Source organism: Lichenibacterium ramalinae (assembly GCF_004137085.1).
GTDB lineage: Bacteria > Pseudomonadota > Alphaproteobacteria > Rhizobiales > Beijerinckiaceae > Lichenihabitans > Lichenihabitans ramalinae.
Genome location: NZ_QYBC01000017.1, coordinates 1 through 55,576, shown reverse-complemented (window position 1 = coordinate 55,576; position 55,576 = coordinate 1). Strand labels below are relative to the sequence as shown.

52 protein-coding genes, 2 tRNA genes and 1 other RNA gene are annotated in these 55,576 nt (G+C 71.1%); 19 read left to right on the top strand and 36 right to left on the bottom strand.

All coding sequences use genetic code 11. The annotated features are described in order from the left end of the window. Positions 1 to 307 precede the first annotated feature (307 nt). From D3272_RS19170 to D3272_RS19125, 10 genes are all read right to left on the bottom strand, one after another. Entirely contained in the window at positions 308 to 751 is a 444-nt protein-coding gene (locus D3272_RS19170) for a hypothetical protein (RefSeq protein ID WP_129220823.1), read from the bottom strand. 207 nt (positions 752 to 958) lie between these two features. Beyond that, positions 959 to 5,173 (bottom strand): DNA-directed RNA polymerase subunit beta', encoded by a 4,215-nt coding sequence (rpoC, locus tag D3272_RS19165; RefSeq protein WP_129220822.1) that lies wholly within the window; start codon positions 5,171 to 5,173, stop codon positions 959 to 961. A 163-nt stretch (positions 5,174 to 5,336) separates the two neighbouring features. Beyond that, positions 5,337 to 9,473, bottom strand: a complete 4,137-nt coding sequence (gene rpoB, locus D3272_RS19160) for a DNA-directed RNA polymerase subunit beta (RefSeq protein ID WP_129220821.1) — start codon at positions 9,471 to 9,473, stop codon at positions 5,337 to 5,339. A 329-nt stretch (positions 9,474 to 9,802) separates the two neighbouring features. After that, positions 9,803 to 10,180 carry a 50S ribosomal protein L7/L12 gene (gene rplL / locus D3272_RS19155; protein ID WP_129220820.1) on the bottom strand — a complete coding sequence of 126 codons (378 nt, stop codon included), beginning with the start codon at positions 10,178 to 10,180 and terminating at the stop codon, positions 9,803 to 9,805. A 63-nt stretch (positions 10,181 to 10,243) separates the two neighbouring features. Then, complete coding sequence (gene rplJ, locus D3272_RS19150; protein WP_129220819.1) at positions 10,244 to 10,774, bottom strand: 50S ribosomal protein L10; 531 nt, start codon at positions 10,772 to 10,774, stop codon at positions 10,244 to 10,246. Positions 10,775 to 11,314: 540 nt separating this feature from the next. Further along, a complete protein-coding gene (gene rplA / locus D3272_RS19145) occupies positions 11,315 to 12,013 on the bottom strand; it encodes a 50S ribosomal protein L1 (protein ID WP_129220818.1) in 699 nt (232 codons plus the stop codon). Between the two features lie 5 nt (positions 12,014 to 12,018). Next, on the bottom strand, positions 12,019 to 12,447 hold the full coding sequence (gene rplK / locus D3272_RS19140) for a 50S ribosomal protein L11 (protein WP_129220817.1): 429 nt from the start codon (positions 12,445 to 12,447) through the stop codon (positions 12,019 to 12,021). 162 nt (positions 12,448 to 12,609) lie between these two features. Further along, positions 12,610 to 13,140 (bottom strand): transcription termination/antitermination protein NusG, encoded by a 531-nt coding sequence (nusG, locus tag D3272_RS19135; protein ID WP_129220816.1) that lies wholly within the window; start codon positions 13,138 to 13,140, stop codon positions 12,610 to 12,612. Positions 13,141 to 13,182: 42 nt separating this feature from the next. Then, positions 13,183 to 13,377: a preprotein translocase subunit SecE gene (gene secE, locus D3272_RS19130; protein WP_129220815.1), complete on the bottom strand. Its 195-nt coding sequence runs from the start codon at positions 13,375 to 13,377 to the stop codon at positions 13,183 to 13,185. Between the two features lie 168 nt (positions 13,378 to 13,545). Continuing rightward, positions 13,546 to 13,622 (bottom strand) — tRNA-Trp (locus D3272_RS19125). A gap of 340 nt (positions 13,623 to 13,962) precedes the next feature. On the opposite strand from D3272_RS19125, the gene hspQ reads away from it, so the two are divergent. Beyond that, the gene (gene hspQ, locus D3272_RS19120) at positions 13,963 to 14,292 is read left to right on the top strand and encodes a heat shock protein HspQ (protein ID WP_129220814.1); all 330 of its coding nucleotides are present in this window, start codon (positions 13,963 to 13,965) and stop codon (positions 14,290 to 14,292) included. Between the two features lie 90 nt (positions 14,293 to 14,382). On the opposite strand, the gene D3272_RS19115 is transcribed toward hspQ, so the two are convergent. Continuing rightward, positions 14,383 to 15,129 carry an invasion associated locus B family protein gene (locus tag D3272_RS19115; RefSeq protein WP_129220813.1) on the bottom strand — a complete coding sequence of 249 codons (747 nt, stop codon included), beginning with the start codon at positions 15,127 to 15,129 and terminating at the stop codon, positions 14,383 to 14,385. Between the two features lie 401 nt (positions 15,130 to 15,530). Here D3272_RS19115 and D3272_RS19110 point away from each other — a divergent pair, with 401 nt between their 5' ends. Further along, entirely contained in the window at positions 15,531 to 17,381 is a 1,851-nt protein-coding gene (locus D3272_RS19110) for an extracellular solute-binding protein (protein ID WP_245496676.1), read from the top strand. Positions 17,382 to 17,409: 28 nt separating this feature from the next. Here D3272_RS19110 and D3272_RS19105 read toward each other — a convergent pair whose 3' ends face one another. The 5 genes from D3272_RS19105 to D3272_RS19085 form a co-directional block, all read right to left on the bottom strand. Next, positions 17,410 to 18,024 carry a LysE family translocator gene (locus D3272_RS19105; RefSeq protein ID WP_129220812.1) on the bottom strand — a complete coding sequence of 205 codons (615 nt, stop codon included), beginning with the start codon at positions 18,022 to 18,024 and terminating at the stop codon, positions 17,410 to 17,412. Between the two features lie 215 nt (positions 18,025 to 18,239). Beyond that, positions 18,240 to 18,620, bottom strand: coding sequence for a VOC family protein (locus tag D3272_RS19100; protein ID WP_129220811.1), 381 nt, complete (start codon positions 18,618 to 18,620; stop codon positions 18,240 to 18,242). 198 nt (positions 18,621 to 18,818) lie between these two features. Next, positions 18,819 to 19,898, bottom strand: a complete 1,080-nt coding sequence (gene prfA / locus D3272_RS19095; protein WP_129220810.1) for a peptide chain release factor 1 — start codon at positions 19,896 to 19,898, stop codon at positions 18,819 to 18,821. A gap of 87 nt (positions 19,899 to 19,985) precedes the next feature. Next, a complete protein-coding gene (gene ptsP, locus D3272_RS19090; RefSeq protein ID WP_129220809.1) occupies positions 19,986 to 22,247 on the bottom strand; it encodes a phosphoenolpyruvate--protein phosphotransferase in 2,262 nt (753 codons plus the stop codon). Positions 22,248 to 22,458: 211 nt separating this feature from the next. Beyond that, positions 22,459 to 23,697 (bottom strand): aspartate kinase, encoded by a 1,239-nt coding sequence (locus D3272_RS19085; RefSeq protein ID WP_129220808.1) that lies wholly within the window; start codon positions 23,695 to 23,697, stop codon positions 22,459 to 22,461. Between the two features lie 136 nt (positions 23,698 to 23,833). Here D3272_RS19085 and ubiG point away from each other — a divergent pair, with 136 nt between their 5' ends. Further along, positions 23,834 to 24,601 carry a bifunctional 2-polyprenyl-6-hydroxyphenol methylase/3-demethylubiquinol 3-O-methyltransferase UbiG gene (gene ubiG, locus D3272_RS19080; RefSeq protein ID WP_129220807.1) on the top strand — a complete coding sequence of 256 codons (768 nt, stop codon included), beginning with the start codon at positions 23,834 to 23,836 and terminating at the stop codon, positions 24,599 to 24,601. A gap of 39 nt (positions 24,602 to 24,640) precedes the next feature. Here ubiG and D3272_RS19075 read toward each other — a convergent pair whose 3' ends face one another. The 3 genes from D3272_RS19075 to D3272_RS19065 form a co-directional block, all read right to left on the bottom strand. Next, positions 24,641 to 25,858: a benzoate/H(+) symporter BenE family transporter gene (locus D3272_RS19075; RefSeq protein ID WP_129220806.1), complete on the bottom strand. Its 1,218-nt coding sequence runs from the start codon at positions 25,856 to 25,858 to the stop codon at positions 24,641 to 24,643. A gap of 170 nt (positions 25,859 to 26,028) precedes the next feature. Beyond that, complete coding sequence (locus tag D3272_RS19070) at positions 26,029 to 26,835, bottom strand: class II glutamine amidotransferase (protein WP_129220907.1); 807 nt, start codon at positions 26,833 to 26,835, stop codon at positions 26,029 to 26,031. Between the two features lie 4 nt (positions 26,836 to 26,839). Next, positions 26,840 to 27,562 (bottom strand): aspartate/glutamate racemase family protein, encoded by a 723-nt coding sequence (locus tag D3272_RS19065; protein ID WP_129220805.1) that lies wholly within the window; start codon positions 27,560 to 27,562, stop codon positions 26,840 to 26,842. A gap of 164 nt (positions 27,563 to 27,726) precedes the next feature. On the opposite strand from D3272_RS19065, the gene D3272_RS19060 reads away from it, so the two are divergent. Continuing rightward, complete coding sequence (locus tag D3272_RS19060) at positions 27,727 to 28,188, top strand: Lrp/AsnC family transcriptional regulator (protein WP_129220804.1); 462 nt, start codon at positions 27,727 to 27,729, stop codon at positions 28,186 to 28,188. Positions 28,189 to 28,197: 9 nt separating this feature from the next. On the opposite strand, the gene D3272_RS19055 is transcribed toward D3272_RS19060, so the two are convergent. After that, positions 28,198 to 28,578, bottom strand: a complete 381-nt coding sequence (locus tag D3272_RS19055; RefSeq protein WP_129220803.1) for a VOC family protein — start codon at positions 28,576 to 28,578, stop codon at positions 28,198 to 28,200. Between the two features lie 74 nt (positions 28,579 to 28,652). Between D3272_RS19055 and D3272_RS19050 the strand changes: the two genes are divergently transcribed. After that, positions 28,653 to 29,075 (top strand): VOC family protein, encoded by a 423-nt coding sequence (locus D3272_RS19050; protein ID WP_129220802.1) that lies wholly within the window; start codon positions 28,653 to 28,655, stop codon positions 29,073 to 29,075. A gap of 18 nt (positions 29,076 to 29,093) precedes the next feature. On the opposite strand, the gene D3272_RS19045 is transcribed toward D3272_RS19050, so the two are convergent. Then, positions 29,094 to 30,284, bottom strand: a complete 1,191-nt coding sequence (locus D3272_RS19045; RefSeq protein ID WP_129220801.1) for an MFS transporter — start codon at positions 30,282 to 30,284, stop codon at positions 29,094 to 29,096. Between the two features lie 236 nt (positions 30,285 to 30,520). Between D3272_RS19045 and D3272_RS19040 the strand changes: the two genes are divergently transcribed. Beyond that, a complete protein-coding gene (locus tag D3272_RS19040) occupies positions 30,521 to 31,408 on the top strand; it encodes an MBL fold metallo-hydrolase (RefSeq protein ID WP_129220800.1) in 888 nt (295 codons plus the stop codon). Between the two features lie 10 nt (positions 31,409 to 31,418). Here the strand turns inward: D3272_RS19040 and D3272_RS19035 are convergent, their stop codons facing one another. The 3 genes from D3272_RS19035 to ssrS form a co-directional block, all read right to left on the bottom strand. Beyond that, a complete protein-coding gene (locus tag D3272_RS19035; RefSeq protein ID WP_129220799.1) occupies positions 31,419 to 32,240 on the bottom strand; it encodes a TIGR00282 family metallophosphoesterase in 822 nt (273 codons plus the stop codon). Then, entirely contained in the window at positions 32,240 to 32,830 is a 591-nt protein-coding gene (locus D3272_RS19030; protein WP_129220798.1) for a 5-formyltetrahydrofolate cyclo-ligase, read from the bottom strand. The genes D3272_RS19035 and D3272_RS19030 overlap by 1 nt, the downstream gene beginning before the upstream one ends. Before the next feature lie 48 nt (positions 32,831 to 32,878). After that, positions 32,879 to 33,031, bottom strand: a non-coding RNA gene (gene ssrS, locus D3272_RS19025) — 6S RNA. Between the two features lie 206 nt (positions 33,032 to 33,237). Here ssrS and D3272_RS19020 point away from each other — a divergent pair. Beyond that, entirely contained in the window at positions 33,238 to 33,753 is a 516-nt protein-coding gene (locus D3272_RS19020; RefSeq protein WP_129220797.1) for an RNA pyrophosphohydrolase, read from the top strand. Positions 33,754 to 33,775: 22 nt separating this feature from the next. Then, a complete protein-coding gene (gene mepA, locus D3272_RS19015; RefSeq protein ID WP_129220796.1) occupies positions 33,776 to 34,717 on the top strand; it encodes a penicillin-insensitive murein endopeptidase in 942 nt (313 codons plus the stop codon). A 19-nt stretch (positions 34,718 to 34,736) separates the two neighbouring features. Here mepA and msrA read toward each other — a convergent pair whose 3' ends face one another. Further along, the gene (gene msrA, locus D3272_RS19010; protein ID WP_129220795.1) at positions 34,737 to 35,393 is read right to left on the bottom strand and encodes a peptide-methionine (S)-S-oxide reductase MsrA; all 657 of its coding nucleotides are present in this window, start codon (positions 35,391 to 35,393) and stop codon (positions 34,737 to 34,739) included. A gap of 56 nt (positions 35,394 to 35,449) precedes the next feature. Next, positions 35,450 to 35,770, bottom strand: a complete 321-nt coding sequence (locus tag D3272_RS19005; RefSeq protein ID WP_129220794.1) for a hypothetical protein — start codon at positions 35,768 to 35,770, stop codon at positions 35,450 to 35,452. A gap of 211 nt (positions 35,771 to 35,981) precedes the next feature. Between D3272_RS19005 and D3272_RS19000 the strand changes: the two genes are divergently transcribed. Then, positions 35,982 to 36,071 (top strand) — tRNA-Ser (locus tag D3272_RS19000). A 30-nt stretch (positions 36,072 to 36,101) separates the two neighbouring features. After that, positions 36,102 to 36,521, top strand: a complete 420-nt coding sequence (locus D3272_RS27435) for a DUF3606 domain-containing protein (protein ID WP_165361420.1) — start codon at positions 36,102 to 36,104, stop codon at positions 36,519 to 36,521. 916 nt (positions 36,522 to 37,437) lie between these two features. Here D3272_RS27435 and D3272_RS18985 read toward each other — a convergent pair. Next, complete coding sequence (locus D3272_RS18985; RefSeq protein WP_129220791.1) at positions 37,438 to 37,728, bottom strand: hypothetical protein; 291 nt, start codon at positions 37,726 to 37,728, stop codon at positions 37,438 to 37,440. Between the two features lie 127 nt (positions 37,729 to 37,855). Here D3272_RS18985 and D3272_RS18980 point away from each other — a divergent pair, with 127 nt between their 5' ends. After that, entirely contained in the window at positions 37,856 to 38,071 is a 216-nt protein-coding gene (locus tag D3272_RS18980; protein WP_165361419.1) for a hypothetical protein, read from the top strand. A gap of 13 nt (positions 38,072 to 38,084) precedes the next feature. Here D3272_RS18980 and D3272_RS18975 read toward each other — a convergent pair whose 3' ends face one another. From D3272_RS18975 to D3272_RS18965, 3 genes are all read right to left on the bottom strand, one after another. Beyond that, positions 38,085 to 39,872: a chloride channel protein gene (locus D3272_RS18975; RefSeq protein WP_245496675.1), complete on the bottom strand. Its 1,788-nt coding sequence runs from the start codon at positions 39,870 to 39,872 to the stop codon at positions 38,085 to 38,087. A 397-nt stretch (positions 39,873 to 40,269) separates the two neighbouring features. After that, positions 40,270 to 41,265, bottom strand: a complete 996-nt coding sequence (locus D3272_RS18970; RefSeq protein ID WP_245496674.1) for an MBL fold metallo-hydrolase — start codon at positions 41,263 to 41,265, stop codon at positions 40,270 to 40,272. Between the two features lie 138 nt (positions 41,266 to 41,403). Further along, the gene (locus D3272_RS18965) at positions 41,404 to 41,823 is read right to left on the bottom strand and encodes a hypothetical protein (protein WP_129220789.1); all 420 of its coding nucleotides are present in this window, start codon (positions 41,821 to 41,823) and stop codon (positions 41,404 to 41,406) included. Positions 41,824 to 42,055: 232 nt separating this feature from the next. On the opposite strand from D3272_RS18965, the gene D3272_RS18960 reads away from it, so the two are divergent. After that, positions 42,056 to 42,523, top strand: a complete 468-nt coding sequence (locus D3272_RS18960) for a nuclear transport factor 2 family protein (protein ID WP_129220788.1) — start codon at positions 42,056 to 42,058, stop codon at positions 42,521 to 42,523. A gap of 57 nt (positions 42,524 to 42,580) precedes the next feature. Here the strand turns inward: D3272_RS18960 and D3272_RS18955 are convergent, their stop codons facing one another. Beyond that, positions 42,581 to 43,024 carry a hypothetical protein gene (locus tag D3272_RS18955; RefSeq protein ID WP_129220787.1) on the bottom strand — a complete coding sequence of 148 codons (444 nt, stop codon included), beginning with the start codon at positions 43,022 to 43,024 and terminating at the stop codon, positions 42,581 to 42,583. 245 nt (positions 43,025 to 43,269) lie between these two features. Between D3272_RS18955 and D3272_RS18950 the strand changes: the two genes are divergently transcribed. Then, complete coding sequence (locus D3272_RS18950) at positions 43,270 to 44,226, top strand: ferritin-like domain-containing protein (RefSeq protein WP_129220786.1); 957 nt, start codon at positions 43,270 to 43,272, stop codon at positions 44,224 to 44,226. A gap of 201 nt (positions 44,227 to 44,427) precedes the next feature. Here D3272_RS18950 and gspM read toward each other — a convergent pair whose 3' ends face one another. The 5 genes from gspM to gspD are packed head-to-tail and all read right to left on the bottom strand — an operon-like array spanning position 44,428 to position 50,168. Next, complete coding sequence (gene gspM / locus D3272_RS18945) at positions 44,428 to 45,036, bottom strand: type II secretion system protein GspM (protein ID WP_129220785.1); 609 nt, start codon at positions 45,034 to 45,036, stop codon at positions 44,428 to 44,430. After that, a complete protein-coding gene (locus D3272_RS18940) occupies positions 45,033 to 46,115 on the bottom strand; it encodes a PilN domain-containing protein (RefSeq protein ID WP_129220784.1) in 1,083 nt (360 codons plus the stop codon). The genes gspM and D3272_RS18940 overlap by 4 nt, the downstream gene beginning before the upstream one ends. Before the next feature lie 10 nt (positions 46,116 to 46,125). Further along, positions 46,126 to 47,142, bottom strand: coding sequence for a type II secretion system protein GspK (locus D3272_RS18935; RefSeq protein WP_129220783.1), 1,017 nt, complete (start codon positions 47,140 to 47,142; stop codon positions 46,126 to 46,128). Then, positions 47,139 to 47,876, bottom strand: coding sequence for an A24 family peptidase (locus D3272_RS18930; RefSeq protein WP_129220782.1), 738 nt, complete (start codon positions 47,874 to 47,876; stop codon positions 47,139 to 47,141). Before D3272_RS18930 ends, D3272_RS18935 begins: the two co-directional genes overlap by 4 nt. 12 nt (positions 47,877 to 47,888) lie before the next feature. Further along, complete coding sequence (gene gspD, locus D3272_RS18925; protein ID WP_165361418.1) at positions 47,889 to 50,168, bottom strand: type II secretion system secretin GspD; 2,280 nt, start codon at positions 50,166 to 50,168, stop codon at positions 47,889 to 47,891. Positions 50,169 to 50,389: 221 nt separating this feature from the next. On the opposite strand from gspD, the gene D3272_RS18920 reads away from it, so the two are divergent. From D3272_RS18920 to D3272_RS18895, 6 genes are read left to right on the top strand one after another with little or no spacing between them, the layout of a single operon-like run. Beyond that, a complete protein-coding gene (locus tag D3272_RS18920; protein ID WP_245496673.1) occupies positions 50,390 to 52,045 on the top strand; it encodes a GspE/PulE family protein in 1,656 nt (551 codons plus the stop codon). Positions 52,046 to 52,085: 40 nt separating this feature from the next. Beyond that, on the top strand, positions 52,086 to 53,279 hold the full coding sequence (locus tag D3272_RS18915; protein WP_129220779.1) for a type II secretion system F family protein: 1,194 nt from the start codon (positions 52,086 to 52,088) through the stop codon (positions 53,277 to 53,279). Positions 53,280 to 53,296: 17 nt separating this feature from the next. Next, positions 53,297 to 53,776, top strand: a complete 480-nt coding sequence (gene gspG / locus D3272_RS18910; RefSeq protein WP_129220778.1) for a type II secretion system major pseudopilin GspG — start codon at positions 53,297 to 53,299, stop codon at positions 53,774 to 53,776. Next, positions 53,745 to 54,212, top strand: coding sequence for a hypothetical protein (locus tag D3272_RS18905; protein ID WP_129220777.1), 468 nt, complete (start codon positions 53,745 to 53,747; stop codon positions 54,210 to 54,212). The genes gspG and D3272_RS18905 overlap by 32 nt, the downstream gene beginning before the upstream one ends. Continuing rightward, positions 54,187 to 54,702 carry a type II secretion system protein gene (locus D3272_RS18900; protein ID WP_129220776.1) on the top strand — a complete coding sequence of 172 codons (516 nt, stop codon included), beginning with the start codon at positions 54,187 to 54,189 and terminating at the stop codon, positions 54,700 to 54,702. Before D3272_RS18905 ends, D3272_RS18900 begins: the two co-directional genes overlap by 26 nt. Further along, positions 54,689 to 55,333, top strand: coding sequence for a PulJ/GspJ family protein (locus tag D3272_RS18895; RefSeq protein ID WP_129220775.1), 645 nt, complete (start codon positions 54,689 to 54,691; stop codon positions 55,331 to 55,333). The genes D3272_RS18900 and D3272_RS18895 overlap by 14 nt, the downstream gene beginning before the upstream one ends. Positions 55,334 to 55,576: the final 243 nt, after the last annotated feature.

Here is a 55,576-nt window from a genome sequence, read left to right as displayed (position 1 = left end):
CGTGCAAAACAAAGTGCACTCTCGACCCTCGCGGGTCTCAAGCGCACCAAACGCAGAGGACCGCAACGCTGGCGCGTCACGCTCGTGCTTCTTTCGATGACCGGGACCGCGGCTGCGGTCGAGGTTGGTCTCAGGTGAGGCCGGCAGCGTTTAGGCTCTTATGGGTCCAGGACGCGTCGTCCCGAAACAAAGGTGCCTACGGCCTGCCGAAAGTTGGCCTTCTTTAACGGCCACGTCGGACGGCGTCAATGCATTTGGTGAGGTCCGATGCCGAAAGCTGGTGCGACATGCACCTGCCGCGGGCGTTTCAGGTCTCGTCGAGCACGAGGACGGCGTGGAGGCGTTGCGCCGAACCCTCGTCGCTCGGGAACACCAGGGCACGCACCGTCAGCGACGGCTCCCCGCCGAGGCCGCCGAGGCGCAGTCCTCCCGGCGTCGGCCGGCCCGCGATGGCGCTGCCGAGGAGCTCGGCGATGGCGTGGTCGTCGCCCGGGCGTTCGGCCACGAGGTGCCGTTCCACGACGCGCAGCCAGCCCGCCATCATGCGCCGGCCTCGCTCGCCCGCATGCAGCACGCAACCGGTGGCGTCGATGAGGACGGCGCCGACCCCGAGCAGTTCCAGCCCGTCGGCCACGCCGCGGGCCCGCGCCCCGGCCATGATGGGCGCCAGCATGGCGCGGAACTCCGCATCCGCCGCGCGCCCGTGCGTGTCGGCATCCGCGTCGGCTTGGATGTGCATTGGCAGCGGCATGGAGACCTGGAACGGACTGACGTCGGTGGACGGTTCACAATCGCGTGTTCATAGCGGCGGTTCCATCGCCGTGCACGGATGCGGTGAATCGCTGTCGGCAGCTCCAGCGTCGTCCAGCCTGTCGTCGACGCCCGCCAGCTCTGGAGCGCGGGCAAAAAAGAAGGGCGCCGAAGCGCCCTCCCTCCTCATGTCGCCTGGGTCGTCCCGTCACTCGGCCGCGGCGGGGGCCGGCAGCTGCGGCAGGTTCTCCTGCGAGGCCTGCGCCTTCTGGGCCAGGATCATGTCGTCGCGCGAGGCGGCGACACGCTGCAGCTTCGACATCGCCGCACCCGTGCCGGCCGGGATGAGCCGACCCACGATGACGTTCTCCTTGAGCCCCTCCAGCGTGTCCTTCTTGCCGTTGACGGCGGCTTCGGTGAGCACGCGGGTGGTCTCCTGGAACGAGGCCGCCGAGATGAACGACCGCGTCTGGAGCGACGCCTTGGTGATGCCGAGCAGCACCGGGGTGCCGCTGGCGGGCTTCTTGCCGTCCGCGATCGCTACCGCGTTGGCGGCCTCGAGCTCGGTGTGGTCCACCTGCTCGCCCGGCAGGAAGTCCGTCTCGCCCGGATCGACGATGTCGACCTTCTGCAGCATCTGGCGGACGATCACCTCGATGTGCTTGTCGTTGATCGACACGCCCTGCAGCCGGTACACCTCCTGGATCTCGTTCACCAGATAGGCGGCGAGTTCCTCCACGCCCTTGATCGCCAGGATGTCGTGCGGCGCCGGGTTGCCGTCGACGATGTACTCGCCCTTCTCGATGACGTCGCCATCCTGCAGGTGGATGTGCTTGCCCTTCGGGATCAGGTACTCGACAGGCTCGGCCCCCTCCTCGTGCGGCACGATCGAGAGGCGCTGCTTGTTCTTGTAGTCCTTGCCGAACTGGATGATGCCGGAGATCTCCGCGATGATGGCGTGATCCTTCGGACGCCGGGCCTCGAAGAGCTCGGCGACGCGCGGCAGACCACCCGTAATGTCGCGGGTCTTGGCACCTTCCATCGAGATACGGGCGACGACGTCGCCCGCCTTCACCTGCGAGCCGGGATCGAAGGCGATGATCGATTCCACGGGCAGCATGTAGCGGGCGTCTCCGCCACGGGCCACCTTGGAGATCTTGCCGTCCGACCCCTTGATGACGATGGCGGGCTTGAGGCTCGCCGAACGCTGGTTCAGGCGCCAGTCCATGACCATGCGCTTGGCGATGCCGGTCGCCTCGTCGATCGACTCCGACATCGACGACCCCTCGACGAGGTCCTCGAAGCCTACGGTGCCGTCGACTTCCGTCATGATGGGGCGGGTGTAGGGGTCCCATTCGGCGATGCGCTGGCCGCGCTTCACCCTGTCGCCCTCGTCCACCTTCATGCGGGCGCCGTACTGCACGCGGTGCACGGCGCGCTCGCTGCCGTCCGGCCCCAGGATCACGACCGCGACGTTGCGGGCCATGACCATGAGGTCGCCCTCGGCGTTGCGCGCCAGGGCCTTGTTGCGGAACGTGACGGTGCCGTCGAAGTTCGACTCGATGAAGGACGAGTCGGCGATCTGCGCGGCGCCGCCGATGTGGAAGGTGCGCATCGTCAGCTGCGTGCCGGGCTCACCGATGGACTGCGCCGCGATGACGCCGACCGCCTCGCCCATGTTGACGGGCGTGCCGCGGGCGAGATCGCGCCCGTAGCAGGTGGCGCAGACGCCGTTCTTCGACTCGCAGGTCAGCACCGACCGGATCTTCACCTCCTGGATGCCGGCGGCGTTGATGCGGTCGATGTGCCACTCCTGGATCATCTCGCCGGTGCCCACGATGAGCGTCCCGTCCTGCTCGCGCAGGTCCTCGGCCGTGGTGCGGCCCAGGATGCGGATGGCCAGCGAGGCCACGACCTGGCCGGCGTCGAGAATGGCCCGCATCTTGATGCCGCCCTGCGAGCCGCAGTCGACTGTCGAGATGATGGCGTCCTGCGCCACGTCGACGAGACGACGCGTCAGGTAGCCGGAGTTGGCCGTCTTCAGCGCCGTGTCGGCGAGGCCCTTGCGGGCGCCGTGCGTCGACGAGAAGTACTCGAGGACGGTCAGGCCTTCCTTGAAGTTCGAGATGATCGGCGACTCGATGATCTCGCCCGACGGCTTCGCCATCAGGCCGCGCATGGCGGCGAGCTGCTTCATCTGCGTGGGCGAGCCACGGGCACCGGAATGGCTCATCATGTAGATGGAGTTGATCGGCTTGTCCTTGCCGCCTTCGTCCTTCTTCACGGAGGAGATGCGGATCATCATCTCCTCGGCGAGCTTGTCCGAGCACTTGGCCCAGGCGTCGACCACCTTGTTGTACTTCTCGCCCTGGGTGATCAGGCCGTCGTTGTACTGCTGCTCGTATTCCTTCGCCAGAGCCGAGGTCGACTCGATGATGGCGGGCTTGGTTTCCGGCACCACCATGTCGTCCTTGCCGAACGAGATGCCGGCGCGGAAGGCTTCGCGGAAGCCGAGCGCCATGATCCGGTCGCAGAAGATAACCGTCTCCTTCTGCCCGCAGTTGCGGTAGACCGTGTCGATCATGTTCGAGATCTCCTTCTTCGTCATCAGCTTGTTGGCGACGTCGAAGGGGATCTTGGCGTGGTCGGGCAGCAGCTGACCGAGGATCATGCGGCCGGGGGTGGTGTCGAAGATCTTGGACTTGCGCACCCCGTCCTCGTAGGTCCAGGCACGCCCCTTGATCTTCGTGTGCAGCGTGATCGCCTTCGCCGCGATGGCGTGTTCGATCTCACCCATGTTGGAGAAGTAGCCGCCGAGCGGCATCTTCGTCGTCGGGTCCTCGGAATATTGTCCGATGTCGCCGTCCACCATCAGGGTGACGTAGTAGAGGCCGAGCACGATGTCCTGCGACGGCACGATGATGGGCAGGCCGTTGGCGGGGTGCAGGATGTTGTTGGTCGACATCATCAGCACGCGCGCCTCGAGCTGAGCCTCGAGCGACAGCGGGACGTGGACGGCCATCTGGTCGCCGTCGAAGTCGGCGTTGAAGGCCGCGCAGACGAGCGGATGCAGCTGGATCGCCTTGCCTTCGATCAGCGTCGGCTCGAAGGCCTGGATGCCGAGCCGGTGCAGCGTCGGGGCGCGGTTCAGCATCACGGGGTGTTCGCGGATCACCTCGTCGAGGATGTCCCAAACCTCCGGCTTCTCCTTCTCGACGAGCTTCTTGGCCTGCTTCACCGTGGTGGAGAGGCCCTTGGCGTCGAGGCGCGAGTAGATGAACGGCTTAAACAGCTCCAGCGCCATCTTCTTCGGCAGGCCGCACTGGTGCAGCTTCAGCTCGGGACCCACCACGATGACGGAGCGGCCCGAATAGTCGACGCGCTTGCCGAGCAGGTTCTGGCGGAAGCGGCCCTGCTTGCCCTTCAGCATGTCGGCAAGCGACTTCAGCGGCCGCTTGTTGGCGCCCGTGATGACGCGGCCGCGCCGGCCGTTGTCGAACAGCGCGTCCACCGCCTCCTGAAGCATGCGCTTCTCGTTGCGGATGATGATGTCGGGCGCGCGCAGTTCGATCAGCCGCCGCAGGCGGTTGTTGCGGTTGATGACGCGGCGGTAGAGGTCGTTCAGGTCCGAGGTGGCGAAGCGGCCGCCGTCGAGCGGCACCAGCGGGCGCAGGTCCGGCGGGATGACGGGCACTTCGGTGAGGATCATCCACTCGGGCTTGTTGCCCGAATGCATGAAGGCCTCGATGATCTTCAGGCGCTTGGCGAGCTTCTTGGGCTTCAGCTCGGAGGTCGACTCCTGGATCTCGACCTTCAGGTCCTCCGAGATCTTCTGGAGGTCCATGTTGCGCAGGATCTCGCGGATGGCTTCCGCACCGATCATGGCGGTGAAGCTGTCCTGGCCGTACTCGTCCTGGGCGCGCAGGTACTCGTCCTCGCTGAGGAGTTGGCGCTCCTTCATCGGGGTGAGGCCGGGCTCGATGACGATGTAGGACTCGAAATACAGGATGCGCTCGAGGTCGCGCAGCGTCATGTCGAGCAGGAGGCCGATGCGCGAGGGCAGCGACTTCAGGAACCAGATGTGGGCGACCGGGGCGGCGAGGGAGATGTGGCCCATGCGCTCGCGCCGGACGCGCGACAGCGTCACCTCGACGCCGCACTTTTCGCAGATGACGCCCTTGTACTTCATGCGCTTGTACTTGCCGCACAGGCACTCGTAGTCCTTGATGGGACCGAAGATGCGGGCGCAGAACAAGCCGTCGCGCTCGGGCTTGAACGTCCGGTAGTTGATGGTTTCCGGCTTCTTGATCTCGCCGAACGACCAGGACAGGATCTTCTCAGGGGAAGCGATGCCGATCTGGATCTGGTCGAAAGCCTGGGGTTGAACCGCCGGGCTGAAAAGGTTCATGACCTCTTGATTCATGGTCTTCTCCTGAACCGAGGCAGGCGCGCATGGAGCGGCCACGCCCTCGGAGAAAGTCTCACATCGTCGTCGGCGGCGGGCCGGGCTCCTTCCGGGGAGCGCGGCACGCCGGGGTGGCGTCGACCCGGGCTCGTACGGAGCTCGGGTCGACGCCGTTTCGTCGTCACTCGGCGGCTTCCGGCAGGGCCGCGGCGTCCGGCTTGACCTTGGACGTCAGCTCGACGTTGAGGCCCAGCGAGCGCATCTCCTTCACGAGCACGTTGAAGGACTCCGGGATGCCGGACTCGAACGTGTCGTCGCCGCGCACGATGGCCTCGTAGACCTTGGTGCGGCCCGCGACGTCGTCCGACTTCACGGTCAGCATCTCCTGCAGCGTGTAGGCGGCGCCGTAGGCTTCGAGCGCCCACACCTCCATCTCGCCGAAGCGCTGGCCGCCGAACTGCGCCTTGCCGCCCAGCGGCTGCTGGGTGACGAGCGAGTAGGGGCCGATCGACCGCGCGTGGATCTTGTCGTCCACGAGATGGTGGAGCTTCAGCATGTAGATGTAGCCCACCGTCACCTTGCGGTCGAAGGCGTCGCCGGTCCGCCCGTCGTAGAGCGTCGACTGGCCGGAGCCGTCGAGCCCGGCCTGCTCGAGCAGCGTCACGATGTCGGGCTCGTGCGCGCCGTCGAAGACCGGGGTGGCGATCGGCACGCCGCGGCGCAGGTTGTTGCCGAGTTCGACCAGTCCCTCGTCGTCGAGGCCCTTCACGTCGGCATTGGCGCCGTAGATCAGGTCCATCTTGTCGCGCAGCGGCGCGATGTCGGCGTGGCCCTCCAGCGCCGCCTGGCGCTGATAGGCGTTGACGATCTCGCCCACCTGCCGGCCGAGGCCCGCGCAGGCCCAGCCGAGATGCGTTTCCAGGATCTGGCCGACGTTCATGCGGCTCGGCACGCCGAGCGGGTTCAGCACGATCTCGACCGGCGTGCCGTCGGCCAGGAAGGGCATGTCTTCCTGCGGCACGATCTTGGACACCACGCCCTTGTTGCCGTGGCGGCCCGCCATCTTGTCGCCGGGCTGGATCTTGCGCTTCACCGCGACATAGACCTTGACCATCTTCATCACGCCGGGCGGCAGCTCGTCGCCGCGCTGCAGCTTCTCGACCTTGTCGAGGAAGCGGCTTTCCAGCCCCTTCTTCGCCTCGTCGTACTGCTTGCGCATGGCCTCGAGCTCGCCCATCACGGCGTCGTCGGTCACGGCGAAGTTCCACCACTGCGAGCGCGGGTAGCCCTCGATGACCTCGCGGTCGAGCACGGTCTCCTTCTTGAAGCCGCGCGGGCCGCCGATGCCGGTGTGGCCGTCGAGAACCTGGACCAGGCGCGCATAGACGTTGCGGTCGAGGATCGCGAGTTCGTCGTCGCGGTCCTTGGCGAGCCGCTCGATCTCCTCGCGCTCGATCGCCTGGGCACGCTCGTCTTTGTCGACGCCGTGGCGGTTGAACACCCGCACCTCGACGATCGTGCCGGTCACGCCCGGGGGCACGCGCAGCGACGTGTCGCGCACGTCCGACGCCTTCTCGCCGAAGATGGCGCGGAGCAGCTTCTCCTCCGGCGTCATCGGGCTCTCGCCCTTCGGCGTGATCTTGCCGACCAGGATGTCGCCGGCCTGCACTTCCGCGCCGATGTAGACGATGCCGGCCTCGTCGAGGTTCTTCAGCGCCTCTTCTGAAACGTTCGGGATGTCGCGCGTGATCTCCTCCGGCCCGAGCTTGGTGTCGCGGGCCATCACCTCGAACTCCTCGAGGTGGATCGAGGTGAACACGTCCTCCTTGACGATCTTCTCGGACAGGAGGATCGAGTCCTCGAAGTTGTAGCCGTTCCAGGGCATGAAGGCGACGAGCACGTTCCGCCCGAGCGCCAGGTCGCCGAGGTCCGTCGACGGGCCGTCCGCGATGATGTCGCCCTTCGTCACCCGGTCGCCGACGCGCACCAGGGGCTTCTGGTTGATGCAGGTCGACTGGTTGGAGCGCTGGAACTTCATCAGCCGGTAGATGTCGACGCCGGGCTTGCCGCCGTCGACCTCCTCGGTGGCGCGGATCACGACGCGGGTGGCGTCGATCTGGTCGACGATGCCGGTCCGGCGCGCCGCGATGGCGGCGCCGGAGTCGCGGGCCACGACGGCCTCCATGCCGGTGCCGACGAGCGGCGCGTCGGCCTTCACCAGCGGCACGGCCTGGCGCTGCATGTTCGAGCCCATGAGGGCGCGGTTGGCGTCGTCGTTCTCGAGGAACGGGATCAGGGCGGCCGCCACCGACACGAGCTGCTTCGGCGACACGTCCATGAAGTCGACGCGGTCGACCGGCACCAGCATCACGTCGCCGGCGTGGCGGCACAGCACCAGGTCCTCGGTCAGCCGGCTCTCGCCGCTCATGGCGGCGTCGGCCTGGGCGACGTAGTGCTTGGTTTCCTCCATGGCCGACAGGTAGACGACGTCGTCCGTCACCTGCCCGCCGCGCACGCGGCGATACGGCGCCTCGATGAAGCCGTACTTGTTGACGCGCGCGAAGGTCGCCAGCGAGTTGATGAGGCCGATGTTCGGGCCTTCCGGCGTCTCGATCGGGCAGATGCGGCCGTAATGCGTCGGGTGCACGTCGCGCACCTCGAAGCCGGCGCGCTCGCGCGTGAGGCCGCCCGGGCCCAGCGCCGACAGGCGACGCTTGTGGGTGATCTCGGACAGCGGGTTGGTCTGGTCCATGAACTGCGACAGCTGCGACGAGCCGAAGAACTCGCGCACGGCGGCGGCGGCCGGCTTCGCGTTGATGAGATCCTGCGGCATCACCGTGTCGATGTCGACGGAGGACATGCGCTCCTTGATGGCGCGCTCCATGCGCAGGAGGCCCAGGCGGTACTGGTTCTCCATGAGCTCGCCCACCGAGCGGACGCGGCGATTGCCGAGATGGTCGATGTCGTCGATCTCGCCGCGGCCGTCGCGCAGGTCGACGAGCGCGCGGGCGACCGCGATGATGTCGTCCTTGCGCAGCACCCGCACCGTGTCCTCGGCGTCGAGGTCGAGGCGCATGTTCATCTTCACGCGGCCGACGGCCGACAGGTCGTAGCGCTCGGGGTCGAAGAACAGCGAGTGAAACATCGCCTGCGCGGTGTCGAGCGTCGGCGGCTCGCCGGGGCGCATCACGCGGTAGATGTCGAACAGCGCGTCCTCACGCGACGAGTTCTTGTCGACCGCCAGCGTGGTCCGCACGTAGGGACCGATGTTGATGTGGTCGATGTCGAGGACCGGCAGTTCGCTGAAGCCGTGGTCGAGCAGGCCCGGCAGCGTCTTGGCGGTGATCTCGTCGCCCGCCTCGGCATAGATCTCGCCCGTCTCGGTGTTGTAGAGGTCCTCGGCCAGGTACTGGCCGTAGAGGTCCTCGTCCGAGGCGCGCAGGGCCTTCACGCCCTTGTCGGCGAGCAGCCGCGCCGTGCGGGCCGTGACCTTCTTGCCGGCCTCGATGACGATCTCGCCCGAATCGGCGTCGATCATGTCGACGGCGGCCTTCATCCCCTTCATGCGCTCGGCATTGAAGGGCACGCGCCAGCCGTCCGCCGCATGCTCGTAGCGCACGGTGTTGTAGAAGGTCGACAGGATCTCCTCGCCGTCCATGCCGAGGGCATAGAACAGCGACGTCACCGGGATCTTCCGGCGCCGGTCGATGCGGGCGTAGACGATGTCCTTGGCGTCGAACTCGATGTCGAGCCACGAGCCGCGATATGGGATAATGCGGGCGGCGAACAGCAGCTTGCCCGAGGAGTGGCTCTTGCCCTTGTCGTGGTCGAAGAAGACGCCCGGCGAGCGGTGCATCTGGGACACGATCACGCGCTCGGTGCCGTTCACGATGAACGTGCCGTTGGACGTCATGAAGGGCATGTCGCCCATGTAGACGTCCTGCTCCTTGATGTCCTTGACGGACTTGGCGCCGGTGTCGGGGTCGACGTCGAACACGATGAGGCGCAGCGTCACCTTGAGGGGAGCCGCGAAGGTCATGCCGCGGGCGCGGCACTCGTCGACGTCGAACTTCGGCTGTTCGAACTCGTATTTAACGAATTCCAGCAGCGCGGTGCCGGCGAAGTCGGACACCGGGAACACCGATTTGAAGACCGACTGCAGGCCCTCGTCGGGCCGCCCGCCTTCGGCCTCGTCGACCAGCAGGAACTGATCGTAGGAGGCCTTCTGGACCTCGATCAGGTTGGGCATCTCGGCGACTTCGCGGATGTGACCGAAAAACTTGCGGACCCGTTTCCGGCTGGTGAACGTTTGCGCCATGTCGCTCCTCGTACCTTTCGTGCGGCGGAACTCCGACCGGGCACGCCCCCGGTCTCCGCCTCGAAGATGCCGCCGCTCGTGCGGACCCTCGCCAAAATTCCCGAGCCCAGCCCCCCAGCCCCGGTCGACCCAGTCGGGGTCCGGTGCGGGCGGGCCGTTCCGCGTCACCGCCGGCGCGGGCTCACGCCCCGGCAGGTCCCGTCTCGTCGATGCGGCGCGTCCGGACGGGCTAGACGGAAAACGCCGGAAAGGTCCCGGGGAAACTCCCCGGGACCGATCATCAGATCCAGTTGAGGGGCGCGGTCGCCGCCGCGCGGACCCTCACCTGATTACTTGAGTTCGACCTTGGCGCCGACCTTCTCGAGCTGGGCCTTGAGCTTGGCGGCGTCATCCTTGGACACGCCTTCCTTGACGGGCTTCGGGGCGCCTTCGACGAGGTCCTTGGCTTCCTTGAGGCCGAGACCCGTGATGGCGCGGACTTCCTTGATGACTTCGATCTTCTTGTCGCCGACGGCGGCGAGAATGACCGTGAACTCGGTCTGCTCCTCGACGGGGGCGGCAGCGGCGGCCGGACCGCCGGCGGCGACGGCGACCGTCGCGGCGGCGGCGGAGACGCCCCACTTCTCTTCGAGAAGCTTGGCGAGCTCGGCGGCCTCGAGAACGGTGAGAGCCGACAGGTCGTCGACGATCTGGGACAGGTTAGCCATGGTGAGAATTCTCTATGTCTGGTTCGTGAAGGGTGAAATCAAGGGTGCAGGGTCGGAGCCGCCTCAGGCGGCGTCCTGCGTGGCGCCATCCTTGTCGGCATAGGCCTGGAAGACGCGCGCCAGCTTGGCCTGGGGGGCCGTGGTGAGCTGGGCGAGCTTCGTGGCCGGCGCCTGGATGAGGCCGACGATCCTGCCGCGCAGCTCATCGAGCGACGGCATGGTGGCGAGCGCCCGAACGCCGTTCGGGTCGAGGGCGGTCTTGCCCATTGCGCCGCCGAGGATGACGAACTTCTCGAAATCCTTGGCGAAAGCGGCCGCCACCTTCGGCGCCGCGACCGGATCGTCCGAATAGGCCAGGATGGTGGGCCCCGTCAGCAGCGTGCCGATGGAAGCCACGTCCGTGCCTTCGAGGGCGATCTTGGTCAGGCGGTTCTTGGTGACCTGCACCTTGGCTCCGGCCTCTCTCATCTGCTTGCGCAAGCGCTGAAGCTGCGCGACAGTGAGGCCGGAATAGTGAGCCACGACGACGACGGAGGTCTTCTGGAAGACTCCGTTGAGCTCGTCGATCAGCTCCTTCTTTTCCGTTCTGTCCAAAGTTGAAACTCCGAATAGCGAAGTCTAGCCCCGCGACTGCACAAAGTCCCCACCGAAGCCGGGCGCCGGGGCGCCAGATGCCGGTAGTTTGTGCCTGCCCCCGGCGACCTTTCGGCCTCCGGACAGAAGGATCGAACCAAATCTGAAGGCCCGCTGGCGCAGGCCCTTGTCTCAAACCGGCTTCACCGTCTATGCGGGCTCCCCGTCGAACCCCGGCACGAGGCCGGCATCCTGGGATTCAAGCCACCGCTCCCGAGGCCCTTGGGCCGACGCCGCCGGCCGGAGCCGGGAGGCGGGAAACGGTGTGGCACCTGCAGTCTTGGACAGGACACGGCCGGAAAGGGTGCGGGATCGCTCCAGCACCTTCCGGCCTTCAGGTCGCGGCGGCATCTCCCCGAGGGGATCGACCGACGCGGTCTTCGAGGCCCCTCGCGGGACCCTTCCGCCCTCATAAAGACTTCACATCTCTATGCCAAGCGAATTCCCCCTCCCGCGCAGGTTTTGCGCGGGAGGGGGTCGTCACAGGCGTCCGACGACCGTTCAGGCGTTGCCGAGCGTCGCGGGGTCGACCTTCACGCCGGGGCCCATCGTGGACGAGATGGCGACGCGCTGCAGGTAGGTGCCCTTGGCCCCGGCCGGCTTGGCACGGGTCACGGCGTCCACGAAGGCCTTGATGTTCTCGACGAGCTTCTCGTCGTCGAACGAGGCCTTGCCGACGCTGCCCTGCACGATGCCGGCCTTCTCGACGCGGAACTCCACGGCGCCGCCCTTGGACGCCTTGACGGCGCCGGCGACATCCATGGTGACGGTGCCGACGCGCGGGTTCGGCATCAGGCCGCGCGGGCCCAGCACCTTGCCGAGCCGGCCCACCAGGCCCATCATGTCGGGCGTGGCGATGCAGCGGTCGAAGTCGATCGTGCCGCCCTGGACAGCCGCCACGAGCTCCTCGGCGCCGATCACGTCGGCCCCGGCGTTGCGGGCCTCGTCGGCCTTGGCGCCGCGGGCGAAGACGGCGACGCGGACGTTGCGGCCCGTGCCGTTCGGCAGGTTGACGACGCCGCGGACCATCTGGTCGGCGTGCTTCGGGTCGACGCCGAGGTTCATGGCGATCTCGACGGTCTCGTCGAACTTCGTCTTGGACCGGCTCTTCACGAGGCCGACGGCTTCGCCGACGCCGTAGAGCTTGATGCGGTCGATGCCCTCGCGGGCGGCGGCGATGCGCTTTCCGATCTTAGCCATTGCTGTTAGCCCACCACCTCGAGGCCCATGGAACGGGCGGAACCTTCGACCATCGACATCGCGGCCTCGACCGACGCGCAGTTGAGGTCGACGATCTTGCGCTCGGCGATCTCGCGCACCTGGGCGCGCGTGACGCGGCCGACGGTGCCGCGACCCGGGGTCTTGGACCCGGACTTGATGCCGGCCGCCTTCTTGAGGAAGAACGACACGGGCGACAGCTTCAGCTCGAAGGTAAAGGACCGGTCCTGGAAGGCCGTGATGACGACCGGGATCGGCGAGCCCTTCTCCATCTGCGCCGTGCGGGCGTTGAAGGCCTTGCAGAATTCCATGATGTTCAGGCCGCGCTGACCCAGCGCGGGACCGATGGGCGGCGACGGGTTGGCGCTTCCGGCCGGAACCTGAAGCTTGATGTAGCCCGTGATCTTCTTTGCCATGGGTGACTCCGGATGACGCCCCGCACCGCAGGGGGACGGGGCCGTTCAGGATCGTGGTGCGTCGCGGGACACCGGCTTGGCGGACCGGGCCTGACTTCCACGGGTGAAGCCGGCCCGGAGGCCGGCGGCCGCGCGCCCCGCTCGCGGGGTGCGCGGATCGGGTCAGAGCTTCTCGACCTGACCGAATTCGAGATCCACGGGCGTGGCGCGCCCGAAGATGGACACCGCGACCTTGACGCGCGAGCGGCCCTCGTCGACCTCCTCGACGGTGCCGTTGAAGGACGCGAAGGGACCGTCCGACACCCGCACCTGCTCGCCGACCTCGAAGGTGACGGAGGACTTCGGACGCTCGACGCCCTCGGCGACCTGTCCCTTGATGCGGTCCGCCTCGGCGTCGCTGATCGGGTGGGGCTTGTTGTCGGCGCCGAGGAAGCCCGTCACCTTCGGGGTGTTCTTGATGAGGTGGTAGATCTCGTCCGTCAGTTCCGTCCGCACCAGCACGTAGCCGGGGAAGAACTTGCGCTCGGAGTTCACCTTGCGGCCGCGCTTCACCTCGATGAAGTTCTCCGTCGGGACCAGGATCTCCTCGAACCGGTCGGCGAGGCCGCGCTGGGCGGCCTGCTCACGGATGGACTCGGCCACCTTCTTCTCGAAGTTCGAATAAGCGTGAACGATGTACCAACGCATGCTCATGGACGGGGACTCGACGGTGATGGGGCCGATGGACGCGAGACTTCAGACCGACCCGTAGCCGAGGACGAGCGACACGACGAAGTGGATCAGCTCGTCGACGGCCACGAAGAACACCGCGGCCAGCACCACCATGATGAGGACCATGATGGTCGTGATCGTGGTCTCGCGCCGGGTCGGCCACGTCACCTTGCGGGCTTCGGTGCGGACGTCCTGGATGAATTCGAAGGGGTTGGCCATGGCATGTCCGGGCGGCTCGGGCGGAAGGAGCTCCCGCGGCGCCGAAATGAAGAGCGGCGCGCGACCGTCAGGCCGCGCGCCCCTGCCCCGACCTATAGAGGCCCGGACGGAAGGAACCAAGTGAAAAGATTGGGACGCGGCGAGTGTGCGGGAGCAGTACCACGCGAGTGGCAGGAGAGGTGGGACTCGAACCCACAACCCCCGGTTTTGGAGACCGGTACTCTAGCCGATTGAGCTACACTCCTGCAGGGCGCCCTACCCGTCCGCGGACCGATCGGACGCCACCGGCACTATCTGCCCCATTCCGCCCGCCGTGGCAAGGGGTCGGGGCGCGATGGCGCGCCTGCACGGACGCCGGAGGCGGGCCGCGGGGGCATGGCGCAGGGCTCGGCACGCGGCCCGCCGGGCCGGCGTCCGCGAGGGCCCGTGCCGCGCCGGCGCTCGGTTGACGGATGGCGGGGCCACGATCCATGCTCGCGGCACTCTCGACCACCTCAGCCGCAGGCGCCGCGACCCGAACGCGGTGTTCAAGCGTTGCATCGGCGATCCGCAAGGCTCGCCCGGCGCCAAGAAACGGAGACCACGATGAAAGCGCTCTGCGCGAAATTCAGCATCGGACAGGTTGTGCGGCACCGCAAATATCCGTTCCGCGGGCTGATCTACGACGTGGACCCGGTCTTCGCCAACACGGAGGAATGGTGGCTGTCCATCCCCGAGGACGTGCGGCCCATCAAGGAACAGCCGTTCTACCACCTCTTCGCCGAGAACACCGAGACCGAATACATCGCCTACGTGTCGGAGCAGAACCTTCTGCCCGACGAGTCCGGCGAGCCGCTGCGCCATCCGCAGATCGGCGACAGCTTCGTGCGCACCGAGGCCGGCGCCTACCGGTCGAAGGACACGGCCCGGAACTGAGCCCGGCGCCGGAACGGCGAAGGGGCGCGCATCGAGATGCGCGCCCCTCCATGGGTGAACGACGACGCGCCGGTCGGCGCGATGGACCGATCAGGGCTTGGCGGCGGGAGCCGGAGCCGGTGTGGCCGGGGCGGCACCGGCGGCAGCCGGGGCGGCGGGCTGGCTCTCGAGCGCCTTGCGCTGGGCCTCGGCCCGCTGCTCGAGCTGCTTCTGGAGTTCGGCCTGCATCGCCTGCTGCTGCTTGACGATCTCTTCCTGCGGGATGGCGGGGCCGTCGACGGCCTTGCCGAAATTGGCCAGCGGCAGCGCGAAGGTGATCTCGTTGTTGGCCGGGCCCTTCACGGCGACGTTGAAGGTCGTGCCCTTCTTCATCTGGTCGAGGAACGACCCCTTGATCCGCGTCTCGGCGAAGCAGCCGTTCGGCATGCAGAGCGAATAGGAGGCGTCGACGACCGCGCCCTTGTCGACCGAAAGCCGGACGCCGGGCTTCAGCAACAGCGAGTTCGGCAGCAGCAGGCGGATGTCGCGGGCGTCCTCGCCCTTCACGTCGTAGAGGGCCAGCGCGATCAGCGGCGGCTGGTCGGCCGCGACGGTGAAGTCGCGCGTCGTCAAGCACATCTCCTTGGCGCCCGGCTGCATCTTCGGGCAAACCTTGGTCCAGTTGGACTTCTCGACCGTCTTCATCTCGATGCGGGCGGGGCCGCTGGGGTTCTGCGGCTGGCCCTGGGGGGCCGCTCCGGCCGGGGCGGGGGCGGCGGTCTGGGCCTGGGCCTGGGCGGCGATCAGCGCCCCGGCCAGGAGGGCGGCGGCCCCGAGTTTCATCGGCTGGATCGGCATGGGGTGTCCTCGTCGTGTGGAAGGCGGGATGGTGGGGACGCGTGTGTTCGGATTCCGCCGCTCAAGCCCGGACAGGGCGGCGCCGCGACGCGCGGGCCGCGTGGGCACCTGCCCCTGCGGGCCGAAGGACCGGCGACGCCGCGGCACGCTGCGGCTCGGCCGGCCCGGGATCGGCACGCGCACCGGCGCCTCGTCTCGCGCGGTCGCGCCGGACGGCGCGCGCCGCATCGAGCCGCCGATGCCCGTCGGGACCCTCTTCGTGGCGGAATGCGGCGACACGTTGTCGGGCCACCGCAACCGCCGCCTCTGTCGATGATCTCGGGCGCGATTGCAAGCCGCACGACGGAGGCCGGGCCGATCACGCCACACCCGCACCAGCATCGCCGTGCAGGATGGCCATCATGATCGCGTCCCGGATGAGTCTCGCCATGTCGTCGAAGTCCCGCGCCCGAGCCGCCGCCGCCGCCGTGCTGGCCGCGGCGTCGCTCGCCTGCGCGGCCCCCGGGGGCGCCCGCGCCGCGCCCGCCATCGCCATGCACGGCGCGCCGGCCCTGCCCGAAGGCTTCGCGCACTTTCCCTATGCCGACCCGGCGGCACCGAAGGGCGGGCGGCTGCGGCTCTGCCTGCTCGGCACCTTCGACAGCCTGAACCCCTTCAACCTCAAGGCCGGCTCCACCGCGCAGGGCCTCAACACCATGGTGTTCGAGAGCCTGATGGCCCGCTCCCAGGACGAGCCCTTCACGCTCTACGGGCTGATCGCCAGCGGCATGGACACCGACGAGGCGCGCTCCTTCGCGACCTTCCACCTCGATCCCGCGGCCCGATTCTCGGACGGCACGCCCATCACGGCCGACGACGTGCGGTTCACCTTCGACCTCCTGAAGGCCAAGGGGCGCCCGCAGCAGCGCCAAGCCTTCGCCGAAGTGAAGGGCGTGTCGACGCCCGACCCCCGCACGGTCCGCTTCGACCTCGCCGGCATCGGCGACCGCGAACTGCCGCTCTTCCTCGGGCTCATGCCGGTGCTGCCGCGCCACGGCGTCGATGCCGCGCATTTCGACGAGTCGACCCTCAAGCCGCCCCTCGCCAGCGGGCCCTACCGGGTGGCCGCCGTCGAGCCCGGCACCAGGCTGGTGCTGGAGCGCAACCCCGCCTACTGGGGCGCCGACCTGCCGAGCCGCCGCGGGATGTTCAACTTCGACCGCGTCGACATCGACTATTACCGCGACGCCAACAGCCTCTTCGAGGTGTTCAAGGCCGGGCTCTGCGACTTCCGCATCGAGACCGACCCGGCGCGCTGGCTCACCGGCTACGACGTCCCGATCATCCGGGACGGCCGGGACGTGAAGGAGGCGGTGCCCCTGCGGCTGCCGAAGGGCATGGAGGGGTTCGCCTTCAACACGCGCCGGCCGCTCTTCGCCGACGTGCGGGTGCGCGAGGCGCTGGGCGCCATGTTCGATTTCGGCTGGGTCAACCGCAACCTCTACGGCGGCCTGTATCGCCGCACGCCGAGCTTCTTCGCCGAAAGCCCGCTGGCCTCGACGGGCCGCCCGGCCGATGCCGACGAGGCCGCCATCCTGGCCCCCTACCCCGGCGCCGTCCGGCCCGACATGCTCGACGGCTCCTGGCTGCCGCCGGCGGGCGACGCCTCGGGGCGGGACCGCGCCGAAGCCAGGCGCGCGCTGGCGCTGCTGGCCTCCGCCGGCGACCGGCTCGACGGCACCGTGATGCGCCAGGCCGACGGCACGCCCTTCCGCTTCGAGATCATGGTGGTGGACCGCCGCCAGGAGCGCCTGGCCCTGGCCTTCTCCGACAGCCTGCGCGACATCGGCATCGAGGCCGTGGTGCGGCTCGTCGACGAGGTGCAGTACCAGCGCCGGCGCCAGGGCTTCGACTTCGACATGATGCTGGGCCAGTGGACGGCATCGCCCTCCCCCGGGGCCGAGCAGCGCTCCCGCTGGACCTCGGCCGCCGCCGCCCAGCCGGCCTCGTTCAACCTGCCGGGCGCGCGCTCGCCGGCCATCGACGCCGCCGTGACGGCCATCCTCGAAGCCAAGACGCAGGACGGTTTCACGGCTGCCGTCCGCACGCTCGACCGCCTGCTGCTGTCGGGCTTCTACATCGTGCCGCTGTTCCACACCGAGGACCAGTGGATCGCCTACGCGTCCCGGCTCGGCAGGCCGGCGACGGTGCCGCTCTTCGGCTTCAACAACGTCACGCCGATCGAGCTCTGGTGGCAGAAGCCGGGCGGGTGACCCGCCGCGCCGGCCCGGCGCCCGGCGCTCACCGCGTCGCCACCACGGCGACGCCGGCCCCCACCATCAGGCCGCCGGCGATCCGGTTCGTGCGCCGCACCACCGCCGGGTCGCGCAGGGCGCGGCGGGCCCGCGACGCCAGCGCGACATGGGTGCCCACCACGACGACCTCGACCGCCAGGATCACGGCGGCGAGCAGGCCGACCTGCCCCGGCGTCAGCGAGGGGCCGACGATGTTGGGCAGCAGCGCCACGTAGAAGAGGGGCATCTTGGGGTTGCCGAGGTTCAGCGCCACCCCGGTCGCGAAGGTGCCGACGAGGCTTCGCCCCCCGGCCCTCGCCCCGGGCGCCGGCATGGTCGGCGAGGCCGTCCAGAGCCGGACGCCCATCCATACCAGGTAGGCGGCGCCGGCGTAGCGCAGCACCGTCATCAGCGTCCCCATGCCGGCCGCCACCGCGGACAGGCCGAAGGCCGCCAGCACCAGGAAGGCCAGCACGCCCATCGTGGTCCCGGCGCCGTAGGCGATGCCGGAGGCCGCGCCATGCGTGACGGTGCGGGTCACGACCGTCATGTTGTCGGGACCGGGGCTGGCGGCGAAGACCAGGAAAGCGGCCGCGAAGGCGGCGAGGGTGGCGGCGTCCATGGCGGCGCTCCGGCGACCAAAGGTCGAAGATGCCATGGTTTCCGGCGCCGGCACAACCGTCCTGGCCGGTTGGCGACGTGCCAGAGTCCGATCCCAGGGGCTTGACCCGGCCGTCGGCCGGACCGGAGCTCAACAAGCGAGGTCCGGGTCACAGAAGCTCGCCGACCGACAGTCGAGGACGCCGCTCGATGATGCGGCGTCCCCGGAGCTGGGCTCTACTCGTCTTGCGGGAATGTGTCGGTGGCCACTTCGATGAAGTAGCCACCTTTCGCCCTGAAATAGAACGTCCAGGCTCCATGGAATTCCCTGGGCTCTTGTACATCCCAGCCGTCGGTTTTCAGACGAGCATTCAATGCATCGACGTCGTCTCGGCTCTCCTGGATGAAGCCGATATGATGCTTGATGAAGTTAGCCGGGTAGGCAAACCCATCTGACTTGCCGAATGTGTTGAGCACGAACAGCATGTCGGCATCATCGCGCATCACAGCAAGATTTTCGCCTTGCATATGCAGGGTCTTCAATCCGAAGTAGGTTTCGAACATCGCACGATCTGCGACGACATCGGAACTGAAGAGATTGATATGGTTCAGTCTCATAGACGCACCTTTCCTGTGACCTTGGAAAGGACGCGCAGGTAGCCGACTGCTGACGGCAGCCGCCATGTACGAGCGCTTGCCACCCGGACTACCGACCGGGCTGTGACTTTTACACGTCCAAGGGTCGACTAGCTGCGCCACCCTCCACCGTCAAGTTCAGCGACCCGCCACGCCGTCACCGGCCCGATGGATGTCGCGTCACACGCCGCCCTCGGCCGCCGCCAGCTGGGCGGCCTGGTGCTCGGTCGTCAGCGCGTCCACCACCTCGTCGAGCGCTTCGCCAGCGATGACCTTGTCGAGCTTGTAGAGGGTCAGGTTGATGCGATGGTCCGTCAGGCGCCCCTGCGGGAAGTTGTAGGTGCGGATGCGCTCCGACCGGTCGCCGGAGCCGACCTGCGCCTTGCGGTCGGCCGAGCGCTCGTCGTCGAGCTTCTGGCGCTGCAGGTCGAAGATGCGCGAGCGCAGCACCGCGAAGGCCTTCTGCCGGTTGCGGTGCTGCGAGCGCTCCTCCTGCATGAAGACGACGATGCCGGTCGGCAGGTGGGTGAGGCGGATGGCCGATTCCGTCTTGTTGACGTGCTGGCCGCCGGCGCCCTGGGCCCGCATCGTGTCGATCTTCACGTCGGCATCGGGCAGCGCGACGTCGACCTCCTCGGCCTCGGGCAGCACCGCCACGGTGGCGGCCGAGGTGTGGATGCGCCCCTGGGTCTCGGTGTTGGGGACGCGCTGCACGCGGTGCACGCCGCTCTCGAACTTCAGCTTGGCGAAGACCCCCGCGCCCTGCACCTCGGCGACGATCTCCTTGTATCCCCCCGCCGTGCCCTCGCTGACCGACAGGACGTCGACCTTCCAGCGGTGCAGGTCGGCGTAGCGGCTGTACATGCGGAACAGGTCGCCGGCGAAGAGCGCGGCCTCGTCGCCGCCCGTGCCGGCCCGGATCTCCAGAATGGCGCTCTTGGCGTCGGCGGCGTCCTTGGGCAGCAGGGCCAGGCGGATCTCCGTCTCGAGGCTCGCCAGCGCTTCCGTGGCCTCGGCCCGCTCGCCCTCCGCCAGCGCCCGCATCTCGTCGTCGAGCGCCGGCTCGGCCAGCATGGACAAGACGCCGTCGAGCTCCGCCTGCTTGTCCCGGTGGGCGCGGATCACCGTCACGAGGGCGTCGGTGTCGCTGAGCTCGCGCGACAGCGCCACGAAGGTGGCGGCATCGGGCCCCTCCGACAGGCGCGCCGAGACTTCCTCGTGGCGGCGGAGGATGAGATCGAGCTTGGAATGGGGGAGCATCGCGACCGTGGGACCAGGAGGGCGCTCGGGTGTGTCAGGCCGTCGCCGACACACCCGGGCTTTGACATGCGAGCCTGTGCACAGGCTTCAAAGCGGCAGGCTGTGCCGCTCCGCATAGGCGGTGAGGGCGGGCCGCAGCGAGGCGGCGCCGTCCTCCGACGCCAGGAGGTCCCCGACATAGGCCGCGGCGTCGGCCGCGTCGAGGCCGAGCAGCATGGCCTTCACGGGGCCGAGCGAGGAGGCCGACATGGACAGGTTGCGGAAGCCGAGCGCCACCAGCGCCAGCGCGCCGATCGGCTTGCCGCCGAACTCGCCGCACAGCGTCACCGGGATGCCGTAGCGGTGCCCGGCCTCGGCGATCGTCCGCAGGGCGCGCAGCATGGCGGGCGACAGCGGGTCGAAGCGCGTCGCCACGCGCTTGTTGTCGCGGTCCACCGCGAACAGATATTGCATGAGGTCGTTCGAGCCGACCGACAGGAAGTCGGCCCGCCGCGCCATGGCGTCCATCTCCCACAGCAGCGACGGCACCTCGACCATGGCGCCGAGCTTGAGGTCGGAGGGGACGGGGTGGCCGTGGCGCGCCATCCCGTCGAGCTCGCGGCCCACCATGGCCTTGGCGGCGTCGAATTCCGCCGCGCTGGCGATCATCGGGAACATGATCCGCATCGCCCGGCCGCCCCCGGCGCGGAGCAGCGCGCGCAGCTGCGAGCGCAGCAGCCCCGGCCTGTCGAGCCCGATGCGGATGGCGCGCCAGCCCAACGCCGGGTTGGGCTCGTCGGGCCGCGCCATGTAGGGCAGCACCTTGTCGCCGCCGATGTCGAGCGTGCGGAACGTCACCGGCCGGTCGCCGACGGCGTCGAGGACGGAACGGTAGAGCGCCGTCTGCTGCTCGATGCGGGGAAAGCGGGACGCCACCATGAAGAGCAGTTCGGTGCGGAACAGCCCGATCGACGCCGCCCCGGTCTCGGCCACGTGCGGCAGGTCGAGCAGCAGGCCGGCGTTCATGTGCAGCCCGATCTCGACGCCGTCGGCGGTGACCGGGGGCACGTCCCGCAGCTTGCGGTATTGTTCCTGCCGCCGGGCGCCGAAGCGGGCCTTCTCGGCATAGGCGGCCTCGACGTCGGACGGCGGCCGGACCTCGACGACGCCGAGCGAGCCGTCGAGGATCAGCCCGTCGCCGGGCTCGACGAGGCTCGACACGTTGGCGACATCGCCGACGAGCGGGATGCCGAGGGCCCGGGCCACGATGGCGACGTGGCTCGACGCCCCGCCATCCTCCAGCACGAGGCCGCGCAGCTTCGACCGGTCGTAGTCGAGCAGCGCGGCCGGCCCCATCGACCGGGCCACGATGACGGCGTTCTCGGGCAGGGCGTGGAGCGGCGCCACCATGCTCTCGCCGGTGAGCTGGTGCAGCAGGCGGTTGGCGAGTTCGTCGAGGTCGTGCAGGCGGTCGCGCAGGTAGGGGTCGGTCTGGCGCACGAGCTTGGCGCGCGTGTCGCTCTGCACGCGCTCGACGGCGGCCTCCGCCGTGAGGCCGGTCATCACGGCTTCGCGCAGCCGGCGCAGCCAGCCCCGGTCATTGGCGAACATGCGGAAGGTTTGCAGCACCTCGCGATGTTCGCCCGGCCCCGCGACGTCGCCCTGGTCGACGAGGCGGTCGATCGACTCGCGCAGCGCCGCGATGGCGTCCTCCAGCCGGGCGATCTCGCTGTCGACGTTCTCCGCCACGAGCCGGGTCACGATGACCCGCGGCTCGTGCAGCACGGCATGGCCGAGCCCCACGCCCTCCACCACCGCCGAGCCCTTGAGGCTCAGCGGCTGGCGCAGCACGGCGGGGCCGGGCAGCATGGCCTGGAGTTCGCCGGCGGCGATCATCTCGGCCAGCAGCATCGCGGTGGTCTGGAGCGCCTCGACCTCCTCCTCGGAATATTGCCGCCGCGCCTTGTTCTGCACCACCAGCACGCCGAGCGTGTTGCCGCCGCGCAGGATCGGCACGCCGAGGAAGGACAGGTAGATCTCCTCGCCGGTCTCGGGCTTGTAGGAGAAGGCGGGGTGGTTCTGGGCGTCGGGCAGGGCCAGCGCCTCGGCCGAGGCCGCGATGAGGCCGACGAGGCCCTCGCCCTTGCGCATCGTCGTCTGGTGGACGGCTTCGCGGTTCAGGCCCTCGGTGGCGTAGAGCTCGAGCCGGCCGTCGGCGTGCAGCACGTAGACCGAGCACACCTCGGCCACCATGTTGAAGGCGATCTGGACGACGATCTTGTCGAGGCGTTCCTGCGCCGAGATCGGCTCGGCCATGACTTCGCGCAGCCGACGCAGCAGCAGTCGCGGTCCGGCCAGAGCGCCACGCATCGCCTGCTTCCCCAAACGCCCGGCCGCTCCGGCCCGTCCCCTGACCCTATACCCGGAGCGTCGCCCGCCCGGCAAGGGGAACGGCCCGGCGCCGCATCGGGCGGCGCCGGCTCAGGGCCTGTGAATGTCGCGCCCCCGTGCCTGGATGCCCGCTGTGAACGCTACGGACTCGTCGTGGCTTTCGGAGACATCGGCACGCCGTCACCAAGCTTCAGGGCTTGTCGAGCCCGTAGAGCGTGTGCAGCGTCCGCACGGCGAGTTCGGTATAGGCGGAATCGATCAGCACCGAGAACTTGATCTCGGAGGTCGTGATGGCGCGGATGTTGATGCCCTTCTCGGACAGGGCGCGGAAGGCGCGGGCCGCGACGCCGGCGTGGGAGCGCATGCCGATGCCGATGGCCGAAACCTTGACGACGTCGTCGGTGCCCTGCAGCACCGTGTAGCCGATCTCCTCCCGGCGTTCGGCGAGCAGCGCCTTGGCGCGCTCGAAGTCCGCGCCCGGCACCGTAAAGGTCATGTCGGTTGTGGTGGTGTCGTCGCTGACGACCTGGATGATCATGTCGACGTTGATGCCGGCCTCGGCCAGCGGCATGAAGATCGCCGCCGCCACGCCGGGCTTGTCGGCGATGCGGCGCAGCGTGATCTGCGCCTCGTCCTTGGCGAAGGCGATGCCGGTGACGACCTGTTGTTCCATGATGTCTTCCTCGGCGCAGATCAGCGTGCCGGGCTTGGGTTGGGCGGGATCGTCGAAGGACGAGCGGACGAAGACCTTGACGTTGTGGTTCATGGCCACTTCGACCGAGCGGACCTGCAGCACCTTGGCGCCGAGCGACGCCATCTCGAGCATCTCTTCGAAGGTGACGCGGTCGAGCCGGCGGGCCTTGGGCACGACCCGGGGATCGGTGGTGTAGACGCCGTTGACGTCCGTGTAGATGTCGCAGCGGTCGGCGCCGATGGCGGCCGCCACCGCCACCGCGCTGGTGTCGGAACCGCCGCGGCCGAGCGTGGTGATGCGGCCCGAATCGCCGTGCAGGCCCTGGAAGCCCGCGATCACGGCGACCTCCTGGCGCTCGGAGAAGCGGCGCACGATCTCGCCGCCGTCGATCGACTGGATGCGGGCGGCGCCGTGGGCGTCCGACGTCAGGATGGGGATCTGCCAGCCCTGCCAGGAGCGGGCCTGGACACCCATCTCCTGCAGCACGATGGCCATGAGGCCCGCGGTGACGAGTTCGCCCGATGCCACGATCGCGTCGTATTCGCGGGCGTCGTGCAGCGGCGAGGCTTCGGCGCACCAGGCGACGAGTTCGTTCGTCTTGCCCGACATGGCCGACACGATGACGGCGACCTCGTGGCCCGCGTCGACCTCGCGCTTGACGTGGCGGGCGGAGTTGCGGATCCGATCGATGTTGGCGACGGAGGTGCCGCCGAATTTCAGGACAAGACGGCTCATCGGCTCTGGACAGGAGGAACGGGACCGGCCCCGGGGTCCGCGGCGCGCGCCGGGGCTCGCCCCCGGGCCGGAGGGCGCGTATGGATGGCGGCACCGGCCCGCATTGTCAACGCGGGCCGCCGGAAGCCCAGCCCCCATGCCGCAACCCACCGCCCCCACCGACTACGGCCCCGCGACCCGCGTGGACGGCGCCGACGTCGCCCGCTACGACGCGCTCGGCGACGCCTGGTGGGACCCCAAGGGCGCCATGGCGCCGCTCCACCGCCTGAACCCCACCCGCCTGCGCTACATCCGCGACCTGATCGTGCGGCACTTCGCGGTGGGAGCAGACGCGCCCCTGCCCCTCGCCGGGCTGTCGATCCTCGACATCGGCTCGGGCGGCGGCCTGTTGTCCGAGCCTCTGGCGCGGCTCGGCGGCCGCGTCACCGGGATCGACCCCGCGCCCAACAACGTCGCGGTGGCGGCGCGCCACGCCGCCGAGGCCGGCGTCGCGGTGGACTACCGGGCGACGACGGCGGAAACCCTGGCCGAGGCCGGCGACCTCTTCGACGTCGTGCTGGCTCTCGAGGTCGTCGAGCACGTGCCCGACCCCGACGCCTTCGTCATGACGGCCTGCGGGCTGGTGCGCCCCGGCGGCCTCTTCGTGCTGTCCACCCTGAACCGCACCGCCAAGAGCTTCGCGCTGGCCATCGTGGGCGCCGAATACGTGCTGCGCTGGCTGCCGCGCGGCACCCACGACTGGAACCAGTTCCGCACCCCGGACGAGATCGCCACGCCGGTGCGCCTCGCCGGGTTGAAGCTCCTCGACCGCACCGGCATGGTCTTCGACCCGCTGCGCAACAGCTGGGGCCTGTCGCGCGACACGGACGTCAACTACCTGGTGTCGGCGAAGCGACCCGCATAGGTCCCGAGCCTCGGCGCCCGTCCAGCGGGCGGATCGGCCTCAGCGCCAACGCTCCAGCGCGAGCAGCACGCCCCCGGCCGCCAGCGCCCAGAACGGCGCGCCGATGCCGGCGACGACGATGCTCGAGGCCGCGACCGCGAAGGTGACGATGGCGGGCAGGCGCTCGCGCTCGTCGCCGAGAGCGGTGGCGAGGGCGCCGGCGAGGCTGCCCAGCAGGGCGAGGCCGGCCACGGCCTGGATCAGCAGGGGCGGCGAGGCCGTGACCAGGACGGCGGCGGCGCCCGCGCCGAGGCCGAGCGCCACGTAGGCGAGGCCGGCCACCACGGTCGACCAATAGCGCCGGGCGGGGTCGGCATGGGCGTCGGGCCCGGCGCAGAGCGCCGCCGTGATGGCGGCGAGGTTCATCAGCGGGCCGCCGAGCAGGGCCGTGACGGCCGAGCCGAGGCCGGTGGCGACGAAGATCGGCCCGATCCGGGGGCGGTAGCCGTTGGCCTGCAGCACGGCGAGGCCCGGCACGTTCTGGGACGCCATGGTGACGATGAACAGCGGCAGGCCGAGGCTGCCGAGCGTGGCCCAGACGAGGCTCGGGGGCGTGAAGGCCGGCTGGGGCCAGCTCCCGGCGAAGGCGCCGGGCGGCAGCTTGGCGACGAAGACCACGACGGCGATGGTGACGAGGAGTGCCGCCGGCACCGCATAGGGCCGGGCGAAGCGCCAGGCCAGCGCCCAGGCCAGGACGATCGGGGCCGCCAGGGCCGGCACCTCCGTCATGGCCTTCACGGGCGCGAGGCACAGGCCGAAGAGGATGCCGGCCAGCATGGCGCCGGCGAGGCTCTTCGGGATGGCGCCGACGAGCCGGCCGAAGGGCGACCACACGCCCGCCACGACGATCAGCGCCGCGGCGAACAGCAGGGCGCCGACCGCCGCCGGATAGCCGCCGGCCGGCAGGCCCGTGGCGATCATCAGGGCCGAGCCGGGCGTCGACCAGACGATCGAGATCGGCTCGCGCCGCCACAGGCTGAGCCCGATGGACATCACCCCCTGCAACACGCAGATGGCGAGCAGGCCCGAGGCGGCCTGGGCCGGGGTCGCGCCGACCCGCGTCAGCCCCTGCAGCACGATGGTGAAGGTCGAGGCGAATCCCACGATGGCGGCGAGCAGCCCGGTCGAGACGGGCTGCAGCCAGGAGCCGCGGGGCGGATCCCGCCGCGGGACGATAGCGGCGGACGGCGAGGCGACGTCGGCGACGGCCGAGGACATGGGGACTCCCGGGGAGGGTGGCGTTCCGCGTTCCTGACGGGATCGGCGCCGGGCCGCAAGCCCGGCCCGCGCAGACTCGGCGACTGTTGCGGGCTCGCGACGGAACGCCTCTCGATAGGACTGAGGGACCCGTCCCCGTTGCGGGCGGACCGGCGTCCCTTCATCGGCCCTCAAGCGGCGCGGACATCGACCGCTGCCGAAGCCGCGCCATCGACCGTGAAGGGCTCGCAGCGCTCCTCGCCGTCCGGCCCGAGCGTCAGCACGCTGCCGGACGGCACGGACCGCCAATCCGTCCCCGCGTCGAAAGGCTCGGAGGCGATGATGCGCCCGGCGGCCTCGTGCCGCCAATAGAGCGAGGGCGGCCGCCCGTCGCTGGCCCAACGGAAGGCCCGCAGCCGCGCCCCGTCGGCATGGACGGCGGCGAAGCGCAGCGGCTTGCCGATGCCGGCGCCGCGCAGGATGGCGAGGATCTCGCCCAGGGTCGCCGCCATGGCGCCGACCGGGTCCTCGGCGAGGCCCCGGGCCAGGGCGGCGAGGAAGATTACCTCGCTGTCGCCGTTGCCGCGCCGCAGCCCGTAGGTGTCGTCGGGGACCAGCGCGTCGACGCGGCGGCGGACGGTCTCGTAGCCTCCGATCTGGCCGTTGTGCATGAAGAGGTGCCGCCCGTGGGTGAAGGGGTGGCAGTTCGCCGCCGACACGTCGCCCGAGGTCGCCGAGCGGATATGGGCGGCGAACATCGGGCTGCGGATCTGCCGGCACAGCGACAGGAGGTTGCGGTCCGACCAGGCCGGCAGGATGCCGTGATAGGTGCCGGGCTCCTCGCGCTCGCCGTACCAGCCGATGCCGCAGCCGTCGGCGTTCACCACCGTCTTGGCTTCGCGGGCCGCGAGCGACTGCGCGATCAGCGAGGCCTCGGGGGTGACGAGCAGCCGATCGAGGAGGCTCGGCGCACCGAGGTAGGCGAGGAAGCGGCACACGGGGTCAGGCGGCGTCGCGCAGCGCGGGCCGCTCGGCGCCGAGCGCGAAGTCGAGCGCCGCACGGGCGTGGATCGCCGTGGAATCGAATCCCGGCACCGGCAGCGCGCCGGGATCCAGCAGCAGGCAGATCTCGGTGCAGCCCAGGATGACGCTGTCGGCCCCGGCGGCGACGCCGCGGGCGATCACATCCATCATCCGGGCACGCGAGCTTTCCCGCACAAGCCCCTGGCACAGCTCGTCGAAGATGATGTCGTGCACCAGCCCGCGGTCGTCCGCCGCCGGCACCACGACGTCGATGCCGGTCCCGGCCCGCATGCGCCGGGCGTAGAAGCCGTGCTCCATCGTGTAGCGGGTGGCGAGGAGCAGCGGGCGCCGGCACCCCGCGGCGGCGATGTCACGGCCCGTCTCGGCGATGATGTCGATCAGCGGCACGCCGGCGGCGCGCTCCACCGGCTCGGAGACGAGATGCATGGTGTTGGTGCAGATCAGCACGCAATCGGCGCCGGCTCGCGCCAGGCCGGCGCCGGCCGCCCCCAGCATGGTGCCGGCCTCGTCCCAGCGCCCGGCCTTCTGCAGGCGGACGACGGACTCGAAGTCGAGCGAATGGAGCAGCACGGCGGCCGAATGCAGCCCGCCGCGGCGGGCCCGCACGCCCTCGTTCAGCATGCGGTAGTAGACGAGGGTGCTTTCCCACGACATGCCGCCGATGAGGCCGATGGTCTTCATGCTGTCGCTCCTGCGCTGACCCATCGAGATCATGGCGCAGCTTCGGAACAAACGGTGCGCGTTTTCAGCTTGGCCAGCGCCGCATCGTGCAAGGGCCGGGCGCGATAACGTACGGCGGCGCCAACCGTTTGCGCTGCAGGCCTGACCGGCGCAAATTGGTTTCCATGCTCGACGACCGCGACCGCAAGCTCCTCACCCTGCTCCAGCGCGATGCCGAGGCGTCGGTGACGGTTCTCGCGGAGCGCGTGGCGCTCAGCGTCTCGGCCTGTTCGCGCCGCATCGCCCGGCTGCGCGAGGCCGGCTACATCGCCCGCCAGGTGGCGATCCTCGACCGGCGGGCCATGCGGGTGCCCACCACGGTCTTCGTCATGGTGCGGACGACGCGCCACGCCGCGGACTGGCTCGACGCCTTCCGCCGCGCCCTCGCCGACATCCCCGAGATCGTCGAGGTCCACCGCCTGACAGGCCACTACGACTACGTGCTGAAGATGGTGCTGCCCAACGTCGAGCACTACGACACGGTCTACAAGGCCCTGGTCGGGCGCGTCGAACTTTCGGACGTCTCGGCCTCGATCTCGATGGAAACCCTGAAGGACGACAGCGCCCTGCCCACGGGTTTCGCCTGACCCGTCAACTCATCGGACGAGGTTGCTGATCTCGATGAGGTTCTCGTCGTGGTCCCGGACATAGACGGACAGCAGCGGTCCGGTCGCGCCGGAGCGGCCGACCGGGCCTTCGACCAGCGGCACGTCGCAGCGGGCGAGATGGGTGAGCACGTCCGGCATGGGGACGGCGGTGAGGAAGCAGAGGTCGGCCGAGCCCGGCGCCGGGTGGCGGGCCTTGGGCTCGAACGTGTGGTCCTTCTGGTGCAGGTTGATCTTCTGCGTGCCGAAATGCAGCGCGTGGCGCCCGTCGGCCTCGACGTGCTCCATGCCGAGCACGGCCTCGTAGAAGATGCAGGCCCGCTCGATGTCGGCCACGGTGAGGACGAGGTGGTCAAGGCTCTCGATCTTCATGCGGGCGTCCCGTCTCTCACGATGTGGTCGGCCAACGCGCGGAGGCGGGTTTTAATACAAAGGAGCGCACCCTCATGCCGTCGATCGGACTCGTGACATTGGTGGTGGCGGATTACGACGAGGCTCTCGCGTTCTTTGTCGGTCGACTGGGGTTCGTCTCGATCTCCGACGAGCCGTTGGACGGCGGCAAGCGCTGGGTCGTCGTGGGACCGCCCGGCGGTAGCGGCGCAAACCTGCTCCTGGCGCACGCCGCATCGGGCGAGCAAAAAACCGCCGTCGGGCATCAGACGGGGGGACGCGTCGCCTTCTTCCTGACGACGGACGACTTCGCCCGTGATGCCGCGGCTTTCTCGGCGCGAGGTGTGCGCTTCGTCGAGGCGCCACGTCACGAGTCCTACGGCGTCGTCGCGGTCTTCGAAGACCTGTACGGCAACAGGTGGGACCTGATCGAACCGCGAGGCGGACCGGCCATAGCGGGAGGTGTGCTGCCCTGCTGACTTCGGCAGGGTTTCCGATCAGCCCTGCCGGCCTGCCCCGCCCTGCCCGACGAGCGTCAGGATCGCCAGCAGGCAGGCGGCCCCCCCGGCGAGGAAGACGGAGGGGAATCCGAACCCCGCGGCGAGGAAGCCCGCCAAGGGTCCGGTGAGGCCGATGGCGAGGTCCAGGAAGGCCACGAAGCCGCCCACGGCGAGGCCGCGGCTCTGCGGCGGCACCCGCCGCGTCGCCTCGACGCCGAGCGCCGGGAAGACGAGCGAGAAGCCGATGCCGGTGAGGCTCGCGCCGACGAGGGCGACCCCGGCATTCGGTGCCGCCCAGAGGACGGCCTGGCCGATCGCCTCGACGGCGAGCGAGGCCGCCGCCACGCGGGCGCCGCCGAACCGGTCGGGCCAATGGGCGAAGAAGACCCGCATGGCGATGTAGCCGGCGCCGAAGCCCGACAGCGCGAGGCCGGCGCCCGTCCAGCCGTGGGCCGCGTAATCCAGGCTGACGAAGGCCGCCAGCGCCGCGAAGGGGACGCCGGCCAGGCCCAGGCCGACGCCCTGCCGCCAGATGAGGGCGATGACGCGGCGGAACGGCAGGCGCTGGCCCGGGATGCCGGCCTCCGGCGCGATGGCGAGGGCGACGAGGAGGCCGAGGAAGGGCACGAGGGCGGCGGCGGCGGCGACCGCGGCGAAGCCGTAGCGCTCCATCACGGCGAGGCCCAGCGGCGCGCCGACCGCCAGGGCGCCGAAGATGCCGATCCCCTGCCACGCCATGACGCGGCCGGTGCGGGCGGGGCCGAGCCGCGCGATGCCCCACGCCATGGTGCCGGTGAGGAACAGGCTTTCGGCGGGACCCAGCGCCAGCCGCCCGGCCAGCAGCAGCGCGAGGCTCAGGCCGGGACGACCCGCCACCGCCTCCGAGGCGAGGTAGAGCAGCCCGGCGACGGCCGCTAGCGGCAGGCCCAGCAGGGCGCCGAGCTTCGGGCCGCGCGTGTCGGTGAGCCGGCCGGCGAAGCCGCGCGTCAGCACCGTGGCCAGCGACTGGATGCCGACGACCCAGCCGACCGCGACGGCGCTGAACCCGAGCCGGTCGTGGACCTGGAGGGCCAGCGCCGGCAGCGGCAGACCGAGCGCGAGATAGCCGCAGAACACCACGGGGAACAGCGGCCCGATGCCGGCGAGGGCGGTGCAGGAGGTGGTGGCGGGATGTGCGGTCGTCGTCATGGGAGCGCCTGATCCTGGTCCCCCGGGCAGCCGGGGGCCGATGGCGCGTCGACCGACGTGAACGCTGACGGCGGGCTTCGACCCGCGGTGTTCGTGGTTAGGTGCTGCCGCGACCGACTGTCAAGCCGCGCGGCGCCCTGGACGCCCGGGACCCCGCGCCCGATGTCCTGCGCATCATCCACGGAGGCTGCCTTGCGCCAGAGCCCATCGTTCCACGTCCGTCCGGGCCCGCCAGCGTGAGCCCCGGCTACCTGCCCTTCGCGGGGGCGCTCGATCTGCCGGCATTCTTCTGTGACAATTGCGGCTTCTGGCAGCGCCATTTCGAGGCGCCGCCCGCCTGCCCGCTCTGCCTCGACGCCCGCCACGTCGTGCCGCAGACGGGCTGGAGCTTCCGCACGCTCGCCGAGGCTCAAGCGCTCTACCCCTGCCATTGGGAGGAGCTCGAGCCCGGGCTGTGGCGCTTCTGGAACGAGCCCGTCAGCGGCATCGGCTCCATGAGCTATCTGCTGCAAGGCCCCGCCGGGAACCTAATGTTCGAGGGCTGCGCGGCCTTCAGCCCCGAAGCCCTGGCCTTCATCGCGGACCTCGGCGGCGTGCAGGTGCTGGCGGCCTCGCACCCGCACAGCTACGGCGCGCTCTGGCAGGTGCAGGACAGGTTCGACCCCGAACTGGCGCTCCACCCCGGCGACCTCGCCTGGTCGGGCGCCGTCTGCGTCACCTGGCCGTTCGACGCCGTGCTGGAGCCGTTGCCCGGCCTGGAACTGCACCTCACGGCCGGCCATTTCGACGGCCACACCGTCCTCTACGACCGGGGCCGCCGCATCCTGTTCTGCGGCGACGCGCTGAAGTTCGAACTCGACCCCGCCGACCGCCGCCGCGCCACCACCATCTCGACCCACAAGGCCTTCGTGCGCGGCATCCCGATGACGCCGAACGAGCTCCGGCGCTACCGGGACGTCTTCGCCCCGCTCGACTTCCGGCAAACCTTCACGCCCTTCGAGCAGGTGACGAACAGCGGCCGGCGCGAAGCCCTGGCGCTCATCGATTCCATGCTGGCCAGCCGCCCGCACGCGCGGCCGGCGCCGCTGGCGGAATTGCCCCGCGCCGAGCCGATGCGGGGCTGAGGCCGGTCCGTCAGGTCCAAAAATCCGGCAGCGCCGGCGACAGGCGGCCGCCGATCCGCACCGGGGCGACCTTCACGGCGAGGCCCGTGCGATCGTCGGTCTCGACCGCGATGCCGCAGAGCGTGGCGGGGCCGCCCGCCGGCTCGTAGCGGCTGCCCGGCGTGCGCTGGACGAAGCGGCGGATCGGCTCCTCCTTGTCGACGCCGATGACGCTGTCGTAGTCGCCCGTCATGCCGGCGTCCGACATGTAGGCGGTGCCGCCCGGCAGCACGCGGTGGTCGGCCGTGGGGATGTGGGTGTGGGTGCCGACCACGAGCGAGGCGCGCCCGTCGAGCACATGGCCGATGGCGTTCTTCTCGCTCGTCGCCTCGGCGTGGACGTCCACCACAACGGCGTCGCAGGCGAGGCCGAGCGGGCAGGCCTCGATCTCGCGCTCGAGTCCGGCGAAGGGATCGTCGAGCGCGTCCATGAAGACGCGGCCCATCACGTTGAGCACCAGCGCCCGCCGCCCGTCGTGCAGGTCGACCAGCGCGGCGCCGCGGCCGGGCGTGCCGGGCGGGTAGTTGAGGGGCCGCACGAGGCGCGGCTGGCGGGCGATGAAGACCAGGGCCTCGCGCTGGTCGAAGGCGTGGTTGCCGAGCGTGACGGCATCGGCGCCCGCCGCCAGGATATCGTTGCAGATGGTTTCGGTGATGCCGACGCCGGCCGCCGCGTTCTCGCCGTTGACCACCACGAGGTCGAGCGACCAGCGCGAGCGCAGGTTCGGGAGTTCCGCCGCGATGGCGGCCCGGCCGGAGCGGCCCATCACGTCGCCGACGAAGAGAATGCGCATCAGGAAGGTCCGAAGGTCATGAGGCCATGCTCGGTGACGAGGGCGTCGAGCCGCTGGTCGTGCGGTTCGGTCGGCACGGTGTCGACCTCCTGGGCCGCGAAGGCGACCCCGATGGCGAACACGGGCTTGAGGCGCCGCAGGCGCTCCAGCGCCCCATCGTAATAGCCCGCCCCGTAGCCGAGGCGGAAGCCGCGCCCGTCGAAGGCGGCGAGGGGCACGACGACGAGGTCGGGATCCACCTCCGGCGCCGCCGCGGCGGGCTCGGCGGTGCCGAACCGCCCGGCGGCGAGCGGCTCGCCGCTCCGCCAGGCCCGGAACCGCAGCGGCTCGCCGCGGGGCGGCGTGACGGGAAGCGCCGTGGCGAACCCGGCCTCGGCCAGCGCCGCCAGCAGCGGACGCGTGTCGGGTTCGTCGCGGATGGGGAGGAAGGCCGACACGATGGGGGGACGCTGCGGTGCCAAACGCCGCGCCGCCTCGACACCGTGCCGGGCCAAAGCCGCGGCGAGGACGGAGCGGCCTTCCGGGCCGATCGCGGCGCGACGCGCGAGGGCGGAAGCGCGAACCTCGTGCTTCGCGTCGCGGGCGCTCATGCGGCGCGCGGCGGATAGCCGCGGCAGAACGCGCACGCGGGAGAACAGTGCGGGGCCGCAGTGGCCGTGGGATATCGATCCCGGGAACCTACAACGTAGGTGGGCGCCGTGTGCTCAAGACCACGGTCGAGAACAGGGACAGCTCCCGTTGGAATCGATAAGGCCCCGGGAATACAGTCCTCACGCACCCCGCAGCTCCGCCACAGCAATCTATGGCGCCGCGCGCCGGAAATCCAGCCCCGGAGCCGGCAAATCGCCGTCGCCCGGGGCGGGCCGGGGCTGCGTCGCATCGCCGTCGCAATTCGTCCAGCCTCCAATGCGCTCCCGTGCAAGTTTCCGCTTCTGCTGGCGTGAAAATCGGCGAGATTGGAGGGAGATCGTGAACCGCCGAGCGTCGGATGTCCGCCATGCCGCAATTCGCCTACCGCCCCTGCGTGGGCATCACCCTGTTCAACCCCGAGGGGCTGGTCTTCATCGGCCGCCGCCGCTCGAAGCGCACCGTCGATCCCGCCGCCCAGGGCTACGAGTGGCAGATGCCGCAGGGCGGTATCGATTCGGGCGAGATGCCGCGTGCCGCGGCCCTGCGCGAGTTGCGCGAGGAGACGGGCGTGTCGTCGGTGTCGTTCCTGGCGGAAGTGCCGCAATGGCTCAGCTACGACCTGCCGGCCGACCTGTCGCGGCGCAGCTGGAAGGGGCGCTACCGCGGCCAGAAGCAGAAATGGTTCGCCTTCCGCTTCGAGGGCGACGAGCGGGAGATCAACATCGACCGGCCGGAACACGGGTTGAAACCCGAGTTCGATGCGTGGCGCTGGGAGCGGATCGAGCGCCTGCCCACGCTCATCATCCCGTTCAAGCGGCAGGTCTACGAGAGCGTGGTCGAGAGCTTCGGCCCGCTCGGCGCCCACGAGCCCGAGCGGACATGAGGCCTGGACGGGGCCGGGCGCCATGACGCGACGGGGCCAGGCGGCGCTGTGGTGGGTGCTGGCGCTGTCGGGCGCCGGCCTCCAGGCGGCGGGGCCGGCCGCCGGCCAGGACCGGGGGACGCTGGACCGGCAGCCCCTGCCCCCGCTGGCGAACCCGTCCGACCCCGCGCTGCCAGCCAAGCAGGCCTTCGGCCGCGCCCTCGAGCCCGCCGACCTGGGGGCGCGCTCGATCGGCTTCTATGCCAAGGGCTGCCTGGCGGGGGCGCAGGCGCTGCCGATCGACGGCGAGGCCTGGCAGGTCATGCGGCTGTCGCGCAACCGCAACTGGGGCAACCCGAAGCTCATCGGGTTCTTGGAACGGTTCTCCCGCGAGGTGCCGACCATCAACGGCTGGCCCGGCCTCCTGGTCGGCGACATCTCGCAGCCGCGCGGCGGGCCGATGCTGACGGGGCACGCGTCCCATCAGGTGGGGCTCGACGCCGACATCTGGCTCACCCCGATGCCGCACCGTGAACTGTCGCGCCAGGAGCGGGAGTTCATGTCGGCCACCGACGTGGTGCGGCCGGACCGGCTCGACGTGGCCCCGGAGCGATGGACGCCGCAGCATCTGGCGCTCATCAGGGCGGCGGCGCAGCAGCCCGAGGTGGAGCGGATCTTCGTCAACCCGGCGATCAAGAAGGCGATCTGCCGCGAGGCGGTCGGCGACCGAAGCTGGCTCGCCAAGGTGCGGCCCATGTGGGGCCACAACTTCCATTTCCACGTGCGCATCGCCTGCCCGGCCGACGACGCGGACTGCGTCGCCCAACCGCCCGTCGCGGCGGGCGAGGGCTGCGACGCCTCGCTCGCCTGGTGGTTCAAGCCGGAGGTGCTCCACCCCCGGCCCAACCCCGACGCCAGGCCGAAGCCGCCCATCACGCTGGCCCAGATGCCCGCCGCCTGCCGACAGGTGCTGCTGGCGCAGTGACGGGCCGGGGCGCCGCCGGTTATTCCGCCGCCACGCCGAGCCCGATGGGGCAGGACACGCCGGTGCCGGCGAGGTTGCAATAGCCGCCGGGGTTCCGCTGCAGGTATTGCTGGTGGTAGGTTTCGGCGTAGTAGAAGACCGGCGCCGGCCGGATCTCGGTGGTGACCGACCCCTTGCCGGAGGCCTTCAGCGCTGCCGCATAGGCGTCCCGCGAGGCTTCGGCCGCGGCCAGCTGCTCGGGCGTCGTGGTGTAGAGCGTCGAGCGGTAGGTGGTGCCGACGTCGTTGCCCTGACGCATGCCCTGGGTAGGATCGTGGCTTTCCCAGAAGAGCTTCAGCAGCGCCTCGTAGGAGACGACAGCGGCATCGAACGCCACCATGACGACCTCGGCGTGCCCGGTCATGCCGGTGCAGGTCTCCTCGTAGGTGGGGTTCGGCGTCTCGCCGCCCTGGTAGCCCACCGCCGTCGCCACGATGCCGCGGCCCAGGCGCCAGAACAGCCGCTCGGCGCCCCAGAAACAGCCCATGCCGAAATAGGCGATCTCGGTGCCGGCCGGGAACGGTCCCTTCAACGGCGTGCCGAGGACGAGGTGGCGGTCCTGCGTGGGGAGCGGGTCGGGGCGGCCCGGCAGGGCTTCGGCGGCGGTGGGCAGCTTGGTTGTCTTGCGAAACAGCATGGCGCGATCCTTCCGAACGGCGATGTCCCCGATATAGGGAGCGCCGGCCGCGACGGTCAGGTTGCCGGGCTCGAAAAGCCAGGGCGGGCGGCCTGCGGCCGCCCCGCATGGAGCAGCGCCAGCCCCAGCGCACCGCTGGCCAGCCAGCCCGGCACCGCAAGCGCCGCGCCCGCCACCGCCCGGACCGGCAGCGGCGCCCCGGCCAACTCGGCGAGCAGGCCGGCAAAGGGCGCCCCGCCGAGCCAGGCCGCCGTGTCGCCGATCCCGTATTGCAGGAGGCGCCCGCCCGCGATGGACCGGGTGCCGTCGACAACCAGGGCCGCGAAGGCAGCCGCCACGAGGCAGAAGCCGAGGGCGCGAAGGAGAAACCGGACCATGGACCGCCGCATCTGGTGGCCGGGCCCGCGGCCCGCACGCGCAGCATCATACGCCGGCGGCAGCGCCCCGCATCAGCGGAATGGATCGGCCGGTAAAAGCGGCCGCACCCGGTTGCGCTCGCCCGTCCCGCGATGCTAGATCCCGCCCGTGCCCCTCCACACGGGGGCCGACCGGCGCGGCGACGCGCCGGCCCGGCGTTCAGCGCCGGACGGAGAGGTGGCCGAGTGGTTGAAGGCGCACGCCTGGAAAGTGTGTATACGGGAAACCGTATCGCGGGTTCGAATCCCGCTCTCTCCGCCAGTTCGATCCCTTAGACCCGCGGTAGCAGGCGTGTCGGCTACGGCCGATCTCTGCGTCCCACGCCACCGAAGCCCGGCGGACGATGGGCTCGGCGACCTGGCCTGGACCGCTGCCGGGCTTCGTCGGCACCAGGGCCCGGCCGTCCGTCGTGCGGGCCGGCAGTTGGAGCTTGGATGGATCGAGGTGTCGCTCCGGCTCGCCGAATGCGTCGCGCGCCGCCGTCACGCCCGTCACGAGATCGCCTATCACCAGCCCAGGAGGGACCTCATGGTCGGCCTTAAAGACAAGCGTGGGTTCATCGACAAGGACCGGCTCGATCTGTCGGAACGCAAGGCGGTCGAGTTCTGGATGAAGCGCTGGGGCGTGACGCAGGACCAGCTGACGGCGGCTCATCGGAAGGTGGGCAGACTGACGAAGGACATCGCCGCCGAGTTGGGCAAGAAGCGTTAGGTGCTCAGTCTCTACGGGTTCACGGTTGAAGTCGCAGCTCCAAGACAGGGCAGAAACTTCATCCCGGCCATCGACGCCGGATGGTGCTGCTGAGCGCGCCGGAGAATGACGCCCGCCCTCCGAGGCCGCTCCGGCCGCCGCCCGGCGCGGATGCTCGGGACAGGCCCGGGCAAGATGCGGGAGAGCGACCGCCGAAGCGGTAGCGGTCTCGTTGGTTGTCGCGGTCCGTCTTCGGTCCCCGTTACTCGGTCCTTAGCAGACTAAGTCCTGTAGCGGCCGAAATAGCGGAGGCCGAAAAACCTAACGGCGGGTTCTGCCTACGCTTCATGCTTTACTGCCGAAGCGGCTGCTTGAGGGGAGGACAATTCCGGACAGCACCTAACACCTATGGGTTACTTGTGGGTCAGCACGGGTCGACGCGAAAATGGGCAGGATCAGCGCGATCCTGAAGGTGCCGAACACGAGCAACGTGAACGGGTCGATACCCATCCGCGCATGCCTTATCCTTGGCGGCCTTTTGGGTTGGGAAGGTACCGTGGTCGGTTCCGTTGACCACGATGGTGAAGTGCGACGTAGCGGCGTTAGCGTCCGTACTTTTGGGCCTATGCTCGATGAAAGCGGCTGACATGGAATCACTCCTCTGTGATGATGTGGCAATCGGACTCAACCACAGATTCGGTTGTAATAGCAAGCTAATGCACGTTTGACGCGTAAGGCGGGGTCAGATTTTCTCCGGAATTTCACGGCCGGTGACGCTCCCGGCCCGCTCGCGCCAGGCCAAGGACGTTGCGTCACCTTCGGGCTTCCACTGCAAGCCCGGATGGTGAGTGCCAGGGCGGCACGTCGCGGACCGGCCGGACGCATCCGTCCGCCGCCCTTGCGCCGACCGCGCCGGACCGGCCTGACGTCGCCCCCATCACCGCGAGATGAGCTTGCGGCCCTTGTCGGTGATGCAGAGCCCGACGCCGATGTGGTAGGTGGCGTAGCCCTCGGCCACGATGTTCCCGACCTCGTGGCGGTTGAGCACCTGATCGCGCACCGTGCGGGCGAAGCGCGTCTCGCCGCCCTCCCCCACCTGCTCGTCCTCCGGCGACAGCGCCATCACGGTTCTGAGGTGGGACAGGCGGGCGGCGGCGTTCATGCGGCCGTGGCGCGCCAGGGCCTTCAGCGTCGGCACCAGGATATCGGCTTCCAGCGTCCGTGCCATGGCGTCCTCCCCCGTCTGCGTTGCCCGATGATGGCGCGCGCGCCGCCGCCGCGGCAAGCCACTGCAACACCGCACCCGGCCCGGCGTTGACGGAGCCTCAGAGCGGCGACGGCGGGGACGAGGGCTCATGGACGACATCGAATGGCTCGACGACGGGACGGAGCGGCTGCGCCTGCGCCACACCGCCACCGGCCACGTCTTCACCTACGTGGTGGCGGACGGCGACCTCATGCCCGGCCGGGTCGAGGAGGGACACGGGCCGAAGGACCCCGGCGATGTCGCGGCCGACGTCCATGCCGTGGCGCGACGCGAGGCGAAGCGCCGGGGCCTTATCGGGTCCTGAGCCGACCGTCAGGTCAGCGCAGCACGCTGTCGGGCTGCAGGCGCTCCAGTTCCTCGCCGTAGCGCCGCAGCGCGTGGGCTTCCGTCATGGTGCCGATGACGCGCCGCGTCGCCTCGTGGTCCACCACCACCAGCGCGTCGGCCTCGCTCTTCTCGAAGAGGTCGAGCGCCTCGCGCACCGTCATCCAGGGCTGCAGGATGCGGTCGGTGAAGCGGCAAAGCGTGGACAGCGGGTCGCCGCCGCGGTCGAGCGGCGCCGTGTGGAGGTCGTCGAGCATCACCATGCCGGCGTAGCGCCCGGTGCCGTCCACCGCCGCGATATGCTTCACCGAGCCCAGCGGGAACTTCAGGCGCGCCTCGCGCAGCGACAGGTCCTGGGGCGCCGTGCGGGCGTCGGGGCGCATCAGGGTCTTCACCGACAGCTCCCGCATCCAGCCGATGTCGTGCGGGCCGCGGATGGTTTCGCCGCGCAGGTGGAAGCGCCAGGTGGCGAAGGAATAGCCGAAGAGTTCGCGCACGATGAGCGACGACACCACCACGGCGATCAGCGCCGCCAGCGTGATGGCGAAGTTGCCGGTGGTTTCGAGCGCCAGCGCCGTCATGGTGATGGGGGCGCCGATGACGCCGGTGGCGAGCGCCGCCATGCCGGTCAAGGCCGCGACGTCCGGGTCGAAGGCGAGGTCCGGGTAGAGCTGGAAGCCGAGGTCGGCATAGAGACGCCCGATCAGCGCGCCGATGAGCAGCGAGGCGTAGAACAACCCGCCCCGGAAGCCGGAGCCGAGCGACACGGCCGCGGCCGTCCCCTTCAGCAGGATGAGGCCCACCAGCGTCAGCGGCGCCAGCGACGCCACGAGGTCGATCGTCATGGCGCCGTGGCCCGCCCCGAGGACCTGGGGCGTCAGGATCCCCATGCCGCCCACCATGGCGCCGCCGATGGGCGTGCGCCACGGGGCCGGGATGCGCAGGCGCTTGAAGGCCGTCTCGCTCCCCGCCACCGCCAGCATGAGCAGGATGCCGGCGAAGCCGCACAGCACCCCGATGGCAACGATGTGGACGAGGTCGCCGGCACCGAGCGTCGACAGCGAACCGGGCCGGATGAGGAAGGCCGTGCCCTCGAAGTTGCGGGCCACGAGGCTCGCCACGAGGGCGCTGGTGGCGACGGGCGCGAGGGCCGACACCGTGTAGGTGCCCAGCACCACCTCGAAGCCGTAGAAGGCGCCCGCCAGCGGCGCCCCGAAGGCCGCCGCGATGGCGCCAGCCGCGCCGCAAGCGACGAGCAGGCGCAGGTCGCCCCGCCGCGCCGCCAGCGACAGGCCGAGCCGCGACGCCACGGCCGCCGAGATCTGCGCGTAGCCAGCCTCGAGGCCCACCGAGGCCCCGGTGCCGCAGGACACGATGGTCTGCGCCGTCACCAGCAGGCTGCCGGTCAGCGACAGGCGCCCGCCGAACAGGGCATTGGCCTCGATGGCGTCGGCGAGCCGGCCCGACATGCGCCGCGCGTAGCGCGCCATGCCGGTCAGCACCAGGCCGCCGAGGATCGGGATGAGGAGGGCGCGCCACCGCGGCACGTGGAAGGTCGCGCTGAGGCGCTGGCCGGCGGGCAGGTTGAACAGGACCTCGTGCAGATGCTGCACGATCCAGCCCATGAGGGCGACGAGGCCGCCGCTGGCGATGCCGATCACCAGCGCCGCCACCACGAGGCCGGACTCGCGGTTCCGCACGAAGCCACGGAGCCAGGCCGGGAGCTGTCTGCTGGTGATCTGCGTCTCGATCTTCGACAAGGCCCGCCCGACTGCGATCACGCCGCAGCGCCACCGCCCCCGGCGAACCCGCTCCAGCACCAGAATGCACCGCCCCACCGAAACCGGAGCCGCGCCGGACCATCGCCCAAGACGGCTGTCGGGCCGATGAACGAGCGGTCGCGCGCGGTTTCGGCGCCTACGCTCCGGCTCCCGATCGAGAACCGTTCGGTCGGCTTGGAACCGCCGAGGCGACTCGGAGAAAGCCGATCGTACTCTACATGTGGCGCCGTTCCGGCGCGCCCCGCCGACAGGGCGGGACACCGGCCGAACGTCCCATCCGGCGCGGCGGCGCGGCCCCTACCTTCGTCACCGTACCAGACCCGTGCCCGAAGCCCCTCCGGAATCGGTGCGGAATTCCTCTTCGGTTCCGAACAGAAGGGCATCGGTTCACGCGCTGTCAGCCGTGTTCGAAATGCGGGTTCTTGACGCGGCCGGCCGGCGATCGGGCGCCCGGCAGCCGCGCTTCCGGCGGTTCCCCGGTCCGTCGCCGGCCGCCGCGCGCCGACACGAGCCCGCCGCCCTCCCGCGACCGGCGCGCCGGAAACGTCAGCGTCTGCCCTTCCCGCGCCACGAAGGAGCCGGGCAGCGCCTCCGCCAGTTCGGCCTCGATGGCGGCCAGGGCCGCGTCGTCGTGGCCCTTGTGGTGGTGGAAGGCCGCCAGGGCTTCGGCGCCCGCGGCGCGGCACAGGTCCACGCCGGCGTTCCAGGTGGAATGTCCCCAGCCGCGGCACCGCGACAGTTCGGCCTCGGTGAACATCGCATCGTAGATGACGAGGTCGGCGCCGCGGCAGAAGGCCACGACGTCCGCGTCGGGGCCGGTGTCGACGTGTTCCATGTCCGAAACGTAGCAGACGCTGCGCCCGCCGTGGTCGAACCTGTAGGCGGTGGCGCCGCCCGGGTGGCGCAGCGGGCAGGTGGCGACAGAGACGCCGTCCTCGAAGGTCAGGGTTTCGCCGGCGCGGAACCCGACGTGGGCGATGTGGCCCGGCAGCACATCCAGCGTCACGGGGAAGAGCGGCGGGGCGAACATCGTGCCGAAGGCGGCCGCGGCGCTCTCGCCGCCGAGGTTGCCGCAGAAGACGCGGAGTTCGCCCGGGCCCTTCAGGATGGGCGCGAAGAACGGAAGCCCCGAAATGTGGTCGTGATGGAGGTGGCTGAGCAGAAGGTCGACCCGGCCGGAGCCGGAACCGAGCAGCGCCAGGGCGCGCCCGGCCGCCTCGAAGCCGCTGCCGGCATCCACCACGAAGAGACGGTCGCCGAGCCGCACCTCGACGCAGCAGGTGTTGCCGCCGTACACGATCGTGTCGGAGCCCGGCATGGGAAGCGAGCCGCGCGTCCCCCAGAACCGCACCGACAGGCCATCGTCCCCGCCGACAACCCGCTCAGGCATCATGGTGAAGCCACCGTCGCGCCATGGATCGCATTCTTCCACCCGGCAGCCGGTCCGAGACCGGTCTCGTTCGGCCGTAGCGGGATGGTCGCGCAACCCGAAGCGTTGCGCAAGTCGTCCGACGGTGGAAGGCGACAATTGTCAGACGGAAAAGCGGACGCTGCCCAGGCAGGAGGTCGCCGTCATCAACACCATGCTGAAGGCCTTGGCGCTGTTGCGGGACGTGCGGTAGCGGCTCATGACGATGTCGACGAGTTCTTCGAGGATCAGGTCGTTGACGTCCTCGACGAGCGTGTCGGGCAGCCCGAGGCCGTGGGCGGCGCGCCGCAGGTCATCGATCACGGGCGATACGGTCGCGGTCGGCTCGAGCAGAACGGCGCGCCACAGCCGGCAGTGCTTGCGCGCCATCGCCACCGTCCCGGTCTCGTCGACGAGGCGCGCGTAGACGTCGACGGCACGGTCGATGACGATGGGCTCCGCCCAGAGCCACATGGTACGCCGGGCCTCGTCCAGGTTGGCGGACCGGCGCTCGAAGGACGTGAATTCGGGATGGATGCCCATGGCTCGGGTCCGCGGTCGGTTCGATCGGCGTGGGGAGAGACCGCGTCGCCATGCACGCAACGATCGGCGGTGTCGTTTCCAGCGTCGGGTCGGGTGATTCGGTTAAGCGTCGAGAAGCGATGACCGACCATCGTCCATCAGGGTTAAGAAGGTGCGAACGCCCGCCCGCACCCCGCTTGCCCCGCGGCCGGGATGCGCCATCATCGGGCCGTCCCTCCCGCCTGGAGCCCCCATGTCCGAGCGCCCGCCCCTGCCCCCCTTCACCGCCGAAACCGCCGCCCTGAAGGTGCGCCGCGCCGAGGATGCCTGGAACGGGCGCGACCCTGCCGCCGTGTCCCTCGCCTACACGGAAGACAGCGCTTGGCGGAACCGCGCCGAATTCTTCGCCGGGCGGGACGCCATCGCGGCCTTCCTGTCGCGCAAATGGGACCGCGAACGCGACTACCGGCTCATCAAGGAGTTGTGGGCCTACACGGACGACAGGATCGCGGTGCGCTTCGCCTACGAATGGCACGACGCTGCGGGCGACTGGTTCCGCTCCTACGGCAACGAGAACTGGGCCTTCGACGCGCGCGGCCTCATGGCGCGACGGATCGCGTCCATCAACGACCTGCCGATCGCCGAGCGGGACCGCAAGTTCCATTGGCCGTCCGGCCCCCGCCCAGCCGACCATCCCGGGCTGAGCGACCTCGGGCTGTGACGCCCGCGGCGGCGGCGGCGGTCTCCGCGCGCGCCGTCCCGCGGGAGGGCCGCCAGCCTAATGCGCCGCCGCCGGGAGGTCGACCGTGACGGCGCGGTCGTCGCGCCGCAGCACGACCGCACGCGGCCGGATCTCGGCGAGGGTCCAGCCGTCCACCTGGCCGCCGAGGCGGAGGCGGATCGGCGCGGCATCCTGCGGGCGGCGCAGCAGCACCACCCCCCCGCCACCGCCCGCGATGACGCCGCTCAACGCGACATCGGGCATCGCCGGGGCCGGCGGGGCGGGCGGCGCCGCGGCGACGGGCGGCATGGCGATCGGTGCGGGCGGCGGGCGCCGCGTCGGCGAAAAGAGGGGGCGGTCCACCATGGCGGCGAAGCCGTCCGGCTCGGCGGCCCGCGCCGCCGCGGGACCGGCGCCGGCGAGCGCGGCCGACACGATCGCCGCCCCGGCGAGGCTCGTCGCCGCGGCCCGGACGGCGCGGCCGATCGCGACAGACGGCATCGGGAAGGCTCCGCACAGGGTTTCGGACGGCCCTGCATAGCATGCCGCCGGGCCGGGCGCGACGCCGGCGCCGCCGATGCAGAATTGCCACGGTCGGCGACGCGCCCCACAGAATTCAGCCGCGGTTCCGCCAGCATCTTGCCGGGCGCGTTTCCCGCTCTAGCCTAAGTGTGGGGCACGGACATTCAGCGGTGGCGGGCGGACACGCCGCACCGAACGGAAGTATCAGGGGGAAAGAGATCATCATGTCTGACCAAGAGCAGCACGACGGCGCCGGCAGCCAGCGTCCCATCAACCTCGAAGCGGGACGTCGGGCCTTCCTGAAGACGGCCGGCATGGGCACCGCCCTGGCCGCCCTCGCCACCGTCACGTCGGGCGAGGCCCAGGCCCAGACCGCCGACTTTGACGTCGCCATCCTGAACTTCGCCTTGAACCTCGAGTACCTCGAGGCGGAATTCTACCAGCGCGCCGTCTACGGCGTCGGCCTCGACGCGTCGCTGACCGGCGGCATCGGCACGCAGGGCGGCGGTGTCCGCGGCGGCAGCAAGGTGCCGTTCAAGAACACGGTGGTGCAGAACATCGCCGCCGAGATCGCCAACGACGAGAAGAACCACGTCATCTTCCTGAAGAGCGCCCTCGGCAGCAAAGCCGTGGCCGAGCCCATCATCTCGCTCGACTCGTCCTTCACGGCCCTCGCCGCCGCCGCCGGCCTGCCGTCGGGCTTCAACCCCTACGCCGACGACTTCAGCTTCCTGCTCGCCGCCTATGTCTTCGAGGACGTCGGCACCACCGCCTACAACGGCGCGGCGCCCTTCATCACCAACAAGACCTACCTCGGCGCCGCCGCCAGCATCCTGGCCGTCGAGGCCTACCATGCCGCGACGATCCGGACCCTGCTGTTCTCCCAGCAGAACCAGTTCTTCAACAACGCCACGGCCCTGATCTCCAAGCTCCGCGCCACCCTGTCGGGCGCCCAGGACGACCAGGCCATCGGCGCCGACCAGAGCACGCTCGCCGGCGGCTTCCCGTCCCCGGCCAACATCACCCCGGCCGACGCCAACGGGCTCGTCTTCGCCCGCACGCCGCGCCAGGTCCTCAATGTCGTCTACGGCGGCGTGAACGCGTCCAAGGGCGTGTTCTTCCCCGAAGGCGCCAACGGCGGCCCGGGCTTCTCCGCGCTGCTCAAGGCCACCGGCGGCTAGAGCGCTTTCGCCCTCGGCGAACCCGCTCCAGCCGCGGACCGAGGGCGGTCCCTTCGGCTCGGAACCGCCCAGGCGGTTCCGACGGAGCCGTCACCCAGGGGTTCGTATCGCCGGCGTCGGAGTTCCACTGCGACGCCGGCCGTCCGCAAACGCTTCGTTCTCCATCCGGCCCGTGTCGTCCAGACACGGGCCGGAGCTTCATCAGCGGGTCGGCGGCGCGGCTGCGGTCCCCGGTTTCTGCGACGGCCGCCAGAAGGCCGCCAGCGTCAGGCTGGCGTGCAGGCGCGGCGCCTGCGGGTCGGCGGCGCCGCCGGCCTCGGCTTCGGCGGGCTCGACCGACAGGCCGTCGACCAGCACCACGGGCAGCCCCGTCTCCAGCTTCACCAGGAATGCCTGCAGGGCGTCGTTCTGCCCCTCGACCGAGGCTTGCACCTCGATCCGGGTCCAAGGGTCGGGCGTGCCCGCGGTTTCGGCGGGCTTGACCTCGGCACGGCTCGCCCGCAGCGACAACCCGGACGCCGCCGCCAGCGTCCGCAGGTCGGCGTCGACCCTGGCGGCCGCCAGCGTCGGGGAGTCCGCCGCCACGAAGGGATCCGCGGCGGGCGTGGCGAGCTTCGCGGGACCGCCCCTGCGGCCCGCCGCGGCGCCGCGCTCGAGCAGGTCGGCCTTGGCGTCGCGCTCCGCCGTCGCGGCGGCGAGATCGGCCCAGCCCACCGCCACGGCGGACAGGCCGACCAGGGCGAGCAGCCCGAGCAGCAGCGCGGCGCCGAGCGGACGGCCGAGCGTGACGAGGGGGGGACGGGCCGTCACGGTCCCGTTCCCGGCCGGGCGGCATCGGGCGGCGAAACGCCGTGGTCGCTGCGCGGCGGCACGATCCGCATCTCGAGGCTGAACCGGTCCCCGATGCCGCCCTCGGCCGGGGTGGTGGCGGCGCCGAAGGCCACGTCGGCGAAGGCGCCGGAGGTTTCCAGCGCCGGCACCAGGGCCGAAGGCGCGGTCGACAGGCCCGCCACGGTGAGGCGGTCCGCCTCGATCGACAGCGCCGAAAGGTGGGCCGAGTCGGGCAGGGCCGCCGCGAGCGCGTCGAGCACCGCGACGGCGGGCTTGCGGCCGTCGCGCAGGGCCCGGAGCCCGGCCGCGGCTTCGCTTCCGGCATCGCCGCCGCGCCGCGCCCGGGCGATGACGGCCTTGCGCTGCGCCAGCACCGCGTCCTGGGCGTCGATGTCGTCGCGGACGAGGGACGCCTGCCATTCGCAGACCGCCACGGACCCGACGACGGCGAGGGCCAGAGCCGCCAGTCCCCAGACGACGCCGGCCCGCAGGCGCGCGGCGAACTGCGGCCGCCCGCCGCCGACCGGGATCGCATGGGCTCCCGCGACATCGCCGGCGCAGCGCAGCCGCACCGCCCGGAGATGGAGGGGCTGCAGGGCCGCCAGCGGCTCGGCGACGAGCCGTTTGGGCACCACCGCGACGGCGACGGCGAGCCTCGCCGGGTCGTCCGGCAACGGCCGGTCCAGGATGCGGTAATGCGCGTCGGCGACGCGCCAGGGCGTGATCCGCTCGATCTGGTGGCGCACGAAGGCGTCAAGGAACGGCCGGCTGGCTACCGCCACGGGCTCGAGCTGGCGTCGCTGCATCCAGCCATCCGGGATGACGAGGTCGACGGACCCGCCCGACAGGCGGCGGGCGAGGTCGGGCGGGGAGAAGCCGGACCCCTCGCCCGACAGCCGGCCGAGGCGGCTGCCGCCGGCCGTGGTCACCTCGCCGGCGCCGTCGCCGAGGGCGATCCGCAGCGGTGCCGACCGCCGCGTGGCGTCGACGAGGCGGAGCAGCGCTTCGACGAGCCCTTCGACGAACCACGTCCAGGCGCCTCGGATCGTGTTCAGCATGGCGTCCCCGTCACGGCAGCTTGCGCCAGGCCACGACGACCGGGACGGGCCGGCGGCCCTGCCCCTGTGCCTGCCCCTGGTCTTGCCCGGCCGGCGACGCGTCCGGGGTCGCCCCTGCCCCCGGTGCCGGTGTGCCGGCGGCGGGGCCGGGCGGCGGCGCCAGGATCATCTCGTAGCGGCGCTCGAACCGGTCCGCCAGCCTGACGCGGGCCACGGCCCGCACCGACGCCACGTCCTTGAAGGCCACGAAGTCCCGCGACGGCACGGGCAGCAGCGCCAGGGCCGAATCCTTGTCGGCGAAGCCCTGGTGGCGGCGCTGCAGGTAGTCGTCGGCCCGCTCGTCCCCGCCCACCAGGGCCAGCACCACGGTGCGTCCCGCCAGCACGGGGTCCACCGTGGCGGTGCCGTTGGACACGGTGAGCAGCGGCAGCAGGCGGCGCGCCAGGGCGTCGGACAGGCCCCAGGCCTGCGCCACCTCCGCGGTGTCGTGGATGGCGGCGGGCTGCGCCGTCGGCGGCGGCTTGCGCGCCGGGCCGAGGGCGTCGACGGCGGCCCGAAGCGCCGCGAGCCCGCCGGCCGGGGACGCGTCGCCGCCGTCGGCAGCCGGCGGCGGGGCGGCGCGGGCCGCCGCTTCGGCCCGGAACCGGGTCACGCGCGCCTCCAGCGCCTCGGCCTCGGCCGGGTCGGCCCCGGCCGCGCCCGCGAGGGCGGCGAGGAGGGCCACGGGCGCGAGGTTGGCGTCGACCCGCGCCGATTCCGACAGGTAGTCGATGGTGACGTCGGCGCCCGGCAGGCGGAGCGCCACCGCCCCGCCGCGGCGCGCAGCGGCGTCCCCGGTCGCGAGTCGGTAGGCCAGGGCCGCGCCGGCGCCGCGCCCGAGTTCGTCGGCCCGGACGCCGTCGGCGAAGGCCGCGGCGGCCCGGGCGCCGCTGGTGGCGGTGCGCGTCGCCACGGCCGCGAGGCCGGCGAGGAAGGCCGAGAACACGAGGACGATGAAGAGGGCGGCGCCCCGCCGGCCGTCCCTCATCGGGGCAGGATCCCGTCGGGCACCAGGGGAGCCAGCACGAAGACCAGCCAGGCCGCCGGCGCCAGGAAGGCGCCGAAGGGCACGGCGGTGTCGCGCAGCGGTCCGGCGCGCGGGCGCGCCAGCAGCGCCGCGATGGCGCCGAGCGCCGCGAGTTCGAGGGCCAGGGCGGCGGCGCCCGGCGTCAGCCAGACAGCGGCCGCCCCCGCCAGCTTGACGTCGCCGAAGCCGAGGGCGTCGCGCCCGAGCCGGCGGAACCCGACGTCGACCAGGGCGAAGAGCGCGAAGGCCCCGATCCCCGTCGCGACGGCGCCCGACACGGCGCTGACGGCCGCCCCGGCGCCCTCGCCACCGAGCAGCGGCACGCCGGCGGCGACCGCGAGACCCAGCGCCGCGGTGGCGGCGGATGCCCCGTCCGGGATGATGAAGGCGGCGAGATCAGACCGGACCGTCACCACGACCGCCACCCACCAGAGCAGCGCGGCGACCAGGATCAGGGCGGGGATCAGCGCCGGCACCGGCGCGGGCCCGGCCGACAGCACCGGCGGCCCGAGCGCGGCCAAAGCCACGGCCCAGCCGGCCGGAATCGCGCATCGGTCCACCATGCCGGGCCGCGCGGCGCGGCGCTCGCCCGCAGCGTCGGCCCGCGCCTCCGCCGTGACGGTCTCGGCCTCCGCGGCAGCTTTCGTGGCCTCCGCGGCAGCTTTCGTGGCCTCCGCGGCAGCGTGGTTCGCCATGCCGCCCCCCGCTCAGTAGCGGCGCACGATGGGCCGCTCCGGCGTGCGCTGCATGGACAGCAGCCGGTCGTGGAACTCCTCGGTCACCTGCTCGGCATCGGCGGCATTGGAGATGATCTGCGGCTTGATAAAGATGATGATCTCGGTCCGGTTCACCGCCGAATCGTGGCTCGTCAGGATGTCGTTCAGGAAGGCGATGGAGCCGAGGCCGGGGATGCCCGACCGGTCGTTCGAGCGCGTGTCGCTGATGAGGCCCGCCAGCATCACGGTCTGGCCGTTCGCCACCGCCACCGAGGAGCGCACGCGGCGCTGCGAGATGGTGGGGGTCAGCGTGGTCGAGTCGGTGGAAACGACGGCGCTGATCTGCTGCTCGATGTCGAGCGTTACGACGCCGTTGGCGTTCACCTTGGGCAGCACGTTCAGGATGATGCCGGTGTCCTTGTAATCCACGTTGTTGACCACCGGGGACAGGGCGTTCTCGGTCGACTGCGCGGTGCGGGTGAGGATCGGCACCTGGTTGCCGACCTGGAGCACGGCGGGCTGCCGGTCGAGCACGACGAGCGAGGGCGAGGACAGGATCTTGACGTTGGTGTAGCCCTGCAGCGCGCTCACCAGCACGCGGGGGCTCGACAGGCCGCCCGCCAGGAGGTTGAGGCCCGCCGTGTTGAGGCTCGACACCTGGAGGTTCTGGGCGCCGCTCAGGCCGAGGGTGCGGTTCCCCTGCAGGAAGAACTGCACGCCGTATTGCAGCTGGTCGGTCAGCGTCACCTCGGCGATGGTCGCCTCGATGTCCACCTGCACGGGCTGGCGGTCCAGCTGGTGGATGGCGCGTTCCACGAGCTTGTAGTCGGCCGGGCTGGCGTTGATCAGCAGCGAATTGCTGCTCGGGTCCGCCGTCACCCGCACCTTGGCGCCGCCACCCCCACCCCCGCCGCGCAACGCGTCGGTGTCGGCCGTCGAAGCCCTGGCGCCGCCGCCGCCGCCCGCCATGGCGGCCTTCAGCACGCCGAAGGGCGAACCCGCGCCGCCGTTGGCGGCATCGGCGCCCGACGCCGCGCCGGTCGCCAGGCCGCCGTTCCCGCCGCCGCTGCCGCTGGACCGGCCCGTGCCGGTCGCGGGCGCCGTGGAGGTGACCGAGCCGAAGCCGCTCGGCTCGAGCTGGTCCTTGTCCGAATCGCCCTGCCCGCCGCCACCGCCGCCCGCGCCGAACAGGTCGTTCAACGCCGACGCCACCGCTTTCGCCTGGGCGAACTGCAGCTTGTAGACCTTGACGCCCGCCGCCGCGCTGTCGCCGCGGTCGAGCCGCGCCACCCAGCGGCGCACCATGTCGATGCCCTGCGCGGTGCGGGCCACCGCCAGCACGGCGTTCATGCGGCTCATCGGCTGGAGCTGGATGGCGCCCTGGGCCATGCCGCCCTCGCCGCTGTCCATGATGCGGTTGAGTTCGCTGATGATCGTGTCGGGCGCGGCATTGGCCACCGGCAGGATGGCGACGGATTTCGACCGGAGCCAGTCGACGTCGACGGTGGCGGCCGCCTCGATGGCGGCGCGGCGCTCCGATGCCGTGCCCGAGATGATGACGAGATTGGTGCCGGGGTCGGTCTTGATCGACCCCGGCCGGCTGCCGAAGCCTTCGAGCAGCTTGCCGAGGTTGGCGGCCGGCATGTAGCGGGCCGTGATGACGGATGTGCCATAGCCTTCGCCGACATCCCGCCCCGTGACGGGGCCGATGCCGCCGGTGTCGGCCGATGGCACGACGCGGTACAGGTCCTGGTCCTTGACCACGGTGGCGCCGAGCGAGGCGAGAGCGGTCTCGAGCAGCGGCACCAGCCTCGCCCGCGGCACGGGCTGCGACGACGTGAGGGTGATCTGCCCCACCACGCGCTTGTCGACGAGGTAGTTGGCCTTGAGGATGTCGCCCAGGATCGCCTTCGACACCGCACCGACGTCGGCGTTCTCGAAGTTGAGCTGGTAGCCGTTGCCGGCCGGCACGATGCTGCCGTCGGCCACCGCCACGGCGGATTCGGCGTCCCCGCCCGGCACCGCGACGCCCGGCACCGCCACGGCGCTGGTGGCGGCCGGCACCGGTCCCGACACGGGTGCCGAGCCCCGGAACACTTCGGCGCCCTGGCGGGGCGACCCCGTCACGTTGCCGTAGCGGCCGCCGGGCACGGGGCCGCGGGCCGCGAAATCCACCGCCGGGATGTTGTCGGCCGGCGCCACGGCGGCGAGGTTCGGCGAGCCCGGCCCGTCACATCCGGCGACACCCGCAGCCACGACGACCGAGGCCACGGCCCGAAGTAACCGACGGCGGGCCGAATGAGGTGAAACCGTGATTGTCAAGCATCGATTCCAAACTAGTTCGTGGACAGCGACATTTCGCCGGCCTCGCCGCCTCGCAGGCCCTAGTTTTTTCCTACTAGACGAGGATGTTAACGCTAGAGTAACGCTGCGATGCTGTCCAGTTCACTCGGACCTCCGCCGCCATGGACCACAGGGCCTTTGCTGAGAAAATGGTTAACGGCGGGCTGCTGGCGGCCGCCCAGGCCGAACCGACTCGCGCCGGGGCGGGCGGGCGCGTGTCCTGGGGCAAGCATTTCCTCGCGGCGTCGCGGCTGACGCCGGCGGCCTTCGCCGACCTGATGGCCCGCACCGAGGGCCTGCCCCGCGCCAGCCTCGACGCGATGCGGCGCGGCACGTCGCTGGCCGGCGAGTTCTCGGTCCCCTTCCTTCACGAGGTCGGCCTGTTTCCGTACCGGGATGCCGACGGATCGCCCCGCCTCGCCGCCGCCGACCCCTTCGATGCCGACGCCATCGACGCCGTGGCGGTGACGCTCGGCGGCGCCGTCACGCTCGAGATCGCCAGTTTCGAGGACGTCGAGATCGCGCTCGACGCCGCGGTGCGGGCCGAGGCGGGCGAGGGCACGGACGGGGCGGGCGAGGCCGGGCGGGGCGAGGACGCCGGCGACAATTCGGACAGCCTGCGCGACCTCGCCAGCGGCGCCCCGGTGGTGCGGGCCCTCGACGAGGTCTTCGACCAGGCCGTGGCGCTGCGCGCCAGCGACATCCACGTCGAGCCGCTCGGCCGCGACGTGCAGGTGCGGGTGCGGGTCGACGGCGTGCTGCGCGTCATCCCGGCGCCACGGGCCGCACCCGCCCGCGCGCTCGTGTCCCGCATTAAGATCCTGGCGGGGCTCAACATCGCCGAGCACCGCCAGCCCCAGGACGGGCGCATGCGCATCACGGTGCGGTCGCGCGACTTCGACGTGCGCGTCGCCACCATGCCGACCACGCGCGGCGAAGCCGCCATTCTGCGCCTGCTGGACCGCGGCGGCCGCCTCGTGGCCTTCGCCGACCTCGGCTTCAACGCCCGGGACCGGTCGGTGCTGACCGACAAGCTGACCCAGCCGCACGGCATGATCGTGGTCACGGGCCCGACCGGCTCGGGCAAGACCACCACGCTGACGGCCGCGCTGGCCTCGCTCAACGATTCGACCCGCAAGATCCTCACGGTCGAGGATCCGGTAGAATACGAGATCCCCGGCGTGAACCAGTCGCAGGTGCGCCCCGCCGTGGGGCTCACCTTCGCCACCGCGCTGCGCGCCTTCATGCGCCAGGACCCCGACGTCATCATGGTGGGCGAGGTCCGCGATCCCGAGACCGCCAAGATCGCCGTGCAGGCCTCCCTCACGGGCCACCTCGTGCTGACGACGCTCCACACCAACACGGCCGCGGCAGCGGTGACGCGCCTCGTCGACATCGGCGTCGAGCGCTACCTCATCGCCTCCACCCTGTCGGCCGTAGTGGGCCAGCGGCTGATCCGCACGCTCTGCGTCGACTGCCGCCGGCCCGTGACGGTCGGGCCGAGCGACGCCGAGCGCAACCCCCGCATCGTCGGCCTGGGCCTCGCGCCCGGCACGGCGATCTTCGAGCCGGTGGGCTGCGAGCGCTGCGGCGGCACCGGCTATCGCGGCCGCCGGGCCATCTTCGAATGCCTGGAGGTGACCGAGGCCGTGCGGCGGGAGATCCTCGGCGGCGCGGACGACGCCGCCATCGAGCGCGCCGGCATCGCCGGCGGCATGGCGACGCTGGTCGACGACGGCAAGGCACGCTGCCTCGAAGGCGTGACCTCCGTCGACGAGGTGTTCCGCGTGGCGGCGCTGCGGTGAGCGGCTTCCCGTCCCGCATGGCACGCCGGGGCCCGGGCTGATGCCCCGCTTCCGCTACACCGCCGTGGGCCCGGACGGGCGCAGCCTCGCGGGCGAGCTCGAAGCCTCGGACGCGGCCGCCGCCGCGGCCGACTTCGGCACCCGTGGCATCATGCTGCAGTCGCTCGACCGGCTGAAGGAGGACGGCGACGGCCTGCTGTCCTCGGCCCCGAGCCCGCGCGCCATCACCCGGTTCCTCGGCGAACTCGCCCTCATGCTGCGCTCGGGCCTGCCGCTCGACGAGGCGCTGGCGCTCAGCGCGCAGGGCCAGCCGGCCCGCCTCGGCCGCATCGTCCTGGCGGTGCGGCGGGAGGTGCTGGGCGGCGCGAGCTTCGTCCAGGCGCTCGAACGCCACCCCGGCGTCTTCACCCAGGACATCGTCGCCATGGCCAAGGTGGCGGACGCCACCGGGGACCTCGACGGGGTCTTCGCCGCCGTGGCGGCGCAGCGCGAACGCTCGCACCACCTCGGCGAGAAGGTGACGGGGGCGTTGCGCTATCCGGCCTTCCTCATCGTGTCGGCGGTCGGCGTGCTGGTGTTCTTCCTCGTCAACGTCATCCCGAACTTTTCGGGGCTGTTCGCCGATTCGGGCAGCGACCCCGGCGCCCTGGTGCGCTTCGTCCTAGCCCTGTCGGACGGGCTGATCGCCAACGAGACCAACCTCGAAGCCGGGCTCGCCGCCCTGTTCCTGGCGGGCTTCCTCGCCTGGCGCACCGCGTCCGTGCGGGCCGCGCTCTTCGCCGCCTTCCTGCGGGTTCCGGGGATCGCGGGCGTTTGGCGGCTGTGGCGGACCGCCCGGTTCCTGTCCAACCTGTCGGTGCTGCTCGGCCAGGGCGTGCCGCTGACCGAAGCCCTCAAGGTGCTGCAGGACGCGGTCGGCGCCGAGGGGCGGGCGATGCTGGCCACGGTGGGCGATGCCGTCCGCCGCGGCGGCCGCTTGCACGAGGCGCTCGGCACCGTCACGCTGCTGCCGCCCGTCGCGGTGCGCATGGTCCGCATCGGCGAGGAGACGGGCGAATTGTCCAAGGTGGCGGGCGAGGCCGGAAACCTCTACGCCGTTCAACTGGAGAAGCGGCTCGACGGCCTCGCGGCCGTCATCGGGCCCACGGCCATCCTGGTCATCGCGGGGCTGATCGGCGGCCTCATGGTGACGATCATGTCGGCGCTGGTCAGCGTCAACCAGGCGGTCCTGTGACGGGAAGCGAGGCGGGCATGGACGGAACGACCGACAAGGGGGTCGCGCTGCGCGACCGCGCCGGCCGGCTGCGGCGGGTCGCGGCGCGGCAGGCCGGCTTCACGCTGGTCGAGATGCTGGTGGTGCTGGCCATCATCGGCCTGCTGGTGGGCCTCGTGGCGCCACGCGTCTTCGGCCAGCTGGCGGAGGCCAAGGTGCGCACCGCCCACATCCAGATCGAGAGCTTCAAGAACGCCCTCGACCTCTTCTTCCTCGATGCGGGCCGCTTCCCGACGACGCAGGAGGGCCTGCAGGCGCTGAATACCCGGCCCGCCAGCGTGCAGGGCTGGGGCGGCCCCTACATCAAGGGCACGGCCGTCCCCAAGGACCCCTGGAACAACCCCTATGCCTACAGGGCGCCGGGCGGGAACGGGAGGCCCTACGACATCACCTCCAACGGCCCCGGCGGCAAGGGAGGCGAGGCCGATGGCGGGGCGAACCAGATCGCCAGCTACTGATCGGCGGGCCGGCTTCGTGCTCATCGAGGCCGTCGCCACCCTGGTGATCGCCCTGCTGCTGCTGTCCTTCGCCTATCCGCTGGTGGCGGCCGGCACCACGCAGGCGCGCCTGGCCGCCCTCGTCGGCTCCAGCGCCGCCCTGCTCCGCGACGCCCGCACCGCGGCCCTGGTGACGGGGCATCCCGTGGCGGCCAGGTTCGACGCCGGCCGCAGGCGCCTCACGGCGGGCACCGCCGCCGTCGCCATCCCGGGCGACGTGGCCTTCAGCCTGTCGGCGGGCGGCAATTGCCGCGACGGCGGCGGCGAAGCCGCCGTGCTGTTCCGGCCCGACGGCTCGGGCTGCGGGGCGGTGCTCCGCTTCGCGCGCGGCGACCGGGTGCTGCGGGCGCGCGTCAACTGGGCCGACGGCCATGTCGACATCGTCGCCGGCGGCTGAGCGCCGGGCGCGCCGGCGCCGCGGCTTCACCCTCGTCGAGGCCCTGGTCGCCCTCGTGGTGGCGGGCCTCCTCCTGCCGACGCTGGCCCGCGCCCTCGCCGGGGCCTGGAGCGCGGCGCGCATGCCGCTCGACGTCGTCTCTGGCATCACCCTGGCGCGCGACGTCGCGGCCGGCGGCGCGCTGCCGCCCGACGCCCGCCAGCTCGGCTACGCCGCCGACCGCAGCACCACGTCCGTCACCCTGCTGGAGCTGCCGTCGGACGTGGCGCCGGCGCCGGGGGGAACCGGCCAGGACGAAGCGGCGAACGACCTCAAGCCGGATGCCACGCCCTCCGCCATCCGCATCGCGGCGCCGAAGGGCTTCGCCGGGGCGTCGCCGGAGGCCGCGCCCGCCGACGTCGTGCTGCGGCGCGTGTCGGTCTCGGTGCGGACGCCGGCGGGCCGCCGCCTGAAGCTCGACGCGCTGCGGATCGACGATGCGTCGCGCTGACCCCCGGGCGGGGTTCACCCTGATCGAAGTCCTGGCGGCCCTGGTGGTGACCGGCGCCCTCGTGGCCGTGGTGCTGCCCCTGGCCGGCCGCCTCGCCGCCCGCTGGGGGCGGGGCGAGGCCACGGTCGAGGCGGCGGACGGCTGGATGCAGGCCATCGGCCGGCTCGGCGACGACCTCGCCCAGGCCGTCCCCTACGGGCTCGGCCCCGACGGCGGCGCGGCGGCGGCGTTCCGGGCCGGTCCCGACGCCATCGCCTTCGTGCGGCCGGCGCTCGGCGATGCCGGTGGACTCGAAACGGTGCGCTACGAGGTCCGCGCCTCGCCGGCCGGCGCCGCCCTGGTCCGTCGCAGCCGCCGCTTCGATCCCGAAGCCTTCGACCGCGAGGTCGGCGGCGCCACGGCGACGCTGCTCGACGGCCCCTTCCGCCTCAGGCTCGTCGAGGTCGCCCCGGACGGAACGCGAAGGCGGGACTGGGCCCCGACCGACGGCATGCCGCTGGCCGTCGAGCTTTCGGCCGTCCCGGCGCGGGCCGGGACCGGCACACCGGTGCCGGCCGGACCCGTCCTGCTGCCGATCGCGGCACGCGCGCCGGCCGTCGCCCGCAAGGCCGGGACCGCCGGCGTGCCGTGACGGGCCCGGTCCGCCGGCGCGGGCGGGCTCGCGCCGAGAGCGCTTCCGCCTTCGGCAAGTCGCCCCAGTTCCGGTTCGAGAGCAGTGTCATCGGCTCCGAGTCGCGAGGGCGACTCCGGGAAAGCCGATACTGCTCTAGCTGTGAGCTTTCCATAGGTTGTCCATCCGATCCGAACCGAGGAAGCTGAGGTTGCGACGCTTCAGCCCCAAGGGAGGGACCGGATGAACATCCACAAGAATGCC

Coding starts and splice junctions, on each gene's coding strand:
- D3272_RS19170 (WP_129220823.1), bottom strand. CDS start 751: ATGCCGCTGCCAATGCACATCCAAGCCGACGCGGATGCCGACACGCAC.
- rpoC (WP_129220822.1), bottom strand. CDS start 5,173: ATGAATCAAGAGGTCATGAACCTTTTCAGCCCGGCGGTTCAACCCCAG.
- rpoB (WP_129220821.1), bottom strand. CDS start 9,473: ATGGCGCAAACGTTCACCAGCCGGAAACGGGTCCGCAAGTTTTTCGGT.
- rplL (WP_129220820.1), bottom strand. CDS start 10,180: ATGGCTAACCTGTCCCAGATCGTCGACGACCTGTCGGCTCTCACCGTT.
- rplA (WP_129220818.1), bottom strand. CDS start 12,013: ATGGCTAAGATCGGAAAGCGCATCGCCGCCGCCCGCGAGGGCATCGAC.
- rplK (WP_129220817.1), bottom strand. CDS start 12,447: ATGGCAAAGAAGATCACGGGCTACATCAAGCTTCAGGTTCCGGCCGGA.
- nusG (WP_129220816.1), bottom strand. CDS start 13,140: ATGAGCATGCGTTGGTACATCGTTCACGCTTATTCGAACTTCGAGAAG.
- secE (WP_129220815.1), bottom strand. CDS start 13,377: ATGGCCAACCCCTTCGAATTCATCCAGGACGTCCGCACCGAAGCCCGC.
- hspQ (WP_129220814.1), top strand. CDS start 13,963: ATGAAAGCGCTCTGCGCGAAATTCAGCATCGGACAGGTTGTGCGGCAC.
- D3272_RS19115 (WP_129220813.1), bottom strand. CDS start 15,129: ATGCCGATCCAGCCGATGAAACTCGGGGCCGCCGCCCTCCTGGCCGGG.
- D3272_RS19110 (WP_245496676.1), top strand. CDS start 15,531: ATGATCGCGTCCCGGATGAGTCTCGCCATGTCGTCGAAGTCCCGCGCC.
- D3272_RS19105 (WP_129220812.1), bottom strand. CDS start 18,024: ATGGACGCCGCCACCCTCGCCGCCTTCGCGGCCGCTTTCCTGGTCTTC.
- D3272_RS19100 (WP_129220811.1), bottom strand. CDS start 18,620: ATGAGACTGAACCATATCAATCTCTTCAGTTCCGATGTCGTCGCAGAT.
- prfA (WP_129220810.1), bottom strand. CDS start 19,898: ATGCTCCCCCATTCCAAGCTCGATCTCATCCTCCGCCGCCACGAGGAA.
- ptsP (WP_129220809.1), bottom strand. CDS start 22,247: ATGCGTGGCGCTCTGGCCGGACCGCGACTGCTGCTGCGTCGGCTGCGC.
- D3272_RS19085 (WP_129220808.1), bottom strand. CDS start 23,697: ATGAGCCGTCTTGTCCTGAAATTCGGCGGCACCTCCGTCGCCAACATC.
- ubiG (WP_129220807.1), top strand. CDS start 23,834: ATGCCGCAACCCACCGCCCCCACCGACTACGGCCCCGCGACCCGCGTG.
- D3272_RS19075 (WP_129220806.1), bottom strand. CDS start 25,858: ATGTCCTCGGCCGTCGCCGACGTCGCCTCGCCGTCCGCCGCTATCGTC.
- D3272_RS19065 (WP_129220805.1), bottom strand. CDS start 27,562: ATGAAGACCATCGGCCTCATCGGCGGCATGTCGTGGGAAAGCACCCTC.
- D3272_RS19060 (WP_129220804.1), top strand. CDS start 27,727: ATGCTCGACGACCGCGACCGCAAGCTCCTCACCCTGCTCCAGCGCGAT.
- D3272_RS19055 (WP_129220803.1), bottom strand. CDS start 28,578: ATGAAGATCGAGAGCCTTGACCACCTCGTCCTCACCGTGGCCGACATC.
- D3272_RS19050 (WP_129220802.1), top strand. CDS start 28,653: ATGCCGTCGATCGGACTCGTGACATTGGTGGTGGCGGATTACGACGAG.
- D3272_RS19045 (WP_129220801.1), bottom strand. CDS start 30,284: ATGACGACGACCGCACATCCCGCCACCACCTCCTGCACCGCCCTCGCC.
- D3272_RS19035 (WP_129220799.1), bottom strand. CDS start 32,240: ATGCGCATTCTCTTCGTCGGCGACGTGATGGGCCGCTCCGGCCGGGCC.
- D3272_RS19030 (WP_129220798.1), bottom strand. CDS start 32,830: ATGAGCGCCCGCGACGCGAAGCACGAGGTTCGCGCTTCCGCCCTCGCG.
- D3272_RS19020 (WP_129220797.1), top strand. CDS start 33,238: ATGCCGCAATTCGCCTACCGCCCCTGCGTGGGCATCACCCTGTTCAAC.
- mepA (WP_129220796.1), top strand. CDS start 33,776: ATGACGCGACGGGGCCAGGCGGCGCTGTGGTGGGTGCTGGCGCTGTCG.
- msrA (WP_129220795.1), bottom strand. CDS start 35,393: ATGCTGTTTCGCAAGACAACCAAGCTGCCCACCGCCGCCGAAGCCCTG.
- D3272_RS19005 (WP_129220794.1), bottom strand. CDS start 35,770: ATGGTCCGGTTTCTCCTTCGCGCCCTCGGCTTCTGCCTCGTGGCGGCT.
- D3272_RS18985 (WP_129220791.1), bottom strand. CDS start 37,728: ATGGCACGGACGCTGGAAGCCGATATCCTGGTGCCGACGCTGAAGGCC.
- D3272_RS18980 (WP_165361419.1), top strand. CDS start 37,856: ATGGACGACATCGAATGGCTCGACGACGGGACGGAGCGGCTGCGCCTG.
- D3272_RS18970 (WP_245496674.1), bottom strand. CDS start 41,265: ATGATGCCTGAGCGGGTTGTCGGCGGGGACGATGGCCTGTCGGTGCGG.
- D3272_RS18965 (WP_129220789.1), bottom strand. CDS start 41,823: ATGGGCATCCATCCCGAATTCACGTCCTTCGAGCGCCGGTCCGCCAAC.
- D3272_RS18960 (WP_129220788.1), top strand. CDS start 42,056: ATGTCCGAGCGCCCGCCCCTGCCCCCCTTCACCGCCGAAACCGCCGCC.
- D3272_RS18955 (WP_129220787.1), bottom strand. CDS start 43,024: ATGCCGTCTGTCGCGATCGGCCGCGCCGTCCGGGCCGCGGCGACGAGC.
- D3272_RS18950 (WP_129220786.1), top strand. CDS start 43,270: ATGTCTGACCAAGAGCAGCACGACGGCGCCGGCAGCCAGCGTCCCATC.
- D3272_RS18940 (WP_129220784.1), bottom strand. CDS start 46,115: ATGCTGAACACGATCCGAGGCGCCTGGACGTGGTTCGTCGAAGGGCTC.
- D3272_RS18935 (WP_129220783.1), bottom strand. CDS start 47,142: ATGAGGGACGGCCGGCGGGGCGCCGCCCTCTTCATCGTCCTCGTGTTC.
- D3272_RS18930 (WP_129220782.1), bottom strand. CDS start 47,876: ATGGCGAACCACGCTGCCGCGGAGGCCACGAAAGCTGCCGCGGAGGCC.
- D3272_RS18920 (WP_245496673.1), top strand. CDS start 50,390: ATGGTTAACGGCGGGCTGCTGGCGGCCGCCCAGGCCGAACCGACTCGC.
- D3272_RS18915 (WP_129220779.1), top strand. CDS start 52,086: ATGCCCCGCTTCCGCTACACCGCCGTGGGCCCGGACGGGCGCAGCCTC.
- gspG (WP_129220778.1), top strand. CDS start 53,297: ATGGACGGAACGACCGACAAGGGGGTCGCGCTGCGCGACCGCGCCGGC.
- D3272_RS18905 (WP_129220777.1), top strand. CDS start 53,745: ATGGCGGGGCGAACCAGATCGCCAGCTACTGATCGGCGGGCCGGCTTC.
- D3272_RS18900 (WP_129220776.1), top strand. CDS start 54,187: ATGTCGACATCGTCGCCGGCGGCTGAGCGCCGGGCGCGCCGGCGCCGC.
- D3272_RS18895 (WP_129220775.1), top strand. CDS start 54,689: ATGCGTCGCGCTGACCCCCGGGCGGGGTTCACCCTGATCGAAGTCCTG.